We start from the raw sequence: 57,671 nt of genomic DNA, 5'->3' as shown, positions 1-57,671 counted from the left end.
GCGAGGGCATCAACGCCCGCGTCGTGAGCGCCCCCTCGCTCGAGTGGTTCTTCGAGCAGTCGGAGTCCTACCGCGAGCAGGTCCTGCCGAAGGCCGTCACCGCGCGCGTCTCGGTCGAGGCCGGCATCGCGATGAGCTGGCGCGACATCGTCGGCGACAAGGGCCGCAGCGTGTCGATCGAGCACTTCGGTGCATCGGCCGACTACCAGCGCCTGTTCGCCGAGTTCGGTTTCACCACCGAGCACGTCGTCGCCGCCGCCAAGGAATCGATCGCAGCGTCCTGACCCACGAGGGGCCGGATCCGGTACGCCGGGTCCGGCCCCTCTGCCGGGAGGCACGCGGCGGTCCCGCCACCGCGCCTCCCGGCCCACAGACCACGACACACACGGCCCTGGTCGCCTCCGCGCACCGGGCCGGTCGACGAAAGAAGAAGAGAAACCATGGCTGAGAACACCCCCACCGCCGCCCTCTCCGAGGTCGGCGTCAGCATCTGGCTCGACGACCTGTCGCGCGAGCTGCTCGAGACCGGCAAGCTGACCGAGCTCATCGAGCAGAAGAACGTCGTCGGCGTCACCACGAACCCGACGATCTTCGCGTCGGCCCTCGCCAAGGGCGAGCGCTACGACTCGCAGGTCAAGGAGCTCGCGGCGAAGGGCACCGACGTCACCGAGGCGATCTTCGAGATCACCACGCAGGACGTCGCGAACGCGTCCGACGTCTTCAAGCCGATCTACGACGAGACCAAGGGCTTCGACGGCCGTGTCTCGATCGAGGTCGAGCCGGGCCTCGCCCACGACACCCAGAAGACCATCGAGCAGGCCAAGTTCCTGTTCGAGAAGGTCGGTCGCGAGAACGTCCTCATCAAGATCCCCGCGACGCTCGAGGGCCTCGAGGCCATCACCGAGGTCATCGGTGCCGGCATCTCGGTCAACGTCACCCTGATCTTCTCGCTCGAGCGCTACCGCGCCGTCATCGACGCCTACCTCGGTGGCCTCGAGAAGGCCAAGGCCGCGGGCCACGACCTCTCGAAGATCCACTCGGTCGCCTCGTTCTTCGTGTCGCGTGTCGACTCCGAGATCGACAAGCGCCTCGACGCCGCGGGCACCGACGAGGCGAAGGCCCTCAAGTCGAAGGCCGGCATCGCCAACGCGCAGCTCGCCTACCAGGTCTGGACCGAGCAGTTCGCCACCGAGCGTGCCCTCGGCCTGCTCGAGTCCGGTGCCAACACGCAGCGTCCGCTGTGGGCCTCGACCGGTGTCAAGGACCCGTCGCTGCCCGACACGCTCTACGTGACCGAGCTCGCCGCGCCGAACACGGTCAACACCATGCCGGGCAAGACGCTCGACGCGACGTTCGACCACGGCGAGATCCACGGTGACGCCATCGCCGGCTCGTTCGACGACGCGCAGCAGGTCATGGACCAGATCGCTGCCGCCGGTGTCGACTACGACGACGTCGTCGCGCTGCTCGAGAAGGAGGGCGTCGACAAGTTCAACGTCTCCTGGGGCGAGCTCGTCGACACGGTGAAGACCGCGCTCGAGAACAGCAAGTAAGCACGACCGGAGCCTGCGTCCAGAGGACGGGACCGCCGTCACCCGGACGCAGGCACCCCCGGTCAGGACCCGACCGCCGGAGCCGCGACGCGCCTCCCGGCCGGACCTGACCACCACGACGGCGGAGTCGCCGCTGCCCCCGCAGCGCAGCGCTCCGCCGTCTCCGTTCGACCCACAAGGAGTCCACACTCATGTCACCGGTGGCGATCACCCCGGAGCACAACCCGCTCCGGTTGCCGACCGACCGACGTCTGAACCGGATCGCGGGGCCCAGCACCCTCATCATCTTCGGCGTGACGGGCGACCTGTCCCGCAAGAAGCTGATGCCCGCGGTCTACGACCTGGCGAACCGAGGGCTCCTGCCCCCGGGCTTCGCACTCGTCGGGTTCGCCCGGCGCGACTGGGAGGACCAGGACTTCTCCCAGCTCGTGCACGACGCGGTCCGGGACCACTCCCGCACCCCCTTCGACGAGGCCGTCTGGAAGCAGCTCGAGCAGGGCATCCGCTTCGTGCAGGGCTCGTTCGACGACCCCGAGGCCTTCCTCGAGCTGAAGCGCACCGTCGACGAGCTCGACGCGGAGCGCGGCACGCTCGGCAACCACGCCTTCTACCTCTCCATCCCGCCGAAGATGTTCCCGGTGGTGACCGAGCAGCTCAAGGTCTCTGGACTGACCGAGAAGCGCGAGGGCTCCTGGAGCCGCGTGGTCGTCGAGAAGCCGTTCGGCTCCGACCTCCGCACCGCGCGCGAGCTGAACGCGATCGTCGAGAGCGTCTTCGCGCCCGACGACGTGTTCCGCATCGACCACTACCTCGGGAAGGAGACCGTCCAGAACCTGCTGACGCTCCGGTTCGCGAACCAGATGTACGAACCCATCTGGAACTCGAACTACGTCGACCACGTGCAGATCACGATGGCCGAGGACATCGGCGTCGCCGGTCGGGCCGCGTACTACGACGGCATCGGCGCAGCGCGCGACGTCATCCAGAACCACCTGCTGCAGCTCCTCGCGCTCACCGCGATGGAGGAACCCGTCTCGTTCAAGGCCGCTGACCTGCGCGCCGAGAAGGAGAAGGTGCTCTCCGCCGTGCGCCTGCCCGAGGACCTCGCCACGGCGACGGCACGCGGCCAGTACGACGGTGGCTGGCAGGGCGGCGAGAAGGTCCTGGGCTTCCTCGAGGAAGCGGGGATGGACCCCGAGTCCACGACCGAGACCTACGCGGCGATCAAGCTCGACATCGCGACCCGCCGCTGGCAGGGCGTCCCGTTCTACCTGCGGGCGGGCAAGCGCCTCGGCCGTCGCGTGACCGAGATCGCGATCGTCTTCAAGCGCGTCCCCGAGGACGTCTACGGCAACACGCAAGCACCCCTCGGGCAGAACGCGCTCGTCATCCGTGTCCAGCCGGACGAGGGCGTCACGCTCCGCTTCGGCTCGAAGGTCCCGGGCGTCGGCACGCAGGTGCGCGACGTGACGATGGACTTCGGCTACGGACACGCGTTCACCGAGGCCTCGCCGGAGGCGTACGAGCGACTCATCCTCGACGTGCTCCTCGGCGACCCTCCCCTGTTCCCCCGTCACCAAGAGGTGGAACTGTCGTGGAAGATCCTCGACCCGATCGAGGCGTTCTGGGCCACGCAGGGCCAGCCCGAGCAGTACCGTCCCGGCACGTGGGGTCCGGCGTCCGCCGATGCCCTGCTCGCCCGCGACGGCCGGACCTGGAGGCGTCCATGAAGATCGACCTGCCGAACACCACGGTCTCGAAGATCCAGAAGAAGCTCGTCCACATCCGCGAGGAGGGTGGCGCCGTCGCCCTCGGCCGCGTGCTGACGCTCATCATCTCGACCGCCCTCGGGCACGAGGAAGAGGCGATCTCGGCCGCGAACCAGGCGTCGCGCGAGCACCCGATGCGGGTGATCATCGTGTCGAAGAACGACGGCGACACGAAGTCCCCCGGTCGGCTCGACGCCCAGATCCGCGTCGGCAGCGATGCGGGCGCGAGCGAGGTCATCGTCCTCCGTGCGTACGGCGAGACCGCGACGGACGAGGAGAGCCTGGTCACCGGTCTCCTCCTGTCCGACGCCCCCGTCGTCGCATGGTGGCCGCAGGCCGCTCCGGAGCAGCCGGCAGCGTCCGCGCTGGGCCGGATCGCGCAGCGTCGCATCACCGATGCCGCCGCGCAGAAGGACCCGAACAGCGCGATCGAGGCGCTCGGGAAGTCCTACGTGCCGGGTGACACCGACTTCGCGTGGACCCGCCTGACGCTCTGGCGGAACCAGCTCGCCGCGGCGCTCGACCAGCCGCCGTACGAGCCCGTCACCGGTGTCGAGGTGTCCGGTGCGAGCGACAGCCCGTCCACGATCCTGCTCGCCGCGTGGCTCCAGCTGCAGCTGCAGGTGCCGGTGTCCGTCGTCACCTCGCCGCGGGCCACCGGGTCGAGCGGCATCCACGGGGTCAAGCTCGAGCGTGCCTCGGGCACGATCGACCTCGAGCGCTCGCTCGTCGACGTCGCGACCCTGTCGATGCCCGGGCAGCCGACGCACGACCTGTCGCTGCCCCGACGGAACCTGCGCGACTGCCTCGCAGAGGAACTCCGTAGACTCGACGCGGACGTCCTCTTCGGAGACGTCGTCAAGCACGGGGTGCCCCAGCTGCGCGAGTCCATCGCCGGCTGAGCACCGCACACGGCCGGGGTCCGGGCGGCGGTCGACACGACCGCCGCCCGCCCCGGTCGGACCGAAGGCGGTCGCACCGGTCGGCCGCCACGAACACGGGAGACACGTGACCAACGAACGACGGGTGCTGGTGCACCCGGACAAGCAGTCCCTCGGCGCGTCGGTCGCCGCTCGCTTCATCACGAAGATCATCGACGTGCTGGACGAGCAGGAGCGCGCGGACATCGCGATCAGCGGCGGCTCGGTGTCGACCCTGGTCCTCGCGGCGATCGGGCAGTCGCCTGCGCGTGAGAGCGTGGACTGGTCGAAGGTGCACGTGTGGTGGGTCGACGAGCGCTGGGTCGCCGAGGGCGATGCGGACCGCAACGTCACCGGCACGGAGACGGACTTCTTCGAGCACGTGGACATCCCGCAGGCGAACATCCACCCGATGGCACCGTCCGACGCCGGGCTGTCCATCGACGAGGCCGCCGCTCAGTACGAGCGCGAGCTCCAGGAGGCAGCACCCGAGGGCGCGGTCGCGCCCCGCTTCGACATCACGCTGCTCGGGGTCGGCCCCGACGGCCACACGGCGTCGCTCTTCCCCGAGTTCCCGCAGCTCGCGGTGACCGACCGTGCCGTGCTGACGGTCGACGACTCCCCCAAGCCGCCGGCGCAGCGCCTGACGCTGTCCTTCCCGGTGATCAACGCCTCGCAGCGCGTGTGGGTCATCCTGTCCGGCGCCGAGAAGGCGTCGGTGCTCGGCCTCGCGCTGGCCGGTGCCGCGGTGGACGAGGTCCCCGTCGGCGGCGTCCAGGGCCGCAAGCGCACCGTGTTCTTCGTGGACCAGGACGCCGCGCGCGAGGTCCCCGAGAACCTCATCGCGTCGACCTACTAGACGCGACCCCCTGACGGACGGGAGGCGCGGTGCCGGCTGGCACCGCGCCTCCCGTCCGTCGTCGGTGCCGGCCCGCGCAACTGCCGTGCGGACGTCGCCGGCCCGCTTCCGGTCGCACGACTTGCCACTCACCTCCGACCCCGACGGCATGTCGTGCGACCCGAACGACCGCGTGCGGCACGTCCTGCGACCGGAACAGCCAGGACCGGAGGACCGAGGGCACCGACGACACGTCCGGCGGATGACGAAGGCCCCCGCACCGGATCGGTGCGGGGGCCTTCTGACGCCAGGTGCTACTTCGCGGTACCGCGACGCTGCCGGAGCTGCTGCAGCGCGTCCTCGAGGAGCTGCGCTGCCTCTTCCTCGGTGCGGCGCTCCTTCACGTACGCGAGGTGCGTCTTGTAGGGCTCGGTCTTCGCGACGACGGGAGGGTTCTCCTTGTCGCGGCCGGCCGGCAGACCCGTCGACGGCGAGTCCACCGTCTCCGGGATCTCGTCGTCCGGCAGGGTCGCCGAGAAGTACCGCACGACCTCGTTGCCGAGGGCGTCCCAGTACGAGACGGCCACGCGCTCGGCCTGGACGCCGCGGTCCTGCTCCCCCATCGGACCCGCGCCGACGCGGGACCCTCGGATTGCACTGCCTCCGGTTGCCATGGCTCAGCTCCCTGCCGTGAACTTGTTGATGAGACCGAGCACGATGATCGAGACGATCCAGACCAGACCGAGGATCACCGTGATGCGGTTGAGGTTGCGCTCGGCGACGCCGGACGCCCCGAGGTTGCTCGTCACGCCGCCGCCGAACATGTCGGAGAGACCGCCACCGCGGCCCTTGTGCAGGAGGATGAGGAGCGTGAGCAGGAGGCTCGTGATCGCGAGCAGGACCTGCAGCACGACGGAGAGTATCGCCACGACGTACCTTTCGTGTGAAGTCAGCCCTGCAAGTGTAGCGGGCCGCGTGAGCAGCCCCGACACCGGCACGGGCGTGGCTCAGGCCGGCCACGCGGACGTGGCCGGCCTGAGCAGGATGGATCAGAGTCCGACGTGCTGCCGGAAGCGCGCGATCGCCGCGAACTCCTGCACGTCGAGCGAGGCCCCACCGACGAGCGCGCCGTCGATGTCGGGCTCGCGCAGGAAGCCGGCGATGTTGCCCGACTTCACAGAACCGCCGTAGAGCACGCGCGTGCTGGCGGCGAGGTCGTCGCCCCAGGCCTCGGCGATCCCGCGACGCAGCGCGGCGCAGTCCTCCTGGGCCTGTTCCGCAGTCGCGGCCTGACCGGAACCGATCGCCCAGACCGGTTCGTACGCGACGACGATCTCGGACGGCTTCACGGCCTCGAGGACGACCTTGAGCTGTTCGACCGGGACGACACCGGCGCCGCGCTGCTCGCGCTCCTCGCCGGTCTCACCGACACAGACCACCGGCACGAGGCCGTGCTTGACTGCAGCGGCGGTCTTCGCGGCGACGACCTCGTCGGTCTCCCCGTGCAGCGTGCGCCGCTCGGAGTGTCCGACGATGACGTACTGCGCATCGAGCGCTGCGAGGAACGCCCCGGACACGTCACCGGTGTGGGCACCGGAGTCGTACTGGGACAGGTCCTGGGCGCCGAACCGGATCTCGAGCTTGTCGGCCGAGATGAGCGTCTGCACGCTGCGGAGGTCCGTGAAGGGCGGGAACACCGCGACCTCGACGTCGTCGTGGTCGTGGCGGGCATCCTTCAGGGTCCACGCGATCTTCTGCACGGTGGCGATGGCCTGGAGGTGGTCCAGGTTCATCTTCCAGTTGCCGGCGATGAACGGACGGCGGTTCATGCTGCGTCCTTCCCGGAGTCACCGGCGATGAACGGCGTGCGGGTCATCGGGACCACCCCAGTGCTTCGAGACCGGGCAGTGACTTGCCCTCGAGGAACTCGAGGCTCGCACCACCACCGGTCGAGATGTGCCCGAACCGGTCGTCCGAGAACCCGAGCGACCGGACGGCCGCCGCGGAGTCGCCACCGCCGACGACACCGAGGCCGTCGACCTCGGTCAACGCCTGCGCGACGGTCTTCGTGCCTGCTGCGAACGCCGGGAACTCGAACACGCCCATCGGGCCGTTCCAGAACACGGTCTTCGAGCCGGACACCGCCGACGCGAAGCGCGCCGCGGTCTCCGGGCCGATGTCGAGGCCGATGCCGTCCGTGCCGAACGACGAGGACTCGATCGCGTCGGCCGCGACGGTCTCGTGGTCGGCGTCCGCAGCGAACCCGGAGGCCACCACGACGTCGGTCGGCAGGTCGATCGTCACGCCGAGCTCGTCCGCCTTGGCGAGGTACGCCCGGACGGTGTCGAGCTGATCCTGCTCGAGGAGCGACTTCGCGACCCCGTGACCCTGGGCCGCGAGGAACGTGAAGAGCATGCCGCCGCCGATGCACAGCGTGTCGACCTGCGGGAGCAGGTGCTCGATGACACCGAGCTTGTCGCTGACCTTCGATCCGCCGAGCACGACCGTGTACGGCCGCTGCGGGTCCTTGGTCAACCGCTCGAGCACCGTCAGCTCGGACTCGATGAGCGAGCCGGCCGCGCTGGGCAGCGCTGCCGCGAGCTCGTACACGGAGGCCTGCTTGCGGTGCACGACGCCGAAGCCGTCCGACACGAACGCGTCACCGAGGGCGGCGATCCGCTCGGCGAACGCCGTGCGCGCCGACGCGTCCTTCGAGGTCTCCTCCGGGTTGAAGCGGAGGTTCTCGAGCAGCAGGACGTCGCCGTCCCCGAGGGCCTCGGCGGCCGCGGTCGCCTCGTCGCCGACGGTCTCGCCGACGAAGGTGACCTCCTTGCCGAGCAGTTCGGAGAGCCGCTGCGCCACGGGGGCGAGCGAGTACTCCTGCGCAGGCGTGCCGTCGGGACGACCGAGGTGCGAGATCACGATGACCCGCGCACCGGCGTTGACGAGCGTGTTGAGCGTGCCCAGCGACGCGCGCACGCGGCCGTCGTCGGTGATCGTGCCGTCCTTGAGCGGGACGTTCAGGTCACACCGGACGACGACGCGCTTGCCGGCGAGGTCGCCGAGGTCCTCGAGGGTGCGGAGGCTCATGCCGAGAGTCGCTCGCCCACGTACTCGGTCAGGTCGACGAGGCGGTTCGAGTAGCCCCACTCGTTGTCGTACCACGAGGTGATCTTGACGAGCTTGCCGATGACCTTGGTCAGGCCGGAGTCGTAGATCGACGAGTGCGGGTCCGTCGTGATGTCGGTCGACACCAGCGGGTCCTCGCTGTAGAGCAGGATGCCCTTGAGCGGGCCCTCGGCGGCCTCCTTGTAGGCGGCGTTGATCTCGTCGACGGTGACCTCGGACGACGTCTCGAGGGTGAGGTCGGTGATCGAACCGGTCGGCACCGGCACGCGGAGGGCGTAGCCGTCGAGCTTGCCGGCGAGCTCGGGCATGACGAGGCCGATGGCCTTCGCCGCACCGGTCGAGGTCGGGACGATGTTGAGCGCGGCGGCGCGGGCACGACGCGGGTCCTTGTGCGGGCCGTCCTGCAGGTTCTGGTCGGCGGTGTACGCGTGCACCGTCGTCATGAGGCCACGCTCGATGCCGAACTTGTCGTGGAAGACCTTGGCGAGCGGCGCGAGGCTGTTCGTGGTGCACGACGCGTTCGAGATGATGTTGTGGTTCTCGGGGTCGTACTGGTCCTCGTTCACGCCGAGGACGATGGTGACGTCGTCGCCGGTCGCCGGGGCCGAGATGATGACCTTCTTGGCGCCCGCGTCGATGTGCTTCTGCGCGTCGGCTGCCTTGGTGAAGAAGCCGGTCGACTCGATGACGATGTCGACGCCCAGCTCGCCCCACGGGAGGTTCGCAGGGTCGCGCTCCGCGAGGACCTTGATCGGCTTGCCGTCGACGACGATGCTGTCGCCGTCGAGCTCGACGGAGACGCCGAGACGACCCGTGATGGAGTCGAACTTCAGCAGGTTCGCGAGGGCCGCGTTGTCGGTGAGGTCGTTCACCGCCACGATCTCGAGGTCGGAGCCCTTGGCGAGGGCGGCCCGGAAGAAGTTACGGCCGATGCGGCCGAAGCCGTTGATGCCGATCTTGACGGTCAATGGATCTCCTGGTGGGTGTGGAGCGCCCCGGGGGCGCTGCTTTTCGGAGTCGTGCGGCCCTGCGGACCCACGTGTGGTGGACGATACGCCCCGTAACGTCGCCGTAACGACCCTAGCAGTCGGACACTGCGCGCCCGCGCCGGATGACGGTCCGTCCGGACGGTCCCGCCGACGGTGGTGGACGCTCCCCCGGACGGACGGACGGGAGGCGCGGTGCCAGCCGGCACCGCGCCTCCCGTCCGTCGTGGGGCCGGTCGGGGCTACGCCCCCTCGAGCTCCTCCGGCACGCTGGCCTCGGTCCCCGGCACGCCGGTGTCGACCGCCTTCTTGTCGGCCATCGCGAGCAGGCGGCGGATGCGGCCGGCGATCGCGTCCTTGGTCATCGGCGGCTCGGCGTGCTGACCGAGCTCGTCGAGCGAGGCGTCACGGTGCTGCAGCCGGAGCGACCCGGCGTACTTGAGGTGGTCCGGGACGTCGTCACCGAGGATCTCGAGCGCGCGCTCGACGCGGGCGCACGCGGCGACGGCGGCCTGCGCCGAGCGGCGGAGGTTGGCGTCGTCGAAGTTCACCAGACGGTTGGCGGTGGCGCGGACCTCGCGGCGCTGGCGCATCTCCTCCCACTCGGCGGTGGTGCGGGCGGCGCCCATGACGGTGAGCATCTGGCCGATCGCCTCGCCGTCGCGGATGACGACGCGGTGGACGCCGCGGACCTCGCGGCCCTTCGCGGCGATCCCGAGGCGCGAGGCGGCACCGACCAGTGCCATCGCCGCCTCGTTGCCCGGGCAGGTGACCTCGAGCGCGGCGGCGCGACCGGGGTCGGTCAGCGTGCCGGAGGCGAGGAACGCACCGCGCCAGATGGCGGCGAGGTCCTCGCGGTTGCCGGTCGTCAGACGGTTCGGCAGGCCACGCACCGGGCGACGGCGCGCGTCCATGAGCCCGGTCTGGCGGGCGAGCGTCTCCCCCGCCTCGAGCACGCGGACCAGGTAGCGGGTGCCGCGGCGGGAGGACGCGGACGACCCCACCGACGCCTCGCTCCGCACGCCGTACAGCTCCGCCAGGTCCTTGCGCACGCGGTGGACGATGATCCGGGTGTCGAGCTCGACCTCGACCGCGATCCTGCCCGAGATGACGTGCAGGCCGCCCGCGAACCGCAGGATGGTCGCGAGTTCGGCGGCGCGGACCGTGTTGCGGTTCACGACGACCCTGGCCAGTTCGTCCTTGACCTCGGCAGTCAACGGCACAGCATCATTCCTAACGTTTTCTCTGGTGGGGTCCGCGGGTCCGGCGCACGTGGGTGTGGAGCGGCCGGAGGAACGGTCACTCCCGGCCGAGATCTCGGTTCTTCACACGCACGGCGACGTCGGACATCCCGCGGAGGAGGTTCGCCAACTCGGCGACGACGGCGACCGAGCGGTGCTTGCCGCCGGTACAGCCGATGGCGATCGTAGCGTGTCTTTTGTTCTCGCGTTGGTATCCCGCCAGCACGGGCTCGAGCACGGCAGCGTACCGCTCGACGAACGAGCGGGCGCCCGGCTGCGACAGGACGTACTCCGAGACGGGGGCGTCGAGGCCGGTGTGCGGGCGGAGTTCCGGCACCCAGTAGGGGTTCGGGATGAACCGCACGTCCGCGACCATGTCGGCGTCGGCGGGCAGCCCGTACTTGAACCCGAAGCTCATGAGCGTGACCTGGACCCCGACGAAGTGGTCGTCGGCGAAGCGCTCCGTGACGGCGTTGGCGAGCTGGTGGATGTTCAGGTCCGAGGTGTCGATGACGACGTCGGAGGCCTCGCGCAGCCCGGACAGCCGCGAACGCTCGAGGCCGATGCCGTCGAGCAGCGTCCCGTCGCCCTGCAACGGGTGCGGCCGGCGGACCTGCTCGAAGCGGCGCACGAGCACGGCGTCCGTCGCCTCGAGGAAGAGCACCCGGACCCGGGCGGAGGTGCTGGCACGGACCTGCTCGACCGCCTGCTCCGGGTCGGTGAAGAACCGTCCGCCGCGGACGTCGACGACGGTCGCGATCTTCGGGATCTTCTCCCCGGCACGGTCCGCGAGCTCGGTGAGCGGGCCGAGCATCTGCGTCGGGAGGTTGTCGACCACGTACCAGCCGAGGTCCTCGAGCGCCTTGCCGACCGTGGAACGGCCGGCGCCGGACATGCCGGTGACGATGAGGATGTCGTGCTGCTGCGACGCGGACGTCGGGGTTGTTCGGTCGTCGCTCGTGTCGCTCATGTGTGGGAGGGCTCCGTCGTGGCGGCCCGGGCCACGGCCCGGGGAGGTCTCGGCTTCGGGTCTCGGCTGCGCGTCCAGGCTACCGTCCCGCGCTCGGAGCGGGGCCGGTCACCGTGGACGCGACGGGCCGTCGGCGGAGACGTCCGGGACGCGGACGGGGCCGACCGGCCGGGAGGCGCGGCTCGGCTCCTCCGCGGCGGCTGCTGCGGGCGCGTCCGGGTCCGTCGTCCGCTCCGGACCGGGGGTGCTGGCTGCGCGCCCGGCAGGGTCGGCGTCGCTCGCCTCCGGCACGCTTCCTCCGGGCGGGCTCCCCTCCGGCGCGCTGCGGGGCGTCTGCGCGAGCTTCGTGACGACCGCCGCCGCGGTGGCCGGCCCGACGCCGTTCACCTCGGCGATCTGCTCCGCCGTCGCCTCACGCAGGCGCGCGACCGACCCGAAGTGCTTCAGCAGGGCGTTCACCCGGGTCGGGCCGAGCCCGGGGATCTCCGACAGCTGCGACCGGACGTCGCGCTTCCGGCGGGTCCGCTGGTGCGTGATCGCGAACCGGTGCGCCTCGTCACGGATCCGCTGGATCAGGAAGAGCGCCTCGGAGTTGCGCGGCATGATCACCGGGAAGTCGTCGTCGGGCAACCACAGTTCCTCGAGGCGCTTCGCGATGCCCACCAGGGCGATGTCGTGCACGCCGGCCTCGTCCATCGCCCGCTTGGCCGCCTGGACCTGGGGCTGGCCGCCGTCGACGATGAGCAGCTGCGGACGGTACGCGAACCGCTTCGTCGGCTTCGTGCCCTCGACGACGTCCTCGCTCGTGGCGTCCGGGACGTCCGGCACCGCGGCGTCCTCGTCGAGGCGCGCCAGCCGTCGCGACAGCACCTGGTACATGCTGTCGGTGTCGTCGGTCGTCTCGGCGATCGTGTAGCGGCGGTACTGGTCCTTGCGCGGGAGCCCGTCCTCGAACACCACCATCGACGCCACCACGTTCGTGCCCTGCAGGTGGGAGATGTCGTAGCACTCCATCCGCAGGGGGGCCTCGGTCATGCCCAGGGCGTCCTGGATGTCGGCGAGGGCAGCCGACCGGGTCGTGTAGTCCGCGCTGCGCTTCGTCTTGTAGAGCATGAGCGCCTGCGCGGCGTTCTGGGCGGCCGTGCGCGCGAGGCCCGCCCGGTCGCCCCGCTGGGCCGTGCTGAGCTTCGTGCCGCGCCTGCCGCGCCGCTCGCTGAGCCACTGCTGCAGGGCCTCGGCGTCCTCGGGGAGTTCCGGCACGACGACCTCGCGCGGGACGTCGTCGCTCGTCGCGTACTGGCCCTGGACGATCTGTTCGACCAGGTCACCGGTGCTGATGTCGAGCTCCTTGTCGACCACCCACCCCCGGACACCGCGGATGCGCCCGCCGCGCACGGAGAACAGCTGCACGGCGGCGGCGAGCTCGTCCTCGGCCACACCGAACAGGTCGAGGTCGACCGAGTCACGGAGGACCACCGCCGACTTCTCGAGCACCGCTTCGAGGGCACCGACCTGGTCGCGGTACCGCGCCGCCTGCTCGTAGTCCATGGCGTCGGCGGCCGCGGCCATGCGCTGCCGCAGGGTCGTGATCACCCTGCGGTCGTAGCTGCCCATGAACCGGACGAACTCCTCGACGATCGCCCGGTGCTCGGCGATGGTGACCTTCTGCGAGCAGGGTCCACCGCACTTGCCGATCTGGCCCGGGAAGCACGGCTTGCCCGTCTGCATCGCCTTCTTGTAGGACGAGTCCGAGCAGGTGCGGATCGGGAACACCTTGATCATCAGGTCGATGGTGTCGTGCACCGCCCAGATCTTCGGGTAGGGCCCGAAGTACTTCGCGCCCTTGATCTTCCGGTTCCGCGTCACCATCACCCGCGGCGACTCCTCGCCCAGGGTGATCGCCATGTACGGGTACGACTTGTCGTCCCGGAACTTGACGTTGAACGGCGGGTCGAACTCCTTGATCCACGTGTACTCGAGCTGCAGTGCCTCGATCTCGGAGCCGACGGTGGTCCACTCGACGCTCCGGGCCGTGAGCACCATGCGTCGGGTGCGCTCGTGGAGGGTCGGCAGCGGTGCGAAGTAGTTGCTCAGGCGGGCGCGGAGGTTCTTCGCCTTGCCGACGTAGAGCACCCGACCGGCCTCGTCACGCCACCGGTAGACGCCTGGGTCGGTCGGGATCTCCCCCGCCTTCGGCCGCCAGGAGACGGTGTCCGCCACCTACCGAGCACCCGCCTTCTGCTTGCTCTGCTGCCCGCCCTGGTGCTTCTGCGTGGCCTGACGCGCACCGACCGCCTGCTCCTTGCCGACACGGGCGTCCTGCGCATCGAAGATCTCGCGCAGGAACACACCGGTGTGGCTCTCGGGGACGTCGGCCACGTGTTCCGGGGTGCCGACGGCCAGGACCGTACCGCCACCGGCGCCGCCCTCGGGTCCCATGTCGACCAGCCAGTCGGCGGACTTGATCACGTCGAGGTTGTGCTCGATCGTGATCACGGTGTTGCCCTTGTCGACCAGGCTCTGCAGCACGAGCAGCAGCTTCCGGACGTCCTCGAAGTGCAGGCCGGTCGTCGGCTCGTCGAGCACGTAGACCGTGCGGCCGTTCGAGCGGCGCTGGAGTTCCGTCGCGAGCTTGACGCGCTGGGCCTCGCCACCGGAGAGGGTCGTCGCGCTCTGCCCGAGGCGCACGTAGCCCAGGCCCACGTCGACGAGCGTCGCCATGTAGCGGTGGATCGCCGAGATCGGCTCGAAGAACTCGGCCGCCTCGCTGATCGGCATGTCGAGGACCTCGGAGATGTCCTTGCCCTTGTAGTGCACCTGCAGCGTCTCGCGGTTGTACCGCGCACCGCCGCAGACCTCGCACGCCACGTAGACGTCGGGCAGGAAGTTCATCTCGATCTTGATCGTGCCGTCACCCGAGCAGTTCTCGCAGCGGCCGCCCTTGACGTTGAAGCTGAAGCGACCGGGCTGGTAGCCGCGCGCCTTCGCCTCGGGCGTCTCGGCGAAGAGCTGCCGGATGCGGTCGAACACGCCGGTGTAGGTCGCCGGGTTGGACCGCGGGGTGCGGCCGATCGGCGCCTGGTCGACGTGCACGACCTTGTCGAGCTGGTCGAGGCCCTTCACGCGGGTGTGCTTGCCGGCGATGTGCCGTGCGCCGTTGAGCTGGTTCGCGAGCACCTTGTACAGGATGTCGTTGACCAGGGTCGACTTGCCGGAGCCGCTGACGCCGGTCACCGCGGTGAAGACACCGAGCGGGAAGTCGACGTCGACCTGCTTGAGGTTGTTCGCCCGGGCGCCCTGCACGCTGATGACGCGCTTCGGGTTGATCTTCCGTCGCTCGGCGGGCACCTCGATCGCGCGCCGACCTGCCAGGTAGTCACCGGTCACCGACTCGCGGTTCGCGATGATGCCCTCGTAGGAGCCGGAGTGCACGACCTTGCCGCCGTTCACGCCCGCGCCCGGTCCGATGTCGACGACCCAGTCCGCCGTGCGGATGGTGTCCTCGTCGTGCTCGACGACGATGAGGGTGTTGCCGAGGTCCTTGAGCTTGACGAGCGTGTCGATGAGCCGACGGTTGTCGCGCTGGTGCAGGCCGATGCTCGGCTCGTCGAGCACGTAGAGCACGCCCGTCAGGCCCGATCCGATCTGCGTCGCGAGCCGGATGCGCTGCGCCTCGCCGCCGGAGAGCCCGCCGGCTCCGCGTGCGAGGGTCAGGTAGTTCAGGCCGACCTCGAGCAGGAACTCGAGCCGCGCGCGGATCTCGCGGAGGACGGCGGCCGCGATGTGCGCCTCACGCTCGGTGAGCGTCAGCTCCTCCATGAAGCCGTACGCCTGGTCGAGCGACATGTCGGTCACGTCGGCGATGCTGCGACCGTCGACCGTCACGGCGAGGACCTCGGGCTTCAGGCGCGTGCCGTCGCAGACCGGGCAGGGGACCTCGCGCAGGTAGCCCTGGAAGCGCTGCCGCTGCGAGTCCGACTCGGCCTCGGCGAACTTGCGCTCGATGTAGGGCATGACACCCTCGAACCCGCTCGTGTACCGCATCTCGCGGCCGAAACGGTTCTTCCACGACACGGAGACCTGGAAGTCCTTGCCGGTCAGGATCGCGGCCTGCACCGACGGGTCGAGCTGGTTCCACGGGGTGTCGAGGCCGAACCCGAGGTCCTTGCCGAGACCCGCGAGGAGCTTCTCGAAGTACGAGTACAGCCCGCTCGTGCCCGTCCAGGGCAGCAGGACGCCGTCTCGCAGCGAGGCCTCGGGGTCGCCGAGCACCAGGTCGGGGTCGACCGACATGCGGGTACCGAGGCCCGAGCACTCGGGGCAGGCACCGAACGGTGCGTTGAACGAGAAGGTCCGCGGCTCGATCTCGGTGAGCGCGAGCGGGTGGTTGTTCGGGCAGGACAGGTTCTCGGAGTAGGTCCGGACCGCGCCGGGCCCCTCGTGGTCGACGAGGTCGATCGCCACGGTGCCGTTCGTCAACCGCAGGGCGGTCTCGAGCGAGTCGGTGAGGCGGCCGAGGATGTCGTCGCTCGCCACGAGACGGTCGACGATCACCGAGATGTCGTGCTTGACCTGCTTCTTGAGCTTGGGCGGGTCGCTCAGCTGGATGCGCTCACCGTCGACGATCGCACGGGCGTACCCCGAGGCCGCGAGCTCCTGGAAGAGGTCGACGAACTCGCCCTTCTTCTTGGAGACGACCGGCGCGAGGACCTGGAAGCGCGTGCCGGTCTCGAACTCCATGAGCTGGTCCGCGATCTGCTGCACGCTCTGCTTGCTGATCACCTCGCCGCAGACGGGGCAGTGCGGGACACCGATGCGCGCCCAGAGCAGACGCATGTAGTCGTAGACCTCGGTGATGGTGCCCACGGTCGACCGCGGGTTCCGGTTCGTCGACTTCTGGTCGATCGAGACCGCCGGCGACAGGCCCTCGATGAAGTCGACGTCGGGCCGGTCCACCTGGCCGAGGAACTGCCGGGCGTAGGCCGACAGCGACTCCACGTAGCGCCGTTGGCCCTCGGCGAAGATCGTGTCGAACGCGAGCGAGGACTTGCCCGACCCGGACAGCCCGGTGAACACGACGAGCGAGTCCCGAGGGATCTCGAGGTCGACGTCGCGGAGGTTGTGCACGCGAGCGCCCCGGACGCTGAGCGTCGAGGTGCTGTGCGGCGCCGTCCCGCCGGGGATGTGGAGGTCTGCAGGCTCGCCGAAGGCGTTCCGGCCCGGGGTCGCGGTTCCGCGGTCAGAGGTGATGGTCATCGCAGACGATTCTACGAAGCAGGACCGACATCCGTCCGGGCGTGGCGGTCTAGCCGAGTGCGTCGAGAGCGAACGCGACGCCGGTCGCCTGTTCGCTCGCCGTCCAGAGGCGCGCAGCGACGGTGCGGTCGTGGGCACGCGGGCGCGCCGGGACGAGGGCCGGACGACCGGCGAACTGGAGCGGGCCGGCCGGCCCCCAGTACTCCCCCGAGCGGACGTCCTCACCGACGGCGGCGTGCACGAGCGGCCACGCCCCGGCGTCCTTGCCCTGCGCCACCCAGCCCGAGCCCGCTCGCATCCACGCCGGTTCGGACCGCGTCGGTGCGACGTCCGGTCGGGGCGGGGCGGCGGCGTCGAGTGCCAGCCCGGGGTGCGCGACGACGCTGCGCACCCGCGAGCCGGCGTCGCCGAGCCGCTGCGCGAGCTCGAAGCCGAACAGCATCACCGCGAGTTTGCTCCTGGCGTACTGGCGGTGGCCCTCGTAGCGGCCGACCGCGAGCGGATCCGTCCGGTCGAGCGTCGTGAGGCGGTGCGCGATGGAGCCGAGGTGCACCACACGCCCGGCGTCCTGGTCGAGGGCCGGCAGCGCCAGCGCCGTCCAGGCGAAGTGTCCGAGGTGGTTCGTGCCGACCTGCAGTTCGAAGCCCTGCGCGGTGCGCTGCGGGCGAGCCGATCCGACCACGCCGGCGTTGTTGAGCAGGGCGTGCACGGGGCCGAGCTCCCGGAGCCGCACGGCCGCGGCACGCACGCTGTCGAGGTCGGCCAGGTCGAGGTGCAGGTGCACGAGCGCGGCGTCGTCGACGTGCTTCCGGATGCTGCGCTCGGCAGCGGCGGCACGCTCGGGGTTCCGCGTGGCGAGCACGACCCGGTGGCCCTGTGCCGCGAGCTGCTCGGCTGCGTGGTAGCCCAGGCCGGCGCTGGCACCCGTGACGACGACGGTCCGCCGCGCGGTCCCGGAGGTGTCAGCGGACATGCCCGGCGGACTCCATCTGTCGCAGGGCCTTCTTCAGGTCCTGCACCTCGTCACGGAGCCGTGCCGCCAGCTCGAACTTCAGCTCGGCCGCGGCCTGCAGCATCTGGTCGTTGAGGTCGGCGATCGTCGCCTCGAGCTGGGTCGCGCCCTCTCCCGCGATGCCCTCGCGCCGCAGGTTCGGCGTGGGCGACCGGCGGCCGTCGGAACCCGGGCGACCCTCGAGCAGCGCCTTGGTGTCGTCGCTCTCGCGCTGCAGCACCTCGGTGATGTCGGCGATCTTCTTGCGGAGGGGCTGCGGGTCGATGCCGTGCTCGAGGTTGTAGGCGACCTGCTTCTCGCGGCGCCGATCGGTCTCGTCGATCGCCTGGCGCATGGAGTCGGTGATCTTGTCGGCGTACATGAGCACCTGGCCCGACACGTTGCGGGCGGCACGGCCGATCGTCTGGATGAGGGATGTCGACGACCGCAGGAACCCTTCCTTGTCGGCGTCGAGGATCGCCACGAGGGACACCTCGGGCAGGTCGAGGCCCTCGCGCAGCAGGTTGATGCCGACGAGCACGTCGTACACGCCCTGGCGCAGCTCCGTCAGCAGTTCGACACGCTTCAGGGTGTCGACGTCGGAGTGCAGGTACCGCACGCGGACGCCGGCGTTGCCGAGGAAGTCCGTGAGTTCCTCGGCCATCCGCTTGGTCAGGGTCGTGACGAGCACGCGCTCGTCACGCTCGACGCGCAGCTTGATCTCCTCGAGCAGGTCGTCGATCTGGCCGTCGCTCGGCTTCACGACGATCTCGGGGTCGACCAGACCCGTCGGACGGATGATCTGCTCGACGACGCTGTCGGTGACGCCGAGTTCGTACTTGCCCGGGGTCGCCGACAGGTAGACCTTCTGCCCGACGCGCTCGAGGAACTCCTCCCACGTCAACGGTCGGTTGTCGAGCGCGCTCGGCAGACGGAAGCCGTGCTCGACGAGCGTGCGCTTGCGGGAGGCGTCACCCTCGTACATCGCACCGATCTGCGGCACGGTCACGTGCGACTCGTCGATCACGATGAGGAAGTCGTCCGGGAAGTAGTCGATGAGGCAGTGCGGCGCCTCGCCCGCATCGCGCCCGTCCATGTGGCGCGAGTAGTTCTCGATGCCGGAGCAGAAGCCGATCTGCTCCATCATCTCGATGTCGAAGGTCGTGCGCATGCGGAGCCGCTGGGCCTCGAGCAGCTTGCCCTGGCCCTCGAGCTCGGCGAGTCGGTCGGCCAGCTCGTCCTTGATCCGCTCGATCGCCCGGTGCATGACGTCGGTGTCGGCGACGTAGTGCGACGCCGGGAAGATCGAGACACCGGGCAGGTCCGCGATGACGTTGCCGGTCAGCGGGTGCAGCGAGGTGAGCGCCTCGATCTCGTCACCGAACATCTCGATGCGGATCGCGTGCTCTTCGTACATCGGGATGATCTCGATGGTGTCGCCGCGGACGCGGAAGGTGCCGCGGGCGAAGTCGACGTCGTTGCGCTGGTACTGCATGCCGACGAACTTGCGCACGAGCTGGTCGCGGGAGATCGTCTGGCCGACGTGGAGCGCGATCGACGCGTTCATGTACTGCTCGGGCGTGCCGAGGCCGTAGATGCAGGACACGGTCGACACCACCACGACGTCGCGCCGGCTGAGCAGCGAGTTCGTCGTCGAGTGCCGGAGCCGCTCGACCTCCGCGTTGACCGACGAGTCCTTCTCGATGAAGGTGTCCGTCTGCGGGACGTACGCCTCGGGCTGGTAGTAGTCGTAGTACGAGACGAAGTACTCGACCGCGTTGTTCGGCAGGAGCCCGCGGAACTCGTTCGCCAGCTGCGCGGCCAGGGTCTTGTTGTGCGCGAGCACGAGCGTCGGCCGCTGGACCTGCTCGATCAGCCACGCGGTGGTCGCCGACTTGCCGGTACCGGTCGCGCCGAGCAGCACGACGTCGGTCTCACCCGCGTTGATCCGACCGGCGAGCTCGGCGATCGCCGCCGGCTGGTCACCGCTCGGCGAGTACTCGCTGATCACCTCGAAGGGACGGATCGCCCGGGTGGGCTGGATCGACACTGCCATGGGGACAACGGTAGTCGCGCCCCCTGACACCCGACGGCCCTGATCGCCCACAGCTGAGCGGGTACCCGGGCCTGCTGGGCCCGTTCAGGACGCGATGCGGTCCCACACCGCGTCGGCGGACCGCAGGGTGTCCTCGAGCGATCCGGTCGCGTCGACGACGTGGTCGGCGAGGGCGAGCCGCTCGGCGTCCGACGCCTGGGCCGCCACACGTCGCTCGGCCTCGTCACGCGGCATGCCCCGGTGCTCGACGAGTCGTCCGACCCGCTGCGCCGCAGGGGCGTCCACGACGACGACCGCGTCGAACCGGATCGGCCGACTCCCCCGGGCCTCGGCGAGGAGCGGGACGTCGTAGACGACGACGGCTTCCGGATCAGCGGCCTCGGCAGCGTCGAACGCTCCCCGTGCGAGCCGCCACACCTCCGGGTGGGTGATCCCCTCGAGGTCCTTCCGCGCCGAGGCGTCGGAGAAGACGATGCTGCCCAGGGCGGCCCGGTCGAGCGCGCCGTCGGGGGCGAGCACGCCCGTCCCGAACCGTTCCACGACACGGGCGAGCCCGGGGCTGCCCGGAGCGACCGCCTGCCGCGCGAGCCGGTCGGCGTCGACGACGACCGCCCCGTGCTCCGCCCAGCGACGGGAGACGGTGGACTTGCCCGCGGCGATGCCGCCTGTCAGACCGATGATGCGCACCGGTCCAGGTTACCGAGGACGTCGTGGAACGCCGGAAGCCCGGCACCCCCTCAGGGGTACCGGGCTTCCGGGACGTGCGACCCGCTCGATCAGTTGTTCGAGCTGAGCTTCTCGCGGAGCGCCGCGAGCGAGGCGTCGTCGGCCAGGGTGCCCTGACCGTTCGACTCGCTCGAGAAGGTCGACGAGGACGAGGACGAGCTCGAGGCCGAGGCGGGGAGGTCGAAGCCACCCTTCTCCTCGTCCGCGATGGTCTTCGCGACCTGCGCCTTGTGGGCCTCCCAGCGCGACTGGGCGGCCGCGTACTGGCCCTCCCACTCGGTGCGCTGGGTGTCGTAGCCCTCGAGCCACTCGTTGGTCTCCGGGTCGAAGCCCTCGGGGTACTTGTAGTTGCCCTGGTCGTCGTACTCGGTCGGCATGCCGTAGAGCGCCGGGTCGAACTCGGTGCCCTCCGGGTCCACGCCCTCGTTCGCCTGCTTGAGGCTGAGCGAGATGCGACGACGGTCGAGGTCGATGTCGATGATCTTGACGAAGACCTCGTCACCGACGGAGACGACCTGCTCGGCGAGCTCGACGTGCTTGTTCGAGAGCTCCGAGATGTGGACGAGACCCTCGATGCCGTCGGCGACGCGGACGAAGGCACCGAACGGCACGAGCTTCGTGACCTTGCCCGGTGCGATCTGACCGATCGCGTGGGTGCGGGCGAAGACCTGCCACGGGTCCTCCTGCGTGGCCTTGAGCGAGAGCGACACGCGCTCGCGGTCCAGGTCCACCTCGAGGATCTCGACAGTGACTTCCTGACCGACCTCGACGACCTCGCTGGCGTGCTCGATGTGCTTCCAGGAGAGCTCGGAGACGTGGACGAGACCGTCGACGCCGCCCAGGTCGACGAACGCACCGAAGTTGACGATCGACGACACGATGCCCTTGCGGACCTGGCCCTTGTGGAGGTTGTTGAGGAAGGTGGTGCGCGACTCGGACTGCGTCTGCTCGAGCAGGGCGCGGCGGGAGAGGACCACGTTGTTGCGGTTCTTGTCGAGCTCCAGGATCTTCGCCTCGAGCTCCTGGCCCAGGTACGGGGTCAGGTCGCGGACGCGACGCAGCTCGATGAGCGAGGCCGGGAGGAAGCCACGGAGGCCGATGTCGACGATGAGACCGCCCTTGACGACCTCGATGACCGTGCCGGTCACGACGCCGTCGGACTCCTTGATCTTCTCGACGTCGCCCCACGCACGCTCGTACTGCGCACGCTTCTTCGACAGGATGAGGCGGCCTTCCTTGTCCTCCTTCTGGAGGACCAGGGCCTCGACCTCGTCGCCGACCTCGACGACCTCGTTGGGGTCGACGTCGTGCTTGATCGAGAGCTCGCGCGAGGGGATGACACCCTCGGTCTTGTAGCCGACGTCGAGGAGGACCTCGTCGCGGTCGATCTTCACGACGGTTCCGGAGATCAGATCGCCGTCGTTGAAGAACTTGAGGGTCTTCTCGACCTCGGCCAGGAAGTCATCAGCCGAGCCGATGTCGTTGATGGCGACCTGCTTGGGAGCCTTGGTCGTGGTGGTTGTCATGTAGAGATTGCTCCGAACGGACATGAGTCGGGCCGTGACGGCGAGGGAGCGACCCCCTGGTCCGCACCGAACGTCGGTGCGAGCCGTCATGGCAGTGGTTGGTTGGCGCGGATTGCGCCGATTGAGTCTAGCCGCAGGGCCGCGGGCCCCACAACCGGGCGTGTCGCGTGTCGCGGGGTGACCGGAGGACGGACGGGAGGCACGCGGCGACCCCGCCACGCGCCTCCCGTCCGTCGACCCGTCACGCCGTCAGTCGAGCAGCGCGCTCCGGAGCGTGTCCAGGCCGACCCCGCCGAGTGCGAGCGCCCGGTGGTGGAAGGCCTTCAGGTCGAACGCGGCGCCCTCGCGTGCGGCGAGCTCGTCGCGGATCGACTCCCAGACGCGCTGCCCGACCTTGTAGGACGGTGCCTGCCCCGGCCACCCGAAGTACCGGGCGACCTCGAACTGCACGAACTCCGGCGCCATGTTGACGTTCCGGCCCATGAAGTCGAGCGCGTACTCCCACGTCCAGCCACCGCCGTCGGGGTTGGTCTTCTGCAGGTGCACACCGATGTCGAGCACCACGCGGGCCGCCCGCATCCGCTGGCCGTCGAGCATGCCGAGGCGGTCCCCGTCGTCGTCGAGGAACCCGAGCTGCTCCATGAGCCGCTCGGCGTAGAGGGCCCAGCCCTCGACGTGCCCGGACGGTCCGGCCAGCTGCCGACGCCACGTGTTGAGCTCCCCGCGGTTGTAGACCGCCTGGCTGATCTGCAGGTGGTGACCGGGCACGCCCTCGTGGTAGACCGTCGTCTTCTCACGCCACGTGCCGAACTCCGTGACGCCCTGCGGCACCGACCACCACATCCTGCCCGCACGCGAGAAGTCGTCGGAGGGGCCGGTGTAGTAGATCCCACCCTCCTGCGTCGGGGCGATCCGGCACTCCAGGCGCTTGATCGGGTCGGCGATGTCGAAGTACTCCCCGTCCATCGCGCGGATCGACGCGTCACTGGTCTCCTGCATCCACCGCTGCAGGGCGTCGGTGCCGTGCAGGATGCGGGCGGGGTCGGCGTCGAGGACCTCGATCGCGCGCGCCACCGAGGCGCCGGACTCGATGCGGTCCGCGATGCGCTCCTGCTCGTCGCGCATCCGGGCGAGCTCCTCGATGCCCCACTCGTACGTCTCGTCGAGGTCGACGACGGCACCCAGGAAGCGTCGGGAGTGCAGCTCGTAGTCCTCGCGACCGACCGCGTCGACCGGGGTCGCCAGGGGCAGCAGCTCGTGCTCGAGGAAGCCGCCGAACGACCGGTACGCGGCCGCCGCGACCTCGGCGCCGCGCACCAGCTCGCCGCGGAGCGACTCGGGCAGCGGTGCGCCGCCCTCGAGCGCGGCGCCGTCGACGAGCTGGCGGAAGAACCCGTCCTCGGCACCGTTGCGCGCGGCCTGCTCGGCGATGAGTGCGACCTGGCGCGCGGCGGGCGTGACCTGCTCGCGCGTGCCCTGCAGCAGGGTCTCGCGGTAGCCCTCCAGGGCGTCCGGCAGCGCGTGCAGGCGCCCCGCGACGTCCTGCCAGTCGTCGGTGGTCGCGGTCGGCATCAGGTCGAGGACGTCGCGGAACTCCTGCGCGGGGCTCGCGATCACGTTGAGGTCCCGCAGGTGCAGCTTCCGCTCGTGCGACTCCACGACCAGGTCGAGCTCCGCTCCGAGGTCGGTCTTCGTCACCCGGTCGACGTCGTCCGTCGACTCGGCGGCGTCGAGGGCCCGGCGCGCGGAACGTGCGGCGTCGGCGAGGGCGTCGGCGCCGGCGGGCGAGGTGTCGCCGTAGCCGTCGGTGCGCCCGGGGACCCCGATGTACGTGGCGACGGTCGGGTCGAGGTCGACGAGGGTGGACACCCAGTCCTCGGCGACGCGGTCGACGGCGGACGGCTGGCGGACGGGTCGGTCTTCGCTCATGCCCCGACCCTACCGAGCGGCCCGGCAGGCGGAGCTGCGGACGGCGGGACGGGGGCGTCGACACGAGACGCCCTCCGGTGAGCGAGACGCCGCCGGATCTGGCGGCGTCTCGACGCAACCGCGGCGTCTCGACGCGACCGCGGCGCGCGAGCTGTCTGGACGACGGACGGGAGGCACGGTGCCAGCCGGCACCGCGCCTCCCGTCCGTGACGTGGCCGCGTCGCGACCGACCGGCGTCAGTGCGCCGCGGACTCCCAGTTCGGGCCGACGCCGACCGACACGTCGAGCGGGACGCTCAGCTCGGCAGCCGCGCCCATCCGGGTGCGCAGGATCTCCTCGACGCGCTCCTGCTCGCCGGGAGCGACCTCGAGGATGAGCTCGTCGTGCACCTGGAGCAGCAGGTGCGACTCGAGCGCCCCCTCGCGGAGGTCCTCGTCGACGCCGAGCATCGCGATCTTCATGATGTCGGCGGCAGACCCCTGGATCGGCGCGTTCAGCGCCGCGCGCTCGGCGTTCTCGCGGAGCACGCGGTTCGGGCTCTTCAGGTCCGGGAACGGACGCCGGCGACCGAAGATCGTCTCGGTGTAGCCGTCCTCGCGGGCCTGCTCGACGACGCCCCGGAGGTAGTCGCGCACCGCACCGAAGCGGGCGAAGTACTCGTTCATGAGCGTGCGCGCCTCGGACTGCTCGATGCGGAGCTGCTTCGACAGGCCGAACGGGCTGAGGCCGTAGGCCAGGCCGTACGACATCGCCTTCACCTTCGTGCGCATCTCGGGGGTGACGTCCGCCGGCTCGACCGAGAACACCCGGGCACCGACGAAGCGGTGCAGGTCCTCGCCCTCGTTGAATGCCTGGATGAGCCCCGGGTCGCCGGACAGGTGCGCCATGATGCGCATCTCGATCTGCGAGTAGTCGGCGGTCACGAGCGTCGTGTACGGCTCGGCGACCGCGAAGGCCGACCGGATGCGGCGACCCACGGCGGTCTTGACCGGGATGTTCTGCAGGTTGGGGTCCGTCGACGAGACCCGGCCGGTGCTCGTGCCGGTCTGCTCGTAGCGGGTGTGGATGCGTCCGTCGACGACCGCGGCGTCGAGCGTGTCGACGATCTGCCGGAGCTTCGTGGCGTCGCGGTGCTGCAGCAGCAGTCCGAGGAACGGGTGCGGGTGCTGCTCCTGCAGGTCGGCCAGGCTCGCCGCGTCGGTCGAGAAGCCGGTCTTCGTCTTGCGGGTCTTCGGCATCGCGAGCTCGGTGAACAGGACCTCTTGCAGCTGCTTCGGCGAGCCGAGGTTCACCTCGTGGCCGATCTCGGCGAAGGCCTGCTGCGCGAGCTCGGCGGCGCGCTCCCCCAGGTCGTGCGACAGCCCGGTCAGGACCGGGCGGTCGATACCGACACCGATGGTCTCCATGCCCGCCAGCACCGGGACGAGCGGCAGCTCGATCGTGTCGAGCACCCGCAGCGAGGACTCGTCGACGCGGGAGCGCAGCGCGGTGTCGACCCGCAGGACGTACCAGGCGTGCACGCCGACGTTGACCGGTTCGGTCTCGGGGACGAGCTGGTTCGGGTCGGCGGTCGGCAGCTCCTCGCCGAGTTCCTGGTACACGAGGTCGGCGAGGGGCTGCCCCTGCTTGCCCGGCTGCGCGAGCCACCCGGTGATGCGGGCGTCCCCGGCGATGCCCCGCACCGTGATGCCGACCGTGCCGAGCGCCTTGATGGCGGCCTTGGCGTCGTGGAAGTGCTTCGGGGCGTCGGAGGCGAACCACGCGGCGAGCTGCTCGTAGTCCTTCGCGCCGCTGCCGCCGGGCACCAGGACGGCGTCGTCGTGGGTCGCGATGCCGATCGCGCTGAGCCGGCCGTCGATGACCTCGACCGCGACGCCGAACCCGTTCTCGGCGTCGTTCGCACCCTTGCGCTCGAGCCAGTACCCGAGCTCTTCGTCGATGACCGTGGTGACCTTCGGCGGGGTCGGCGCGCCGCTGTCGACCGAGCCGGGAGCATCGCTCGCCTCGCTCGGCTCACCGGTACCGGCGACCTTGAAGACCCGGTCGAGCAGCGTGCGGAACTGCAGCTTGGCGAAGAGGTCGCGGACGGCCTGCTCGTCCAGCGGGCGGAGGGCGACGTCGGCCGGTCCGACGGGCAGCTCGACGTCGTTCACGAGCCGGTTCAGCCTGCGGTTCCGGATCGCCCGGTCCTTCTGCTCGCGGAGGTTGTTCCCGACGACGCCCTTGATCTCGTCGGCGTGCTCGAGGACACCGTCGAGGGAGCCGTACGCGGTCACCCACTTGACCGCGGTCTTCTCGCCGACCTTGTCGATGCCGATCAGGTTGTCGCTGGTCTCCCCCACGAGCGCCGCGATGTCCGGGTACTGGTGCGGCTCGATGCCGTACCGCTCGTACACCTTGTCGCGGTCGTAGCGCGTGAGCTCGGAGACGCCGCGGACCGACGGGTACAGCAGCGTGACGTCGTCGTTGACGAGCTGGATCGAGTCGCGGTCACCCGAGACCACGTACACCTGGTACCCCTGCTCGGCACCCTGTCGCGCGAAGGTGGCGAGGATGTCGTCGGCCTCGTAGTCCTCCTTCGTCACCGTCGTGATGCCCATCGCCTCGAGCGCCTGCTGCAGGAGCGGGATCTGGCCCTTGAACTCGGGCGGGGTCTCCGAGCGGGTGCCCTTGTAGTCCTCGTACTCGCGGGTGCGGAAGGAGAAGCGGGAGATGTCGAACGCGACCGCCAGGTGGGTCGGCTTCTCGCGCTGCAGGAGCATGAGCAGCATCGAGATGAAGCCGTGGATGGCGTTCGTGTGCTGCCCCTCGCGGTTCACGAAGCTGTCGACCGGCAGTGCGTAGAAGGCCCGGAAGGCGAGCGAGTGGCCGTCGATGACCATGAGGGTAGGCTTTGCGGAGTCCGACACCCGGACAGCCTACCGACGCCATCCGACACGGGAGTCCGCGAGCGTGACCGACGACGTGACCCACGAACCGACCGCCTCCGGAGCCGTCGACGAGCGACTCTCCGACCGCGGCACGGGCGAGCTCGCCACGAAGATGGGCATGGAGATCACCGAGCTGAGCGCGGAGCGTGCCGTCGGGTCGATCCCCGTCGAGGGCAACCGCCAGCCGGTCGGGCTGCTGCACGGCGGAGCGTACGTCGTGCTCGCCGAGAGCCTCGGGTCGATGGCTGCGAACGTGCACGCCGGGCCCGGCCGCTACGCGGTCGGCATCGAGCTCAGTGCGTCGCACTCCCGCAGTGCGACGAGCGGCCGGGTCACGGGGACCTGCACGGCGATCCACCTCGGCGGCACGCTCACCACGCACGAGATCGTGCTCACCGACGACGAGGGCCGACGCTGCTCCACCGTGCGGATCACGAACATGATCCGCGAGCGGCGCTAGCGGTTCAGTCCTCGGGCGGTCGCTGCAGCAGCAGGCGGGCATCGCCGAACCCGAGCCGACGGTAGAGCGTCTCACCGGCGACGCTGGAGTGCACCGCGGTGCGCTCCGCGCCGAGTTCGTCGGCGATGTCGAGCAGGGCCGTGACCAGGCGTCCGGCGACGCCCCCGCCGCGCAGGTCGGGGTGCACGTAGACGGTCTGCAACTCGGCGGTCACGCGTCCGCGCGGCCGGTGCGGCGCCGGCGGCCGCGGGTGCACGGCGAGCCACGCCATCCCCAGCACCTCCCCGACGCGCTCCGCGACCACGCACCGGTGCGAGTCGGCGTGCTCGGCGGCGAAGGCCGACATTGCCTCGCGGTACTCGTCGGGCGTCACCGTGGGCACGGCGCCGTCTTCCTCGACGCTCCACCGCCAACGCAGGTCGGCCACCGTCGGCATGTCCTCCGGCCGGGAGGCACGGATCACCACGTCGTCCATGCCCCCACCCTGCCACGTGGCGCGGCTGCGGCGGGGCCGACCCGCGCCTCCCGTCCGGCGCTCTGCCGCGGCCCTGCCGCTGCACGCGGTCTCCGACACGGAACGCGTCGTTCGACAGGTGCGGTGTCGCACGATGCGCGCGCACCCGGTGCAGGCGCATCCTCCGACGTTGCACGTGACGATCGACCGGCGCGATGTCGGCCCGTACCCGTGCACCGACGTCCGCGGGGTCCGGAACGCGGAGAGCGCCGCCGGACGGTGTCCGGCGGCGCTCTCCGCGTGAGCGAGCGGTTGCTCGTTACTTCTTGGCGCTGAGCTGCTCGATGATCGCCTTCGCGACGTCGTGCATCGTCAGACGACGGTCCATCGATGCCTTCTGGATCCAGCGGAACGCCTCGGGCTCGGTGAGGCCCATCTTCTCGTTGAGCAGGCCCTTGGCGCGGTCGACGAGCTTGCGGGTCTCGAACCGCTCGACGAGGTCGGCGACCTCGGCCTCGAGCGTGATGATCTGCTGGTGCCGCGAGAGGGCGATCTCGATCGCGGGGAGCAGGTCGTTCGGGGTGAAGGGCTTCACGACGTAGGCCAGGGCACCGGCTTCGGTCGCGCGCTCGACGAGGTCCTTCTGGCTGAACGCCGTGAGGAGGACCACCGGAGCGATGTGGTTCTTGGAGAGCTTCTCGGCAGCGGAGATGCCGTCGAGCTGGGGCATCTTGACGTCCATGACGACGAGGTCCGGGCGCAGGTCGGTCGCGAGCTGGACGGCGGTCTCACCGTCGCCGGCTTCCCCGACCACGTCGAACCCGTTGTCGCGGAGGATCTCGACGATGTCGAGACGGATGAGCGACTCGTCCTCGGCGACGACGACGCGACGCGGTGCTGCGGGGGTTGCTTCTGTGTCACTCACGACCGAGAGCCTACTAGACGGAGCGCGTGGCTTCCGTCAGCTGTGGATGCGCGGTTCGACGAACTTCTGTACGAGTGGCGGGACGCTCGGTGCGCCCAGCCCCGCACGCCGTGAGCGACCTTGTACGAGTGGCGGGACGCTCGGTGCGCCCAGCCCCGCACGCCGTGAGCGACCTTGTACGAGTGGCGGGACTCGAACCCGCACGCCGTGAGGCAGAGCATTTTGAGTGCCCCGTGTCTACCGTTCCACCACACTCGCGAGGGCTCCAGGCTAGCAGGGCCCGGCCCCGCCCCCGGTCCTCACACCGGGGCGAGCGGTTGCAGCGCTCCCTCGGGCAGCTCGACCCGGACGGCGTCGCCCGCGCGGACGACGCCCCCCGTCACGACGACGCCCATCACGCCGCCCTTGCGCTCCACGGTGCCGTCCTCCGCCCGGCCGAGGACCGCGCGCAGCAGCCCCGGGTCGAAGTCGTTGATCTGCTGGCACGGGTTCCGGAGCCCGGTCACGCGCACACAGGCCGCGTCACCGAGGTGGAGCAGGGCCCCGGTCGGCAGTCCGAGCAGGTCGACGCCGCGGGTCGTGACGTTCTCCCCCATGTCCCCCGGCACGACGGTGTGCCCGGAGGCGGCGACCTCGTCGAACACCTCGGCGTGGAGCAGGTGGACCTGCCGCAGGTTCGGCTGTGACGGGTCCCTGGCGATGCGGGAGCGGTGCTGCACGGTCGTCCCGGCGTGCGCGTCGCCGTCGACGCCCCACCCCGCGACGAGGGTGATCTCCTCGACGACGGGCTTGCTGAAGCGGTGCTCGGCGTCGCGGCTCACCGCGACGATCCGTCCGTTCTCCTGATGAGCGCTCACGTCCCCATCGTGGCAGACACCGGGGCCGGAGCGACACCCCGGTCCGCGCCCGACCCGGGGTCGACGGCGCGGGTCGCGCGGGGCAGACGGAGCACGAACCGCGCGCCGCCGAGCGCCCCGTCGTCGTCGTGGACGAGCGTGCCACCGTGGGCGACCGCGATGCCGCGGGCGATCGGCAGGCCGAGTCCGGCACCACCCGACCGGACGTCCCGCGACTCCCCCAGTCGGACGAGCCGGTCGAACACGCGCTCCCGGTCGTCGACGGGGATGCCGGGCCCGTCGTCCTCGACCACGAGCGACGCCTCGTCCGCGTCCGTGCCGAGGGTCAGCCGCACCGTCCCCGTCCCGCCCGTGGCCCGCGCCGCGTTGTCGACGAGGTTGCCGAGCACCTGCGCGAGTCGGTCGGCGTCGACCTCGACCGGGACGGGCTCGGTCGGGAGTCCGGGGTGCAGGGTGATCCCCGGCAGCCGGAGCTCGAGTCGGTCGACCTCGGCGCGCAGCCACGGGACGAGGTCGGTCGGCCGCCGGTCGAGCGCGATCCCCCGGTCGAGTCGCGCCATCGTGAGCATGTCGTCGACGAGGCGCGCCGCGCGGTCGGCCTGGCGGACGACGTGCACCGCGAGCACCTCGGTCGTCGCCGGCTCGTCACCACCGCTCCGGACCAGCGTGTCCGCCGCCGCGCGGACGCCGGCGACGGGCGTGCGGAGCTCGTGTGCGGCGTCCGACAGGAAGCCCCGGACCCGTTCCTCGGCGGCCACGGCCTGCGCCTCGGCACCCTCGACGGCGTCGAGCATCTCGTCGAACGCGGCGGCGACGCGGCCGATCTCGGTGTCCGTCCTGGCAGGGCGCAACCGCCGACCACGGTCACCGTCGGCGATCGAACGGGCCGTCGCGGTGACCTCGTCGAGCGGACGCAGCGCGCGACGCACGACCAGGACCACTCCGACCACGGCGACACCCAGGAACACCGCGGACGCACCGCCCATCACCCAGCCGAGCTGCGTCAGGGTCTCCTGCACGTCGCGGGTGCCGGCGGTCAGCGTGATGCGTGTGCCGTCGTCGAGGACGGACCGGAGTGTGAGCACGCCGTCGTCCTCACTGGCACGCGACGACACCACCGTCGCACCGGAGGACGCCGATGCACCGGAGGACGCCGTCGCACCGGAGGACGCCGACGCACCCGACGACGCCGTCGCACCGGACGACGCCGGTGCACCGGCGTCGGCAGCCCCGGTCGAGCCGCTGGAGGACGACCGGTCGCGCGGCGCCGGACCCGGGAGCTGCCCGGGGTCGGGCGGTCCGGAGCGCAGCTGGTCGGGTGTCGGCCCGGCCTCGACCGCGGCGCCGTCGGGCTGCACGATCCGCACCGAGAGGCCCTGCGCCGACAAGCGGTCGGCGAGGTCGTCCGCGTCGAGCACCCCCACGAGTGCGGCAGCGGCGGCAGCCCGGTCCCGCAGTCGGTCCTCGACCTGTGCACGCAGTCGCGCGCCGAGCACCGCCTCGACCGCGACGACGAGCCCGGCCAGCAGCACCGCGAGCAGCACGAGCACCGCGACCACGGTCCGCAGTCGCAGCGAGGACGTGCGCAGCCGTCGGTCGACCGCGGTCACGCCGCGCCCCGGTCGACGGAGAGCCGGTACCCGAGCCCGCGGGCCGTGTGCACGAGCCGGGGACCGTGCACCTCCATCTTGCGGCGGAGTGCGCTGAGGTGGACCTCGACCAGGTTCGGCGCGATGTCCTCGTAGCCCCACACCTGCGTCGTGATCTGCCCCTTGGAGACGGTCCGGCCACGGCTCTCGGCGAGGAACCGCAGCAGCCGGAACTCGGTGGCCGTCAGGTCGAGCAGGACGCCGGCGCGTCGCACGGTCGCGCCCTCCGGGTCGAGCACGAGGTCGCCGACCTCGATCACCGACGGGACCCGACCGCGGCGGCGGAGCACGGCCGTGACGCGTGCCACGAGCTCGGCCATCGCGAACGGCTTCACCACGTAGTCGTCGGCCCCCTCGGCGAAGCCGCGCAGCCGGTCGTCGAGCTCGTCGCGGGCGGTCATCATCACGACGGCGGCGTCCGACCGCGTCCGGATCCGTGCCGCGAGCAGGATGCCGCTCGGTCCGGGCAGCATCCAGTCCAGCAGGACGAGGTCGGGAGCGGCGCGGTCGAGGTCCTCGGCGATCGCCCGGCCGTCGGTGGCCTCGGTCACGACGAACCCCTCGGCGCGCAGGGTCGCGGCCACGGCGGTGCGGAGGGAGTCGTCGTCCTCGACCACCAGGACACGTGCGGGTGCGTTCACGGCGGACACGGTAGGTGGGCACTGCCCGCAAGCAGCATGGAGGACGCTGGACGGAGCCTGTGCTTCAGTCCTGCTTCAGGTTCGAGCTCGACCGTCGTCCTCGTCGCCGGACCGGCCCGGTCCGCCGACACCGACACGGAAGGCACACCATGCAGGACGAACGACACGACCAGCCCGTCACCGCGCCCGACCGCCGTCGGCGCACCCTGCGTCGCGTGGGGATCGGTTCCGCGGCCGCCGCGGCGCTGCTCCTCGGCGGGCTCGGCGTCACCGCTGCCGTCGCGGACGGCTCCGGCGCACCGAGTGCCACGAGCGCACCGACGGGAGCGCCGAGCGGCGCACCGAGTGGTGCACCCTCCGGTGCTCCCACTCCGGGCACGAAGGGTGCCCCCGGTCCCGGCGCGAAGGGCGCGGAGGGCGCCGCTCCGGCTCCGGGCTGCGTGGCAGCTCCGCCCGCGGCCGGCGACGCCCCGAAGCCGAAGGACGGCGCCGTCCCCGCCCCGCCGGAGGGCGCGGACGCCCCGAAGCCGCCCACGGGCTCCGACGCGCCGAAGCCGAAGGACGGGAACGCGCCGAAGCCGGAGGAGAGCGACGCACCCACGCCGCCGAAGGGCACGGACGCCCCGGAGCCGCCGCAGCCGGACCGGGACGGCGGCACGGACGGCTCTGCCACCCCGGCACCGACCTCCGGGTCCTGAGCGGGACGACCCGGTGCGGGAGGCGCGCGTCGTCGGCCGGACGGTCGACGCGTGGCGCGCCTCCCGGCCGGGCCGGGTCGCCCGTCACGATCCGTCGAGCGCCTCGATCGCCGCCACCAGGGCCGACCGACGCGGCGACCGCGGCGGCAGGACCGCGAGCAGCGCGCGCAGCACCTGCGCGTCGGCGGCGCCGTCCGCCGTCCGCGCCCACGCCTGGAGCGCCTCGACGCCGCCGTCGGCGACGAGCGCCTCACGGAACCGCGTCCTGACCCGGTCGCGCAGGTCGTCGACGCCCGGCGAGACGGAACCGGGCAGGACCGGGCCGACGTACCGGTCGACGGCCTGGAGGCGCGCCCCGCGGTCGAGCGCGGACAGGACGGAGTCGACGTCCGTCCGCAGCCCCTGGAGTCGGTACGGTCGCGAGGTCACCGTCGCACCGGGGGCGTGCGCCGCGAGCACGCGACGCAGGCGCACCACCTCGGCACGGAGCGTGGTGACGGCACCGCGGTCGCCGTACACGGCGACCGCCAGGTCCGCCGCCGCGAGGCCGCCGGGCGTCGATGCGAGCACCGCGAGGATCTCCGAGTGCCGTTCCGACAGCCGGACCGTGCGCCCGTCGGAGGTCAGTGTCGCGGTGTCCGAGCCGAGGAGGGCCAGTCCGACGGCCGGACACGGCGCACCGCGGCCGCGTCCACGGGGCACGTCCCCGGTCGGTCCGGGGGTGCGGAGGCCCTGCACCGCCCGGAGTGCCAGTTCCGCCTCGGCCACCGCGGCCGTGGCGACGAGGAGCGGCAGGGTGTGGCGTTCGACCGCGCGCGCGTCGCCGGTGATGTCGAGCGCCCCGACGACGGCGCCGGTCGGGTCGTGGAGCGGCACCGCCGTGCACGAGAAGGCCTTGACGGCGGTCGCCCAGTGCTCGTCCGCGTGGATCTGCACCGCCCGGTCGAGCCGCAGGGCCGTACCGGGCGCGCTCGTGCCCGCGCGCTCCTCCGCCCAGTCCGCACCCGGCAGGAAGCCCATGTCCTCGGCTGCGCTGCGGGCGGGACGCGCGCCGTCGACCCAGACGAGACGCCCGGCGGCGTCGGTGACGGCGACGACGCACCCCGCGGACCGCACGTCGTCGAGCAGCAGCCGCCGCACCACGGGCAGTGCCGTCCCGAGCGGCCCGTGGCGGCGGAGCGCGTCGAGCTCGTCGGGCCCCAGCGCCAGCGACGGCCGGTCGTCCGGGTCGACCCGGGCACAACGACGCCAGGACGCGGCGACGAGCGGACGGAGCCCCGCGGGTGCGCGCATCGGGCCTCCTCGTGACGAGACGTCCGCCGCGTCGTCGCGGTCGACGGGGTCAGCCTACGTCCGGTGGTCCGCGAGGACCAGACCGAGGTCGTCGAGCTCGTCGTCGGTGAGCATGCGCGACCGCGTGAGGAACCGCTTGCCCTCCGGCACCTCGAGCGAGAAGCCCGCGCCCCGACCGTCGACCACGTCGATCGTCAGGTGCGTGTACTTCCAGTACTCGAACTGCGCGCGTGACATCCAGACCTCGACGGGGCCGGCACCGTCGACGTCGAGCGCGCCGAGGAGCACGTCGGCCGGCCCCGTCCGGAACATCCCGACCGGGTAGCACATCGGGCTCGACCCGTCGCAGCAGCCGCCGGACTGGTGGAACATGAGCGGCCCGTGCCGGGCGGCGAGGGAGCGCAGGAGCTCCCCCGCCGCCGGCGTCACCGCGACGCGCGCCGCGGCCGGGCGGTCCGGGTCGGGCATCAGAAGAAGCCCATCGGACCGTCGGCGTACGACACGAGCAGGTTCTTCGTCTGCTGGTAGTGCTCGAGCATCATCTTGTGGTTCTCGCGCCCGATGCCGGACTGCTTGTACCCGCCGAAGGCCGCTCCGGCCGGGTACTGGTGGTAGGTGTTCGACCACACGCGACCGGCCTGGATGTCACGCCCGGCGCGGTAGAGCGTCGTCGCCTCGCGGCTCCAGACCCCGGCACCCAGCCCGTAGAGGGAGTCGTTGGCGATCCGTATGGCGTCGTCGTAGCCGTCGAAGCTGGTGAGCGCGAGCACGGGGCCGAAGATCTCCTCCTGGAAGATGCGCATGGCGTTGTCGCCCTCGAAGACGGTGGGCTGCACGTAGTAGCCGCCGGACAGGTCACCGCCGAGGTCCGCCCGCTCGCCGCCCGTCAGCAGCTTCGCCCCCTCCTGCTTCCCGATGTCGATGTAGCTCAGGATCTTCTCGAGCTGGTCGTTCGACGCCTGCGCACCGATCATCGTCGCCGGGTCCAGCGGGTGTCCCTGCTTGACCGCGCGCACCCGGTCGAGCCCGTCCGCGACGAACCCGTCGTAGATCTCGCGCGCCACCAACGCCCGGGACGGGCACGTGCAGACCTCGCCCTGGTTGAGGTTGAAGAACGCGAACCCCTCGAGGGCCTTGTCGTAGAAGGAGTCCCGCTCCTGCGCGACGTCGGCGAAGAACACGTTGGGGCTCTTCCCGCCGAGCTCGAGCGTCACCGGGATCAGGTTCTGCGAGGCGTACTGCATGATGAGCCGGCCGGTGGTGGTCTCCCCCGTGAAGGCGACCTTGCGGATGTCCGGGTGCTGGGCGAGCGGCGCGCCGACCTCGATGCCGAACCCGTTCACGACGTTGAGGACCCCGGCGGGCACGAGGTCGCGGATCAGTTCCACCAGCACGTGGATCGATGCCGGCGTCTGCTCCGCGGGCTTGAGCACGACGCAGTTGCCGGCGGCGAGGGCGGGCGCGAGCTTCCACACCGCCATGAGGATCGGGAAGTTCCACGGGATGATCTGCCCGACGACGCCGAGCGGTTCGTGGAAGTGGTAGGCGACGGTGTCGTGGTCGATCTCCCCCGTCGAGCCCTCCTGCGCGCGGATCGCCCCGGCGAAGTAGCGGAAGTGGTCGACGGCGAGCGGGATGTCCGCGCCGAGGGTCTCGCGGATCGGCTTGCCGTTCTCCCAGGTCTCGGCGACCGCGAGCTCCTCGAGGTGCGCCTCCATCCGGTCGGCGATCCGGTTGAGGATGCCGGCGCGCTCGGCGACGCTCGTGCGCGACCAGGCGGGGAAGGCCCTCCAGGCGGCCTCCACCGCCCGGTCGACGTCGGTCGAGTCCCCCCGGGCGACCTCGGTGAAGACCCTGCCCGTCACCGGCGTGGGGTTCTCGAAGTACCGGCCGCCGGCGGGCGGGACGTACTCGCCGCCGATGAAGTGGTCGTACCGGGAACGGTAGGAGACGAGCGCCCCGTCCTCGCCGGGTGCGGCGTAGGTCGATGGCGATGCTGCGATGGTCATGGTGGACACCTTTCGACGACGCTGTCGGTGGCGCTGGTCCAGCACCTGCGGCGACGGTACGACGCCGGGGGTTGCAAGCGATTGCGCCGGGTGGCGACCCCGGGCGCCGGCGACCGCCCCGGGCGCCCGTGACCTCCCCAGAGCGCCCGCGGCCTCCCCCGGACACCGGCGACCGCCCCCGGGTACCGTCGGTGTCCTCGCGGACCGAGCGGAAGGGGCACCCGTGGACTCTCGCGCCGTGCGGTCCTTCCGTGCGTTCGTCGTCGCCACGGCCGTCGTCGCGATCGTGCTCGGCATCGTGGCCGTCGTCTGGCCCGCGCCGTCGATCGTGCTCGTCGCCCTCGTCTTCGGCGTCTACCTCGTGGTCGCCGGCACGATGCGCGTGGTCGCCGCGGTCCGCGGGCACGGGACGTCCGCGGTGTGGCGGTGGACGGCGGGTGCCGTCGGCGGGCTCGTCGGGGTGGCGGGACTCGTCGCGCTCCTCGCTCCCGCCGTCCCGCTCCTCGTCTACGCGGTGCTGGCCGGGGTGGGGTTCCTCGTGGAGGGCGTCGCCGCGCTCGTCGGTGCCGTCGTGGGCCACCCCGGTTCCTCGCGATCGCCGACCGTGGTGAGCGGCCTGCTGTCGTGCATCGGCGGCGTGGTCGTGCTCGTCGCGCCGGCGCTCGCGCTGTCGGTCTTCACGGTGTTCTCCGGCATCGCGCTGATCGGCGTCGGCGCGGCCGCGCTCCTCCTGCTGCCGCCGCGCGCTGCGGTCCGCCGTGAGGCGGTCGGCACCGGTCGCACCGACCGGCGGTGAGGGTCGCCAGCCCCGACGACCGGTGACCGCCGACCGGGTGCAGACTCCGCGCTGCCGGTCCCGAACAGCAGGCCTGGCCGGGTGACGGCTACGCGCTGCCCGTCCCGAACAGCAGGCCGAGGCCGTACGTCACGACGGCGGCGCCGAAGCCGATCGCGAGCTGGCGCAGCGCCCGCCGCAGCGGCGACGCGCCGCTGAGCACGCCGACGACCGCGCCGGTGCCGAGGAGCGCGATGCCGACCAGCACGGCCGCGAGCACGATCGCCGGCCAGCCCTCGAGCCCGAACAGGTACGGCAGCACGGGGATGATCGCGCCCGAGGCGAAGAAGCAGAAGCTCGACACCGCCGCACTCGTGCCGCTCCCCACCGCCTCGTGGTCGTCGGTCGCGGCGGCTGCCGTGACCGTTCGACCGCCGAGGACCTCGGCCGCGTGCTCCTGCGCCGCGGCCTCGTCCATGCCCCGGGCCCGGTAGACCAACGCGAGCTCGTTCGCGTCGACGTCGAGGTCGGCCACCGCGCGCCCGGCCTCGGGGTGGGGTGCGGAGGCGTCGAGCAGCTCGCGTTGGGACCGCACCGAGACGTACTCCCCCGCCCCCATGGACAGCGCGCCGGCGAGCAGCCCGGCGATGCCGCTGAGCAGCACGAAGTGCCGATCGGCGCCCGAGGCACTGATGCCGATGATCAGCGCGAGGTTCGAGACGAGTCCGTCGTTGGCGCCGAACACCGCTGCGCGGAAGGTGCCGGACAACCGCATGCGCCCGCGGTTCGCGAGGCCGCGGACGACCTCGCCGTGGATCCGCTCGTCGGCCGCCATGCGCGCGGTCGCGTCGTCGTCGTCGGCGTAGGGCGAACGGTCCTCGGCACGCTGCATGAGCGCCAGGACGAACACGGAACCGAACCGCTTCGCGAGCGCGGCGAGGACGCGGGTGCGGAGGCTGCCGCGGAGCGGCCGCCCGACGTCGTCACCGAGCAGGTCGAGCCAGTGCTGCTCGTGCCGGCCCTCGGCGTCGGCGAGTGCGGCGAGGATCTCGCGTTCCTCTCCGGTCCTGCGGGTCGACAGGTTCCGGTAGACCGCGGCCTCCGCCCGCTCGTCCGCCAGGTAGCGGCGCCAGCGGCGGACGTCCGCTGCGGTGGGTGCGGTGGGGCGGTCGTCCTGGAGGCTCACAGCACCGATCCTGCCCGCTCGGCCCGACGCGCGGTCGCGCCGCACCGCGGGTGGCCGGTTCCTGCGTGTCGAGACCGCCGCGGACCGGGCGAGACGCCGCCGTCCCCACGAGACGCCGCCGTCCCGACGAGACGCCGCCAGATCCGGCGGCGTGTCGCTCGCTCCGGCCCGTCTCGCGGCGACGCCGGCGTGTCGGCACGCCGGTGACTCGACGCGACGCACGGGCGGACACGCGACAGGGCGCGGACCGGAGGCCGTGCGCGGTGTTGCGCCGTGCCTCCCGTCCGCGCCCTGTCGGCGTGGTGACCGGGTGCGGTGACCGGTGTCAGTCCCGCACGTAGGCGGGAGCCGCCTCGGCGTGCGCGTCGCCGACGCGGTGCACGCGCAGGTCGTTCGTCGAACCCTCGAGTCCGGGGGGCGAGCCGGCCGTCACGATGACCCGGTCGCCGGGGGCGGCGAGGCCGTTCGCGAGCAGCACGTCGTCGACCTGCGAGAACAGCTCGTCGGTGTGCGTCTTGCGCTCCACGAGGAACGAGCGGACGCCCCAGGTGAGCGCCATGCGGCGACGCGTGGCCTCGTTCGGGGTGAAGGCGATGATCGGCAGGCCGTGGCGCAGTCGGGACATGCGGCGGGCCGAGTCGCCGGACTCGGTGAAGACGCAGAGGTACGACGCCTCGGTGAACTCGGCGATCTCGACCGCGGCGAGCGTGATCGCGCCACCGAGCGTGCGCGGCTTCGTGCCGAGCGGCGCGATGCGCTCGAGGCCGTGGTCCTCGGTCGACTCGACGATGCGGGCCATGGTGCGGACCGTCTGCACCGGGTACTCGCCGACGCTGGTCTCGCCCGAGAGCATGACGGCGTCCGCGCCGTCGAGGACGGCGTTCGCGACGTCGGAGGTCTCGGCGCGGGTCGGGATCGGCGACGAGATCATCGACTCGAGCATCTGCGTCGCGACGATGACCGGCTTCGCCATGCGGCGGGACAGCTCGACGGCGCGCTTCTGCACGATCGGGACGGCCTCGAGCGGGAGCTCCACGCCGAGGTCACCACGGGCGACCATGATGCTGTCGAAGGCGTCGATGATCTCCTCGAGGGCGTCGACGGCCTGCGGCTTCTCGACCTTGGCGATGATCGGGAGGCGCTTGCCCTCCTCGTCCATGATCTCGTGGGCGCGGACGACGTCCGAGGCGTTGCGGACGAACGACAGCGCGATGAGGTCGGCGCCCTGACGGATCGCCCAGCGGAGGTCCGCCTCGTCCTTCTCGCTCAGCGCGGGGACGTTGACGGCGACGCCGGGCAGGTTGATGCCCTTGTTGTTCGAGACCGTACCGGCGACGACGACCTCGGTGCGGACACGCACGCCGTCGGTGTCGAGCACGCGCAGGCGCACACGGCCGTCGTCGATGAGCAGCGGGTCACCGGGCTTGACGTCCTGCGGCAGGCCCTTGAACGTCGTGCCGCAGATCTCCTTCGAGCCGGGGACGTCCTCGGTCGTGATCGTGAAGACGTCACCGACCGCGAGCTCGTGCGGACCGTCGGCGAACTTCGCCAGACGGATCTTCGGACCCTGCAGGTCGACGAGGATCGCGACCGGCTTGCCGAGGTCCTCCGCGGCGCGACGGACGTTCTCGTAGTTGGCCTCGTGGACGCTGTAGTCACCGTGGCTGAGGTTGAGGCGGGCGACGTCGACGCCCGCTTCGATGATCTCCTTGACGGTCTCGTAGTCCGACGTAGCCGGACCGAGCGTCGAAACGATCTTTGCGCGTCTCAATGGATTCCTTCGTGTGGTGGGTGGTGCCGGTTTCCGCGCTGTGGGGCCGCGCGGAACGAGAGCAGGCCACCAGCACCCTATCGAGTGCCGGTGGCCTGCTGCTCATCGGTGGACCGGTGTTCCGGGGGCGTTCACGGCGTCAGACCGTGAGCGCGCGGTCGGTGGCCTTGACGGGCGCCGGCAGGATCGTCGAGCCCTCGAGGTACTCGTCGACCTTGGACGCAGCCGCGCGTCCCTCGGCGATGGCCCAGACGATGAGCGACTGGCCACGGCCGGCGTCGCCCGCCACGAACACGCCCGGCTCGTTCGTCGAGTAGTCGGCCTGGCGCGCGACCGCGCCCGACACCGTGGCGGGGAGCCCGAGCTGCGGCTCGATCGTGTCGGTCTCCGGACCGGTGAAGCCCATCGCGATGAGCACCAGGTCGGCGGGGATCTCGCGCTCGGTGCCCGCCTTCGGCACGCGCCGGCCGTCGAGGTACTCGGTCTCCGCCACCCGGAGCGCGCGGACCTCGCCGGCGGCGTTGCCGAGGAACTCGACGGTCGACGCCAGGAAGTGCCGCTCGCCGCCCTCCTCGTGGGCGCTCGTGACCTCGAACACCGTCGGGAACATCGGCCACGGCTGCTCGGACGGACGTTCGAGCGGCGGCTGCTTGCCGATCGCCAGGTTCGTCACGCTCAGGGCGCCCTGACGGTGGGCCGTACCGATGCAGTCGGCGCCGGTGTCGCCACCGCCGATGACGACGACGTGCTTGCCCTCGGCGGTGAGCTGGTTGTCGACGGTGGTCCCCGCGTTCGCCTTGTTCTGCTGGACGAGGTAGTCCATCGCGTAGTGGACGCCCTCGAGGTCGCGCCCCGGGATCGGCAGGTCGCGCGGCACCGTGGCGCCCGTCGCGACGACGACCGCGTCGTAGCGGGACTTCAGGTCGTCCCAGGTGATGTCGACGCCGATCTCCACACCGGCGCGGAAGCGGGTGCCCTCGGCCTGCATCTGGGCGAGGCGCGCGTCGATCTGGCGCTTCTCCATCTTGAAGTCCGGGATGCCGTAGCGCAGCAGGCCGCCGATGCGGTCGTCGCGCTCGTACACGGCGACCGTGTGCCCGGCGCGCGTGAGCTGCTGTGCGGCAGCGAGACCGGCGGGGCCGGACCCGACCACCGCGACGGTCTTGCCGGTCAGGCGCTCCGGCGGGTGCGGGGTGACCCAGCCGTTCTTGTACGCCTCGTCGATGATCGAGACCTCGACCTGCTTGATCGTGACCGGCGGCTGGTTGATGCCGAGCACGCAGGACGCCTCGCACGGGGCCGGGCAGAGCTTCCCGGTGAACTCCGGGAAGTTGTTGGTCGCGTGCAGACGCTCGATCGCCTGTCGACCCTCACCGCGCCAGGTCAGGTCGTTCCACTCCGGGATGAGGTTCCCGAGCGGGCAGCCCTGGTGGCAGAAGGGGACGCCGCAGTCCATGCAGCGACCGGCCTGTCGCTTCAGGGCACCGGACTCCTGCTGCTCGTAGACCTCCTTCCAGTCCATGAGGCGCACGGGCACGGGACGGCGGGGCGGGAGCTCGCGCTCCTGCACCTTGAGGAAGCCCTTCGGGTCAGCCATGGTTCGCCTCCTGCTCGGTCTGGGTCTGGACGGGGGTGTGGGTGTGGATGTCCGCGTCGGTCGGGATCGGGGTCCGCACGGCGGCCCGGGTCGTGTCAGCCACCGGTGACCTCCAGGATGCGGTTCCAGACGACGGTGCCGTCGGGGTCGAGGCCCTCGTCGACCGCCTGCTGGCGGGTTGCGAGCACGGCGGCGTAGTCCCGCGGGAGCACCTTGACGAAGTCGCCGAGGTCGCCGGAGTCGAGCAGGTCGCCGGCCACGGTCGACCCGGTCTCGGCGAGGTGCTGCCGGAGCAGGTCGGTGACGATCTCGACGTCGGCGCTGTCCAGTTCCTCGAGCCGCAGCTCACCGGTCGCCAGCGCGTCGGCGTTCACGTGTTCCCGACGGAGGCCGCGCACGTACGCGGTGCCGCCGGACATACCGGCGCCGAGGTTGCGTCCGGTCTCGCCCAGGATCAGTGCGAGCCCGCCGGTCATGTACTCGAGTGCGTGGTCGCCGACGCCCTCGACGACCGCGGTCGCGCCGGAGTTGCGGACGAGGAAGCGCTCGCCCACGATGCCGCGGATGAACATGCTGCCCTGGGTCGCGCCGTAGCCGATGACGTTGCCGGCGATGACGTTCTCCGACGGTTCGAACGCCGACTCGGTGTCCGGACGGACGACGATGGCGCCGCCGGACAGGCCCTTGCCGACGTAGTCGTTGCTGTCCCCGACCAGGCGGAGCGTGATGCCGGCGGGCAGGAACGCACCGAGGGACTGCCCGGCCGAGCCGCGCAGCGTGATGTCGATCGACCCTGCGGGCAGGCCGTGCTCGCCGTGCCGCAGCGTGACCTCGTGGCCGAGCATGGTGCCGACCGCGCGCTCCGTGTTGCGGATCGGCAGGTCGAGCGCGACGGAACCACCGTGCTCCAGCACGTCCGCCGTCTGCTGGACGAGCTGCACGTCGAAGTGCTCGTCGAGCTCGTGGTCCTGCTCACGCAGGTGGCGTCGGGGCTCGTCGCGGCCGAACTCCGGTCCGTGCAGCACCGGCGCGAGGTCGAGACCGGAGGCCTTCCAGTGCTCGACGGCACGGTCGGTGTCGAGCGCGTCGACCTGCCCGATCGCCTCGTCCAGCGTGCGGAAGCCGAGCTCGGCGAGGAGCTCCCGGACCTCCTGCGCGATGAACTCGAAGAAGTTGACGACGAACTCCGGCTTGCCCGTGAAGCGCTTCCGGAGCTCCGGGTTCTGCGTCGCGACGCCGACCGGGCACGTGTCCAGGTGGCAGACGCGCATGAGGATGCAGCCCTCGACGACGAGCGGAGCCGTCGCGAAGCCGTACTCCTCGGCGCCGAGCAGCGCCGCCACGACGACGTCACGGCCGGTCTTCATCTGCCCGTCCACCTGCACGACCACCCGGTCGCGCATGCCGTTCAGCATCAGGGTCTGCTGGGTCTCGGCGAGACCGATCTCCCACGGGGTGCCCGCGTGCTTCAACGAGTTGAGCGGGGACGCGCCGGTGCCACCGTCGTGGCCCGACACGAGCACGACGTCGGCCAGCGCCTTCGTCACGCCCGCTGCGACCGCGCCGATGCCGGACTGGCTCACGAGCTTCACGTGGACGCGCGCGGCCGGGTTCGCCCGCTTGACGTCGAAGATCAGCTGCTTGAGGTCCTCGATCGAGTAGATGTCGTGGTGCGGCGGCGGCGAGATGAGTCCGACGCCGGCGGTGGCGTGCCGCGTGCGGGCGACCCACGGGTACACCTTCGTCGGCGGCAGCTGCCCGCCCTCGCCCGGCTTCGCGCCCTGCGCCATCTTCAGCTGGATGTCGGTCGCGTGCGTCAGGTACATGCTCGTGACGCCGAACCGACCGGAGGCGACCTGCTTGATCGCACTGCGACGCTCGGGGTCGAGCAGACGCTCGACGTCCTCGCCGCCCTCGCCCGTGTTCGAGCGCGCACCGAGGCGGTTCATCGCGATCGCGAGGGTCTCGTGGGCCTCTTGTGAGATCGACCCGTAGGACATCGCGCCGGTGTTGAACCGCTGCACGATCGACTCGATCGGCTCGACCTCGTCCAACGCGATCGGCTTCCGGACGCCGTGACGGAACCGGAACAGACCGCGGAGCGTCATGAGCTCCTCGGACTGGTCGTCGACCGCCTGCGAGTACTCGCGGAAGATGTCGTACCGACGGGCACGGGTGGCGTGCTGGAGCCGGAACACCGTGTCCGGGTTGAACAGGTGCGGCGGACCCTCACGGCGCCACTGGTACTCGCCGCCGGTCTGCAGCCGCTCGTGCGACAGCACGGCGCCGTCCTGCGGGTACGCCTGGGCGTGCCGCTCGGCGTTCTCCTTGGCGATGACCTCGATCCCGACGCCACCGAGGATGGACGACGTCCCGGTGAAGTACCGGTCGACGAACTCCTGGCTGAGCCCGACCGCCTCGAACGCCTGGGCGCCGGCGTAGCTGGACACCGTCGAGATGCCCATCTTCGACATGATCTTGAGCACGCCCTTGCCGAGCGCCTTGATGACGTTCCGGACGGCCTGCTCCGGGGTGATCCCGGTGATCATCCCCGAGCGCACGAGGTTCTCGCAGGTCTCCATGGCCAGGTACGGGTTGATCGCCGAGGCGCCGTACCCGATCAGGGTCGCGACGTGGTGGACCTCGCGCACGTCGCCGGCCTCGACGATGAGTCCGACCTTCATGCGCTGCTCGGTGCGGATGAGGTGGTGGTGCACCGCAGCGAGCAGCAGCAGGCTCGGCACGGGTGCCTGCTCGGCGTTGCCGTCACGGTCGGACAGCACGATGAACTGCTTGCCCGACTCGATCGCCTGGTCGACCTCGTCGCAGACCGCGGCGATGCGCTTCTGCATCGCCTTCTTGCCCGCGTCGACGCGGTACAGGCCCTTGATCGTCACCGTCAGGTGCCGACCGGACTCCGTCTCGAAGTGCTGGATCTTCGCGAGCTCGTCGTTGTCGATCACCGGGAAGTCGAGCACGATCTGCTTCGCGTGCTCGGGGCCGGCGCTCAGCAGGTTGCGCTCCGGCCCGAGGCCCATGCCCATCGAGGTGATGACCTGCTCGCGGATCGAGTCCAGCGGCGGGTTCGTCACCTGCGCGAACTGCTGCGTGAAGTAGTCGAACAGCAGGCGCGGGCGCTCGGAGAGCACGGCGATCGGCGTGTCCGAGCCCATCGCGCCGAGGGGCTCCGCACCCGTCTGCGCCATCGGGCGGAGGAGGATGCGGACCTCCTCCTCCGTGTAGCCGAACGCGCGCTGTCGCCGGGTGACCGACGCCGGGGTGTGCACGATGTGCTCGCGCTCCGGCAGGTCGCTCAGGTTGATGCGCCCCTCGTCGAGCCACTGCGCCCACGGCCCCGCGGTCGCCAGCTCGCGCTTGACCTCGTCGTCCTCGATGATCCGCCCGGCCTCGGTGTCCACGACGAACATCCGACCCGGACGCAGGCGGCCCTTGCGGACGACCTTGCCCGGCGGCACGTCGATGACGCCCGTCTCCGAGCCCATCACGATGAGGCCGTCGTCGGTCACCAGGAAACGCCCGGGACGCAGGCCGTTGCGGTCGAGCGTCGCGCCGACGACCGCGCCGTCGGTGAACGTGATGGCCGCAGGGCCGTCCCACGGCTCCATGAGCATCGAGTGGTACTCGTAGAACGCCCGCAGGTCGGGGTCCATCCCGACCTGGTTCTCCCAGGCCTCCGGCACCATCATCGACACCGCGTGCGGCAGGCTGCGGCCGGTCAGCGTGAGCAGCTCGAGGGTCTCGTCGAACGACGCCGAGTCGCTCGCGCCCGGGCTGACGATCGGCAGCAGCGGTGCGAGGTCGCCGAGCAGCTCGCTCTCGAGCTGCGACTGGCGCGCCCGCATCCAGTTCCGGTTGCCGCGGACGGTGTTGATCTCGCCGTTGTGGGCGAGCGTCCGGAACGGTTGCGCCAGCGGCCACGACGGGAAGGTGTTCGTCGAGTAGCGCGAGTGCACGATCGCGAGCTTCGAGGCGAAGCGCTCGTCGCTGAGGTCCGGGTAGAACGGCTCGAGCTGGAGCGTCGTGACCATGCCCTTGTAGACCATGGTGCGGCTCGACAGCGACATGAAGTAGACCTCGACGCCGTGCTCCGCGCGCTTGCGCAGCCGGAAGGCCTGCCGGTCGAGGGCGATGCCGCTCCAGGCGGCGCCGTGCACGTCGTGTCGGGTGGAGGCGACGAACAGCTGCTCGAACGCGGGCATCGCGGCGCGCGCGAGCGTCCCGAGGACCTCCGGCCGAACCGGGACCGCACGCCACCCGAGGACCTTCAGGCCCTCCTCGCGGGCCAGGCGCTCGACCGCACCCTTCACCGCGTGGCGCTCGTCCTCGTCGACGGGCAGGTAGGCCGTCCCGACGGCGTACTCCCCCGCGGCGGGCAGGTCGAACGACACCTCGTCGCGCAGGAACGCGTCCGGCACCTGGCACAGGATGCCCGCGCCGTCACCGGTGCCCGCGTCGGAACCGACGGCACCGCGGTGCTCGAGGTTCCGGAGTGCACCCAGCGCGGCGTCGACGATGTCGTGCCCCGCGGTACCGCGGAGCGTCGCGACCATCGCGAGGCCGCAGGCGTCCTTCTCGTTCGCCGGGTCGTACGCACCGGTCGCCTCGGGCACGGCCGAGAATCGTCGGTGCGCCGGCTGCAGGGAGCGCGTCGAACGGGGGGCAGGGTCTGGCTGGAGCGCCATGGGGAACCGTCCTCACGAGGGAGTGGAACAGGGACGTCGGTGGCCCGGTGGTGCGTTCCGCCCGAGCGGGCGGACCTGGTGCCCGTGCGCGTCGCCGTGGAGGGTGCGCAGACGACGCGCGAGGTGGCGGGGCCGCTCGTGGCGACCCGACCGTTCGGATGGTGCCCCGCGGCCGGCGGGTGCCGTCCGAGGAGCCGGTGCTGCCGGTCGCGGAGTTACCGCGCGCGGCCTGCTGCTGGGACCGGATCGGCGTCGTCGGCGACCGCCGGAGCGTCGTCGTCGTGTTCCGACCAGGTGTCGTCCGAGTCTACATCGGAGGACCGACGCGGCTCGCGACCCGGCAGGTACGGGCTGGGCTCGTTGCCGGTGTGCCGACGGGTCTGCACGAGGAAGATCACGATGCCGAGCAGGATCGCGGCGAAGGACATCCAGACGTTCGTGCGGATCCCGGCGAAGGTCTCGCTCGTGTCGACGCGGATGGACTCGAGGACCGAGCGACCGGTGCCGTACCAGATCAGGTAGAGCGCCATGACCTTGCCCCACTGCAGCCGGAACCGCTTGTCGAGCAGCAGGATCACGACGACGCCCACGACGTTCCAGATGATCTCGTAGAGGAAGGTCGGGTGGAACAGGGTGCCCTCGGGCAGCCCCTTCGGGAACGCCGCGTTCGACGACTCGATCTCGAGCCCCCACGGCAGGCTCGTCGGCATGCCGAAGAGCTCGTGGTTGAAGTAGTTGCCGAGGCGACCGAACGCCTGGGCGAGCAGGACGCCGGGAGCGATCGCGTCGATCAGGGTCGAGAAGCGCAGGCCCACCTGACGGCACCCGATGTACGCACCGACCGACCCGAGGATGAGCGCGCCGAAGATGGCCAGCCCGCCCTCCCAGATGTAGAGGAACGAGAGCGGGTCACGCCCCGGCCCGAAGTAGTCGCTGACGTGGCTGAACACGTGGAACAACCGACCGCCGATGATGCCGGCGGGCACCGCCCAGATCGCGATGTCGATGATGATCCAGCGCTCGACCCCGCGGGCGTTGAGCCGCCGGTTCGCGAGCACGACGGCCGCGACGATGCCCAGCAGGATGCAGATCGCGTACGCGTGGATGCGGAAGTCGAGCGGGAGCGACCACCCGAAGACGTCGCGCAGCCAGGCGGTCAGGTCGAAGTACTGCCACGCGGTGCTCGGGCTCGGGATGCTCAGGAGGGGCATGGAGGTGCTGTCGCCTTTCGGTGCTGGACGGCCGCGGTGCCGCTGGAGGGTCGGCCCCGCTCACTGTAGCGCGGGAACCGCGCCGACCAGGAACGGGGTGGGTCGACCTGTGGGAACTGGGAGCACGGCGCACGGGAGGCGCGGTGCCGGTGGGCCGGTCGGCCCACCGACACCGCGCCTCCCGTCCGGACCGGTGCTCGCCTCAGCTGCGCGCGGCGCCGCTGGTCAGGTCGGCCGCGCGGTCCGCGACCCCCTGCACGCCGAGGTCGGCGAGGGCGCGCACGAAGGCGGACCCGACGATCGCCCCGTCGGCGTACTCGAGGACCTCGCGCACCTGGTCTGCCGTCGAGATGCCGAGGCCGACGCACGTGCGCTCCACACCGGCGTCGCGCAGTCGCGACACGACGGTGCGGGCGGCGGTGTCGACGCCGACGCGGGCGCCGGTGACGCCCATCGTCGACACGGCGTAGACGAAGCCGCGGCTGGAGCGGACCGCCTGCTCCATGCGGGTGTCCGTCGAGGACGGCGCCGCGAGGAAGACCCGGTCGAGCCCGGTGCGCTCGGAGGCGTCGATCCAGGCGCGACCCTCGTCCGGGATGAGGTCCGGGGTGATGAGCCCGGATGCCCCGGCCGCGACGAGGTCGTCGGCGAACCGGTCGACCCCGTACCGGAGCACCGGGTTCCAGTAGGTCATGACGAGCACGGGCACGTCGACACGGCTCGTGATCTGGTCGACGGCGTCGAAGACCTGCGCGACACGGAAGCCGTTCGCCAGGCTCTCCTCCGCGGCGCGCTGGATCACCGGACCGTCCATCACCGGGTCGGAGTACGGCAGGCCGAGCTCGATGACGTCGACGCCGTTCTCGGCGAGGGCGACCGCCGCGTCCACGCTCGTCTGCAGGTCGGGGAAACCGGCGGGCAGGTACCCGACGACGGCTCCGGCGCGCTCGGCGTTGGCGGTGTCGATCGTCGTCGCGACCGAGGTGGAGGGACCGGGGTTCGTCACAGCTGCACCGCGTTCTCGTCGAGGATGCCGAAGTAGCGACTGGCGGACGCGACGTCCTTGTCACCACGTCCGGACAGGGACACCAGCACGACGCCGTCGGGGCCGAGCTCCTTGCCCAGCTTGATCGCCCCGGCGAGCGCGTGCGCCGACTCGATGGCCGGCAGGATGCCCTCGGTCCGGCCGAGCAGGCGGAAGGCCTCCATCGCCTCGGCGTCGGTGATCGGCGAGTACTGCGCGCGGCCGATCGAGGCCAGGTAGGCGTGCTCGGGACCGACGCTCGGGTAGTCGAGGCCCGCCGAGATGCTGTGGCTCTCGATGGTCTGGCCGTCCTCGTCCTGCATGAGGTACGACATCGTGCCCTGGAGGACACCGGTGCGCCCGAGCGAGATGCTCGCGGCGTGCCGCCCCGTCTCGATGCCGTCGCCGCCGGCCTCGAAGCCGTGCAACCGGACCGACTCGTCGTCGAGGAAGGCCTCGAAGATGCCCATCGCGTTCGAGCCGCCGCCGACGCACGCGGCGACGGCGTCCGGCAGGCGACCGATGCGGTCGAGGACCTGCTGTCGGGCCTCTTCGCCGATCACCTTGTGGAACTCGCGGACCATCTCCGGGAACGGGTGCGGCCCCGCGACGGTGCCGAGCAGGTAGTGCGTCGAGTCGACGTTCGCCACCCAGTCGCGCAGCGCGTCGTTGATGGCGTCCTTCAGCGTGCGCGACCCCGTCTCGACCGGGATCACCTCGGCACCGAGCAGCCGCATCCGCGCCACGTTCAGTGCCTGGCGCTCGGTGTCGACGGCGCCCATGTACACGACGCAGTCCATCCCGAAGAGCGCAGCGGCGGTGGCCGTCGCGACACCGTGCTGCCCGGCTCCCGTCTCGGCGATGAGCCGGGTCTTGCCGAGCCGCTTCGCGACGAGGGCCTGACCGAGCACGTTGTTGATCTTGTGCGAACCGGTGTGGTTGAGGTCCTCGCGCTTGAGGATGATCCGGGCACCACCGGCGTGCTTCGCGAACCGCGGCGCCTCGGTGATGATCGACGGGCGGCCGGTGTACTCGCGCTGGAGCGTGTCGAGCTCCTCGCGGAACGCCGGGTCCGCCCAGGCCGCGCGGAAGGCGGTCTCGAGCTCGTCGAGCGCGAGCACGAGCGACTCGGGGACGAAGCGTCCGCCGAAGTCGCCGAAGTACGGGCCCTGCAGGTCACGGAGTGAGGTCACGGTGGGTCTCCCGGGGTGTTCGGACGCCCCGGTGTGCGGGGCGACCGGTGGGACGGTGTCGGTCAGGCGCGCGGGCGGCCGGAGCCGTCCGCCGCGGCGATGAACGACGCGAGGGTGGTGGCGGGGTCCGCGCCCGTGACGAGCGCCTCCCCCACCAGGACGACGTCGGCACCCGCTGCGCGGTAGTGGGCGACGTCGGCGGGCCCGGCGACGGCCGACTCGGCGACGCGCACGACCCCGTCGGGGATGCGATCGGCGAGGGAGCCGAAGAGGTCGCGGTCCAGCGAGAAGTCGGTGAGGTCGCGGGCGTTGACGCCGAGGATCCGCGCGCCGGCGTCGAGGCCACGGGAGACCTCGTCACCGGAGTGGGCCTCGACGAGCACGCGCATGCCGAGCTGCTCGGCGAGCTCGTGCAGCTCCACGAGCTGTCGCTGCTCCAGCGCTGCAACGATCAGCAGCACCAGGTCGGCACCGGCCGCACGGGCCTCGAGCACCTGGTACGGGTCGGCGATGAAGTCCTTGCGGAGCACCGGCAGCGACACGCGCGCCTTCACCGCCTCGAGGTCGGCGAGGCTGCCGAGGAACTTCCGCCCCTCGGTGAGCACGCTGATCGTCGACGCTCCGCCACGCTCGTAGTCGGCGGCGAGGGCGGCCGGGTCCTCGATGGGCGCCATGGAGCCGCGCGACGGGCTCGCGCGCTTGACCTCGGCGAGGATCTTCACGCGGTCGCCGGGCGACAGGAAGTCGAGGGCGTCGAGCGGCGACGCCGCCCGGTCCAGGTCGCGCTCGACGTCCGAGAGCGGACGGTCGACACGACGGGCGGCGGCGTCCTCGAGCGCGCCCGCGACGAGGGTCTCGAGCACGTTCGGCACGGGACTACTCCGCGTGGTGCTTGGCGACGTACTTCGGACCGTTGACGCCGTAGCCGGCCTTCGCCATCACGGCGCCGACGACGAGGCCGATCACCACGACGACGGCGGACGCCCAGACGCCCCACGCCAGGTCGAACCAGAAGAACAGCGTGCCTGCCGCGAAGCCGATCAGCATGATCACGACGGCGGTCCAGGCGGCGGGCGAGTGGCCTTCGCCGAGTTCTGCGGGCTCAGTGTTGCTCACGGTGCTCCTCGTTCTGCTCCGGCGCCGTCGTCCGATCGGCGCCGATCCGATCCTACCGTGTCGGTCGTGGGCGGTTCCCCCACCGCACCGTCCCCGGCGGTCGGGTCGTCACCGGCGCTGAGGTCGTCCCAGTCGGTGATCGCGTCGCGTTGGGTCGGGGCGGCCGCACGGGCGTCGGCGGCGGCCCCGGCGGTCGCCGCGGCGTACTTCCGGGTCGGCCCGGGCCACTGCCGCTGCACCACGAACACGACGATCCCGAGCACCACGGCGAGCACGCCACCCGCGATGCCGACGGCGGGCCACGCGGTGACGTCGACCCGGTCGACGACCTGGCGCACCGCGCCGGTGTCGCTGACGCCCGCGACCTCGCCCACCGCGCCCTTCGACGCCGCGACGGGGTCCGCCAGGGCGCCGATGCCGGTCGCCACGACGGCGATGCCGAGCAGCACCTCGACGGCCGCGAGCACGACGCGCAGCACACGGCCGGCGATCGTCAGCGCGAGGAACAGCGCCAGGCTCGCGATCGCGAGCGCCGTGTACTGCGGGACGACCGCGGCACCGTCCGCCACCACGCGCGGCACCACCGCGGTGCCGGCGTGCAGGTGCACCGTGAACCACGTCTGGGTCCACGACAGCATCACGATGCCGGCGACCGCGAGGCCGGCGACGACGACGAGCGGGCGGGAGCGCCGGGCCGTCACGCGCGCACCTCGCGCATCCGGTTCGCGGTCGCGACCGCGCGCAGCGGGGCGGCCGCCTTGTTCACGGCCTCCTCGTGCTCGGTGCGCGGGTCGGAGTCGGCGACCAGGCCGGCACCGGCCTGCACGCGTGCGACCCCGTCCTTGATGAGCGCCGTACGGATGGCGATCGCCAGGTCGGCGTCGCCGGCGAAGTCGAAGTAGCCGACCACGCCCGCGTACGCTCCGCGCTTCGCCGGTTCCAGCTCGTCGATGATCTCGAGCGCACGCGGCTTCGGTGCCCCCGACAGGGTGCCGGCCGGGAAGGTCGCGCGGAAGACGTCGATCGCCGACGCCCCCGGTCGGACCGATCCCTCGACGCTCGACACCAGGTGCATGATGTGGCTGAAGCGCTCGACGGTCATGAACTCGGTCACCGCGACGGTCCCCGGCTCGCACACCTTCTGCAGGTCGTTCCGGGCGAGGTCGACCAGCATGAGGTGCTCGGCGCGCTCCTTCGGGTCGGCGAACAGCTCGTCACCCAGGCGGACGTCCTCGACCGGGCTCGCGCCGCGTGGGCGCGAGCCGGCGATCGGGTGGGTGATCGCCCGCCCGTCCTGCACCTTGACCAGGGCCTCGGGCGAGGCGCCGACGATCCAGAAGCGCTCGTCGGCGCTGTCCGCCAGCGCGAGGAAGTACATGTACGGGCTCGGGTTCAGTGTCCGGAGCACCCGGTAGACGTCGAGCGGGTCGGCGGTGACGTCGTGGTCGAACCGCTGCGAGACGACGACCTGGAAGACGTCACCGTCGCGGATGAAGTCCTTGGACCGCTCGACCGCGGCCATGTAGTCCTCCGGCGACGTCCGGTGGCGCGGGGTCGGCTCGGCGATCTCGAACGCCTCGGCGACCGTCGCCGCGCTCGGCTGCACCAGGTCCGCCTGCATCCGGTCGAGCCGGGACTGCGCGTCGGACCACATCGTGTCCGGGTCGTCGGTGCCGTCGTTGAGGACGCTCGCGACGAGGAGCACGAGGCCGGTGCGGTGGTCGAGCGCCGCGAGCTCGGACACGAAGGCGAGGGCCTGCCCGGGCACCTCGAAGTCGGCCGCGGGCACGTTCGGCAGGTGCTCGAGCTGCCGCACGGCCTCCCACCCGATGAACCCGACCGTGCCGCCGACCAGGGGCGGGGTGCCGGGAACGCGGGGCGTCGCCCACCGGTCGTGCAGGCGGGCGAGGACGTCGAGGGGGGCGCCGTCGAGCGAGCCGACGGCCCGCGACGCCGGGATGCCGGTGTCGATCCAGGACGCCCGGTCGCCGTCCTGGGTCAGGACGCCGAAGCTCCGGACGCCGACGAAGGACCAGCGCGACCACAGGCCGCCCTGGCCGGCGGACTCGAGCAGGAACGAACCGGGGCGACCGTCCGCCAGCTTGCGGTACACACCGACCGGCGTCTCGCTGTCGGCGTAGAGCGCGCGGACGACGGGGACGACGCGGTGGCCGTCGAGCAGGTCGTCGAAGGCCTGCCGGGAGGTCGTGCGCGGCTCCTCCGCGCGGCTCGCGCCGGTCATCGGATCGCCTCCGCGGTCGTGGTCGCCGACGTCGGGTCAGTCGCGTCCGTCCCGGCCTGCGCCGGCGCGGCCTGCACCGGCGCGGCCTGCACCGGCGCGGTCGCGGTCACGGGCTCGAGCGGGTCGACCTCGAAGCAGCTGTGCGCACCGGTGTGGCAGGCGGCCCCGACCTGCTGCACGGTGACGAGCAGCGTGTCGTCGTCGCAGTCGAGTGCGGCAGCCCGGACGTACTGCGCGTGCCCGGACGTGTCGCCCTTGCGCCAGTACTCCTGTCGGGAGCGCGACCAGAAGGTCACGCGGCCCTCGGTCAGGGTGCGGCGGAGGGCTTCGCGGTCCATCCAGCCGAGCATGAGGACGTCCTTCGAGGACTCCTCCTGCACGACTGCGGGGAGCAGGCCGTCCGCACCGAACCGTGCGCGGTCGAGGACCGCTTCCGTGCTGGTGCTGGTGCTGTCGGTCATGAGACTCCTAGCCTACGGCGGGGTGTCGGCGGACGGGGTGTCAGCGGACGGGCTGGCCGGCGGCGCGCAGCGCCGCCTTGACGTCCCCGATGGTCATCTCGCCCCGGTGGAAGACGCTGGCAGCGAGCACGGCGTCCGCGCCCGCCTCGACGGCCGGGGCGAAGTGCTCGAGGCGACCGGCGCCTCCCGAGCCGATGACCGGGACCGACGACACCGCACGCACCGCGGCGATGAGCTCGAGGTCGAAGCCGTGCTTCGTGCCGTCCGCGTCGATCGAGTTGACGAGCAGCTCGCCCGCGCCGCGCTCGACGCCCTCGCGTGCCCACGCGATCGCGTCGAGGTCGGACTCGGTCCGTCCGCCGTGGGTCGTGACGACGAAACCGGAGGGCATCCGGTCCGAGCGCTTGACGTCGAGCGACAGCACCACCGCCTGCGCGCCGAAGCGGTCGGCGATCTCGCTCACGAGCTCCGGCCGCGCGATCGCCGCGCTGTTGACGCCGATCTTGTCCGCGCCGCACTGCTGCAGGCGGGAGACGTCGTCGACGCTCCGGACGCCACCGCCGACGGTGAGCGGGATGAAGACCTGCTCCGCCGTGCGCGTCACCGTCTCGAACATGGTCGCGCGGTTCTCGACCGTGGCACCGACGTCGAGGAAGGTCAGCTCGTCGGCACCCTGCTCGTAGTAGCGGGCCGCGAGCTCGACCGGGTCCCCGGCGTCCTGCAGGTCGAGGAAGTTGACGCCCTTGACGACGCGACCGCCGGACACGTCGAGGCACGGGATGACCCGGACCGAGACGCCACCGGCGACACCGGCCGCGCCGCTGTCGGGTCCGGTCACGTCGGCTCGCACCGCGTCGTTCACAGGCGTGCGGCGTGGATCGGGCTGACCAGGATGGCGCGCGCACCGAGGTCGTACAGCGCGTCCATGATGAGGTTCGCGTCCTCGCGCGGGATCATCACGCGGACGGCCGACCAGTCGCGGTCGTGCAGCGGGGAGACCGTCGGCGACTCGATGCCCGACGCCACCGCGGTGGCCTGCTCCAGCAGGTCGGTCGGGATGTCGTAGTCGAGCATGACGTAGCCGCGGGCGACGAGCACGCCCTGCAGGCGGCGACGCAGGACGTCGATGCCCGGGATGCGCTCGTCGTTGGAGATGAGCAGCGCGGTCGACTCGAGGATCACCGGACCGAAGATCTCGAGCCCGGCGGCACGGAGCGTGCTGCCGGTCGAGACGACGTCGGCCACGGCGTCCGCGACACCGAGGCGCACGGCGCTCTCGACGGCGCCGTCGAGCTTCACGAGGGTCGCGGTCACCCCGTGCCGGGCGAGGAACTCGCCCACGAGTCCCGGGTAGCTCGTCGCGACGCGGACGCCGTCGAGGTCCTGCAGCTCGGTGAACCGGCCGGGCGTCCCGGCGAACCGGAAGGTCGAGTCGGCGAACCCGAGCGCGTCGACCTCGTGCGCCGCCGACCCGGAGTCGAGCAACAGGTCGCGGCCGGTGATGCCGACGTCGAGTGCGCCGGAGCCGACGTACGTCGCGATGTCGCGCGGACGGAGGAAGAAGAACTCGACACCGTTGCGCTCGTCGAGCAGGTGGAGCGCCTTCGGGTCGCGGCGACCGGCGTACCCGGCCTCCTTGAGCATCTCGGAGGCGGTCTCGGACAGCGAACCCTTGTTGGGCACGGCGATGCGGAGCATCAGGTGGTCTGCTTTCTGCTGGAGGTCGGGACGGCTGCGGGTCGCGGTGGCGCTCGGTGAGCGCGACACGCGTTCCTACAGATGTCGCCAGACGTCCGCCGGGGTGAGCCCCTTCGCGACCATGAGCACCTGGAGGTGGTAGATCAGCTGCGAGATCTCCTCCGAGGTGCGCTCGTCGCCCTCGTACTCAGCCGCCATCCAGACCTCGGCGGCCTCCTCCACGATCTTCTTGCCGATCTGGTGCACGCCGGCGTCCAGTTCGGCGACGGTGCCGGAGCCCTCGGGGCGCGTGCGCGCCTTCTCGGTCAGCTCCGCGAACAGGTCGTCGAACGTCTTCACGGGGACCAGGCTACCGTCCTGCGCGGCTGCACCGGACGCACCGTCCGGACGGGAGGCGCCGGTCGCCCCCGACGCGCCGCCCACCTGGGCGGTCACGCGCGTGCCGCCGCAGCCGCCTCGCGCAGGTCGGCGATGCGCTGCGCGGGCTCACCGCCGTAGACGGCGGATCCGGCGACGAGCGTGTCGGCGCCGCTGCGGACCGCCTCGGGCACGGTGTCGACCGCGATGCCGCCGTCGACCTCGAGCCAGACGTCGAGCCCCGAGGCGTCGACTGCGCCACGGGCGTCGGCGAGCTTCGGCATGACGGAGGGCATGAACGACTGCCCGCCGAACCCGGGCTCGACGGTCATGAGCAGGATCATGTCGTACGCGTCGAGGTGGTGGAGCACCTGCGTGATCGGGGTGCCGGGCTTCACGGCGACGGCGGCGCGGGCACCGTTCGACCGGATCGCCGCGGCGGTCGCCACCGGGTCGTCGGCGGCCTCGAGGTGGAACGTGACGCTCGAGGCACCGGTCTCGGCGTACTTCGGCGCCTGGGTGTCGGCGTCGGTGATCATGAGGTGCACGTCGAGCGGCACCGGCGAGACGTCCTGCAGGCGCTGCACGATCGGCAGGCCCAGGGTGAGGTTCGGCACGAAGTGGTTGTCCATCACGTCGACGTGCACCATGTCGGCGCTCTCGATGCGGTGCAGCTCCCGCTCGAGGTTGGCGAAGTCGGCGGACAGGATGCTCGGCGAGATGCGGATCGTCACCCGGCAACCCTACCGAGCGCCGCTGCCCGTCCAGACGGCGGTCTCCCACTCCAGCGGGGCTCCCGTGTCGGAGAACGGGACGAGCGGCACGGTCGGGAACTCGCGCAGGACACCGGTGAGCTGCGTCGCGGTCCCCAGTCCGCTCCGGACACGGAGGTACTGCACCAGGGTGAGCTGCCCGTACGTGCGGTTCATCGATGCGCGTGCGGTGTCCAACGAAGGGTCGGCGCCGACCGGGGGCAGCTTCGGTCGGATGGCGTACGCGCGGTTGAACAGGCGTCCGTGGTGGGCACATGCGTTGCGCACCACGTTGAGCGCGCGCAACCACGAGGTCAGCTGCGGTGCTCGGAGACCGAACCGTCCGCTCACCTCGGTCTGGACGCTCGGCGGCGCGAAGCCGAGCAGCCTCGAGACCGTCCCCCAGTCCATCACCTCGACCGCGGCCCACACCGGCAGGACTCCCCCGTACCCGGACCGGTGGTGCTCGACGAACTCCTCCCGGCTCCTGGCGACCTCACCGCGGTGCCGCTCCAGCCAGTTGCGGTGGCCGTCGCCGGCGCGTGCCAGCGGACCGAGCAGATCGGGACGCAGATGGGCGCTCGGGTGGAGCCGCCCGAGTGCGTGCCCCAGCGCGGCTCTCAGTGCGAGCTCGACCGGAGCGAGGGCGTCGAACACCGTCGTCCGCAGACGCTCGTCGAAACGGTGGAGCGCGAGGACGTCCTCGAGGTGGGTCCCCGGGCGGAAGCGATCACCCCGCGCACCGCCCGTGGTCTCGCGGAACGCGTACCAGTAGCCACTCAGCCGGTAGTAGTTGACGAGGCGCAGTTCGCGGACGGCGGCGTCCTCGTCGGGCACGTGCATCCCACGTCCTCGCAGGAGTGCCACCTGCTCTCGGTACGGCCGGAACGGCTTGGGTTCCACAGCGGGCCTCCCCCGGGCCGAGAACGAAGAGGACCGGCCCTGGACCTGCTCTCGCAGGCGGAACCGGTCGTGTTCCTCCAACATATCAGATCGTTCCTGGGCCGACAACCCGCGAGCAGACGCCGAGGTTGCGTGTTGCGGGAGGGGTCAGGGGCGACGACGGAAGAGTGCGACGAACATCGCGTCGGTGCCGGTCCGGTGCGGCCAGAGCTGCGCCGTCGGACCGTCGGCGACCTGCGGGTCCCGGGCCGCCACCGACCGGACCACGCCGGCGGTGTCGAGCTGTTCGAGCACGTCGCCGTGCCGCTCGAGCAGCGCGTCGACCTGCCCGCGCGTCTCGGCCAGGTGCGGCGAGCACGTCACGTACGCGAGCGTGCCACCCGGGGCGAGTGCACGGACCGCCGCATCGAGCAGCTCGGCCTGCAGCGCCGCGAGCTCGGGGACGTCCTCGGGCTGCTTGCGCCACCGCGCCTCGGGACGCCGACGGAGCGCGCCGAGGCCCGTGCACGGAGCATCGAGCAGGATCCGGTCGAACAGCTCGTCGCCCGGCTTGCCGAAGCGCCGTCCGTCGCCCTCGACGACCGTGACGGTGTCGTCACCCGCCACGGTGGACAGGGCCTTGCGCACGAGTCCGGCGCGGGCGGGCACGAGCTCGTTGGCGACCAGGGACGCTCCGCCCTGGGCGGCCTCGGCGGCGAGGAGCGCGGCCTTGCCCCCGGGCCCGGCGCACATGTCGAGCCACCGCTCCCCCGGACGGACGGCGGACGACCGCGTGAGGGCGAGGGCCGCGAGCTGCGACCCCTCGTCCTGCACCCGGAGCCGACCGGCGGCGACGCCGGGGACCCGTGCGGGGTCGCCGGTCGTCCCGCGGATGCC

At 71.5% G+C, this 57,671-nt stretch carries 48 protein-coding genes, 1 tRNA gene and 1 pseudogene (2 of these 50 cut by a window edge); 8 read left to right on the top strand and 42 right to left on the bottom strand.

What is annotated here, in order from left to right:
* From tkt to pgl, 5 genes are all read left to right on the top strand, one after another.
* Positions 1-284 carry the final stretch of a transketolase gene (gene tkt / locus ACH0A8_RS05795; RefSeq protein ID WP_209682499.1) on the top strand. Its footprint begins 1,810 nt before the window's first position, so 284 of the gene's 2,094 nt are visible here — the last part of the coding sequence; the start codon falls outside the window, past its left edge; its stop codon occupies positions 282-284.
* 156 nt (positions 285-440) lie between these two features.
* Positions 441-1,553, top strand: a complete 1,113-nt coding sequence (tal, locus tag ACH0A8_RS05790; protein ID WP_066654417.1) for a transaldolase — start codon at positions 441-443, stop codon at positions 1,551-1,553.
* A gap of 191 nt (positions 1,554-1,744) precedes the next feature.
* Positions 1,745-3,283: a glucose-6-phosphate dehydrogenase gene (gene zwf, locus ACH0A8_RS05785; protein ID WP_271825696.1), complete on the top strand. Its 1,539-nt coding sequence runs from the start codon at positions 1,745-1,747 to the stop codon at positions 3,281-3,283.
* Positions 3,280-4,224: a glucose-6-phosphate dehydrogenase assembly protein OpcA gene (locus ACH0A8_RS05780; protein ID WP_066654421.1), complete on the top strand. Its 945-nt coding sequence runs from the start codon at positions 3,280-3,282 to the stop codon at positions 4,222-4,224. Before zwf ends, ACH0A8_RS05780 begins: the two co-directional genes overlap by 4 nt.
* Before the next feature lie 106 nt (positions 4,225-4,330).
* A complete protein-coding gene (pgl, locus tag ACH0A8_RS05775) occupies positions 4,331-5,101 on the top strand; it encodes a 6-phosphogluconolactonase (protein ID WP_251155013.1) in 771 nt (256 codons plus the stop codon).
* 293 nt (positions 5,102-5,394) lie between these two features.
* Here the strand turns inward: pgl and ACH0A8_RS05770 are convergent, their stop codons facing one another.
* The 15 genes from ACH0A8_RS05770 to polA form a co-directional block, all read right to left on the bottom strand.
* Positions 5,395-5,754 (bottom strand): RNA polymerase-binding protein RbpA, encoded by a 360-nt coding sequence (locus tag ACH0A8_RS05770; RefSeq protein ID WP_066654425.1) that lies wholly within the window; start codon positions 5,752-5,754, stop codon positions 5,395-5,397.
* A gap of 3 nt (positions 5,755-5,757) precedes the next feature.
* A complete protein-coding gene (gene secG / locus ACH0A8_RS05765; protein WP_058727797.1) occupies positions 5,758-6,009 on the bottom strand; it encodes a preprotein translocase subunit SecG in 252 nt (83 codons plus the stop codon).
* 120 nt (positions 6,010-6,129) lie between these two features.
* Positions 6,130-6,909, bottom strand: coding sequence for a triose-phosphate isomerase (gene tpiA / locus ACH0A8_RS05760; protein WP_406906794.1), 780 nt, complete (start codon positions 6,907-6,909; stop codon positions 6,130-6,132).
* A gap of 43 nt (positions 6,910-6,952) precedes the next feature.
* Entirely contained in the window at positions 6,953-8,170 is a 1,218-nt protein-coding gene (locus tag ACH0A8_RS05755; RefSeq protein ID WP_066654427.1) for a phosphoglycerate kinase, read from the bottom strand.
* Positions 8,167-9,177 carry a type I glyceraldehyde-3-phosphate dehydrogenase gene (gap, locus tag ACH0A8_RS05750; RefSeq protein WP_058749583.1) on the bottom strand — a complete coding sequence of 337 codons (1,011 nt, stop codon included), beginning with the start codon at positions 9,175-9,177 and terminating at the stop codon, positions 8,167-8,169. Before gap ends, ACH0A8_RS05755 begins: the two co-directional genes overlap by 4 nt.
* Positions 9,178-9,437: 260 nt before the next feature.
* A complete protein-coding gene (gene whiA / locus ACH0A8_RS05745) occupies positions 9,438-10,418 on the bottom strand; it encodes a DNA-binding protein WhiA (protein ID WP_209682494.1) in 981 nt (326 codons plus the stop codon).
* Between the two features lie 76 nt (positions 10,419-10,494).
* Positions 10,495-11,406 (bottom strand): RNase adapter RapZ, encoded by a 912-nt coding sequence (rapZ, locus tag ACH0A8_RS05740; protein WP_066654437.1) that lies wholly within the window; start codon positions 11,404-11,406, stop codon positions 10,495-10,497.
* Between the two features lie 108 nt (positions 11,407-11,514).
* Positions 11,515-13,626 carry an excinuclease ABC subunit UvrC gene (gene uvrC, locus ACH0A8_RS05735; RefSeq protein WP_066654439.1) on the bottom strand — a complete coding sequence of 704 codons (2,112 nt, stop codon included), beginning with the start codon at positions 13,624-13,626 and terminating at the stop codon, positions 11,515-11,517.
* Entirely contained in the window at positions 13,627-16,662 is a 3,036-nt protein-coding gene (gene uvrA, locus ACH0A8_RS05730) for an excinuclease ABC subunit UvrA (protein ID WP_245171061.1), read from the bottom strand. It lies immediately after the preceding gene.
* 49 nt (positions 16,663-16,711) lie between these two features.
* Positions 16,712-17,635 (bottom strand): SDR family NAD(P)-dependent oxidoreductase, encoded by a 924-nt coding sequence (locus ACH0A8_RS05725; protein WP_406906793.1) that lies wholly within the window; start codon positions 17,633-17,635, stop codon positions 16,712-16,714.
* Positions 17,625-19,697, bottom strand: a complete 2,073-nt coding sequence (gene uvrB, locus ACH0A8_RS05720) for an excinuclease ABC subunit UvrB (RefSeq protein ID WP_066658265.1) — start codon at positions 19,695-19,697, stop codon at positions 17,625-17,627. The genes ACH0A8_RS05725 and uvrB overlap by 11 nt, the downstream gene beginning before the upstream one ends.
* 96 nt (positions 19,698-19,793) lie before the next feature.
* A complete protein-coding gene (coaE, locus tag ACH0A8_RS05715; protein ID WP_066654460.1) occupies positions 19,794-20,396 on the bottom strand; it encodes a dephospho-CoA kinase in 603 nt (200 codons plus the stop codon).
* A gap of 89 nt (positions 20,397-20,485) precedes the next feature.
* Positions 20,486-21,961, bottom strand: a complete 1,476-nt coding sequence (gene rpsA, locus ACH0A8_RS05710) for a 30S ribosomal protein S1 (RefSeq protein WP_066654468.1) — start codon at positions 21,959-21,961, stop codon at positions 20,486-20,488.
* A gap of 249 nt (positions 21,962-22,210) precedes the next feature.
* Complete coding sequence (locus tag ACH0A8_RS05705) at positions 22,211-23,890, bottom strand: DUF885 domain-containing protein (protein WP_406906792.1); 1,680 nt, start codon at positions 23,888-23,890, stop codon at positions 22,211-22,213.
* Positions 23,891-24,126: 236 nt separating this feature from the next.
* Positions 24,127-26,799, bottom strand: a complete 2,673-nt coding sequence (gene polA / locus ACH0A8_RS05700; protein WP_406906791.1) for a DNA polymerase I — start codon at positions 26,797-26,799, stop codon at positions 24,127-24,129.
* A gap of 55 nt (positions 26,800-26,854) precedes the next feature.
* Here polA and ACH0A8_RS05695 point away from each other — a divergent pair, with 55 nt between their 5' ends.
* Positions 26,855-27,280 (top strand): PaaI family thioesterase, encoded by a 426-nt coding sequence (locus ACH0A8_RS05695; protein ID WP_066658268.1) that lies wholly within the window; start codon positions 26,855-26,857, stop codon positions 27,278-27,280.
* Between the two features lie 4 nt (positions 27,281-27,284).
* Here ACH0A8_RS05695 and ACH0A8_RS05690 read toward each other — a convergent pair whose 3' ends face one another.
* The 6 genes from ACH0A8_RS05690 to ACH0A8_RS05665 all read right to left on the bottom strand — a co-directional run bounded on the left by ACH0A8_RS05690 (position 27,285) and on the right by ACH0A8_RS05665 (position 31,806).
* A complete protein-coding gene (locus ACH0A8_RS05690) occupies positions 27,285-27,755 on the bottom strand; it encodes a GNAT family N-acetyltransferase (protein ID WP_251155018.1) in 471 nt (156 codons plus the stop codon).
* Positions 27,756-28,053: 298 nt separating this feature from the next.
* On the bottom strand, positions 28,054-28,659 hold the full coding sequence (locus tag ACH0A8_RS05685) for an ANTAR domain-containing response regulator (protein WP_022903868.1): 606 nt from the start codon (positions 28,657-28,659) through the stop codon (positions 28,054-28,056).
* Between the two features lie 177 nt (positions 28,660-28,836).
* Positions 28,837-28,917 (bottom strand) — tRNA-Leu (locus ACH0A8_RS05680).
* A 41-nt stretch (positions 28,918-28,958) separates the two neighbouring features.
* Entirely contained in the window at positions 28,959-29,516 is a 558-nt protein-coding gene (locus ACH0A8_RS05675; RefSeq protein ID WP_406906790.1) for an MOSC domain-containing protein, read from the bottom strand.
* Positions 29,513-31,126, bottom strand: a complete 1,614-nt coding sequence (locus tag ACH0A8_RS05670; protein ID WP_406906789.1) for an ATP-binding protein — start codon at positions 31,124-31,126, stop codon at positions 29,513-29,515. Before ACH0A8_RS05670 ends, ACH0A8_RS05675 begins: the two co-directional genes overlap by 4 nt.
* Positions 31,123-31,806, bottom strand: a complete 684-nt coding sequence (locus ACH0A8_RS05665; RefSeq protein ID WP_406906788.1) for a response regulator transcription factor — start codon at positions 31,804-31,806, stop codon at positions 31,123-31,125. The genes ACH0A8_RS05670 and ACH0A8_RS05665 overlap by 4 nt, the downstream gene beginning before the upstream one ends.
* Positions 31,807-31,955: 149 nt before the next feature.
* On the opposite strand from ACH0A8_RS05665, the gene ACH0A8_RS05660 reads away from it, so the two are divergent.
* Positions 31,956-32,504 carry a hypothetical protein gene (locus ACH0A8_RS05660; RefSeq protein ID WP_251155021.1) on the top strand — a complete coding sequence of 183 codons (549 nt, stop codon included), beginning with the start codon at positions 31,956-31,958 and terminating at the stop codon, positions 32,502-32,504.
* Between the two features lie 84 nt (positions 32,505-32,588).
* Here the strand turns inward: ACH0A8_RS05660 and ACH0A8_RS05655 are convergent, their stop codons facing one another.
* Genes ACH0A8_RS05655 through ACH0A8_RS05645 form a run of 3 tightly spaced genes read right to left on the bottom strand, consistent with a single transcriptional unit; the run spans position 32,589 to position 35,806 of the window.
* Positions 32,589-33,797 (bottom strand): GAF domain-containing protein, encoded by a 1,209-nt coding sequence (locus tag ACH0A8_RS05655; protein WP_251159772.1) that lies wholly within the window; start codon positions 33,795-33,797, stop codon positions 32,589-32,591.
* Between the two features lie 54 nt (positions 33,798-33,851).
* Positions 33,852-34,265: a DUF779 domain-containing protein gene (locus ACH0A8_RS05650; protein ID WP_406906787.1), complete on the bottom strand. Its 414-nt coding sequence runs from the start codon at positions 34,263-34,265 to the stop codon at positions 33,852-33,854.
* Positions 34,265-35,806 (bottom strand): aldehyde dehydrogenase family protein, encoded by a 1,542-nt coding sequence (locus ACH0A8_RS05645; RefSeq protein WP_066654488.1) that lies wholly within the window; start codon positions 35,804-35,806, stop codon positions 34,265-34,267. The genes ACH0A8_RS05650 and ACH0A8_RS05645 overlap by 1 nt, the downstream gene beginning before the upstream one ends.
* Before the next feature lie 223 nt (positions 35,807-36,029).
* On the opposite strand from ACH0A8_RS05645, the gene ACH0A8_RS05640 reads away from it, so the two are divergent.
* Positions 36,030-36,602, top strand: a complete 573-nt coding sequence (locus ACH0A8_RS05640; protein ID WP_158407755.1) for an HdeD family acid-resistance protein — start codon at positions 36,030-36,032, stop codon at positions 36,600-36,602.
* A gap of 88 nt (positions 36,603-36,690) precedes the next feature.
* Here ACH0A8_RS05640 and ACH0A8_RS05635 read toward each other — a convergent pair whose 3' ends face one another.
* The 18 genes and pseudogenes from ACH0A8_RS05635 to ACH0A8_RS05550 form a co-directional block, all read right to left on the bottom strand.
* Positions 36,691-37,767: a VIT1/CCC1 transporter family protein gene (locus tag ACH0A8_RS05635; protein ID WP_251155024.1), complete on the bottom strand. Its 1,077-nt coding sequence runs from the start codon at positions 37,765-37,767 to the stop codon at positions 36,691-36,693.
* 325 nt (positions 37,768-38,092) lie between these two features.
* A complete protein-coding gene (gene pyk, locus ACH0A8_RS05630; protein ID WP_066654495.1) occupies positions 38,093-39,538 on the bottom strand; it encodes a pyruvate kinase in 1,446 nt (481 codons plus the stop codon).
* 139 nt (positions 39,539-39,677) lie between these two features.
* Positions 39,678-41,135 carry a glutamate synthase subunit beta gene (locus ACH0A8_RS05625; protein ID WP_066654496.1) on the bottom strand — a complete coding sequence of 486 codons (1,458 nt, stop codon included), beginning with the start codon at positions 41,133-41,135 and terminating at the stop codon, positions 39,678-39,680.
* A 95-nt stretch (positions 41,136-41,230) separates the two neighbouring features.
* Complete coding sequence (gene gltB / locus ACH0A8_RS05620) at positions 41,231-45,706, bottom strand: glutamate synthase large subunit (RefSeq protein WP_406906831.1); 4,476 nt, start codon at positions 45,704-45,706, stop codon at positions 41,231-41,233.
* Positions 45,707-46,053: 347 nt separating this feature from the next.
* Positions 46,054-47,049, bottom strand: a complete 996-nt coding sequence (gene lgt, locus ACH0A8_RS05615) for a prolipoprotein diacylglyceryl transferase (protein ID WP_081984882.1) — start codon at positions 47,047-47,049, stop codon at positions 46,054-46,056.
* A gap of 202 nt (positions 47,050-47,251) precedes the next feature.
* Positions 47,252-48,055 (bottom strand): tryptophan synthase subunit alpha, encoded by an 804-nt coding sequence (trpA, locus tag ACH0A8_RS05610; protein ID WP_066654497.1) that lies wholly within the window; start codon positions 48,053-48,055, stop codon positions 47,252-47,254.
* A complete protein-coding gene (trpB, locus tag ACH0A8_RS05605) occupies positions 48,052-49,266 on the bottom strand; it encodes a tryptophan synthase subunit beta (protein ID WP_066654498.1) in 1,215 nt (404 codons plus the stop codon). The genes trpA and trpB overlap by 4 nt, the downstream gene beginning before the upstream one ends.
* Positions 49,267-49,328: 62 nt before the next feature.
* Positions 49,329-50,129: an indole-3-glycerol phosphate synthase TrpC gene (gene trpC, locus ACH0A8_RS05600; protein WP_406906830.1), complete on the bottom strand. Its 801-nt coding sequence runs from the start codon at positions 50,127-50,129 to the stop codon at positions 49,329-49,331.
* Between the two features lie 13 nt (positions 50,130-50,142).
* Entirely contained in the window at positions 50,143-50,382 is a 240-nt protein-coding gene (locus tag ACH0A8_RS05595; RefSeq protein WP_066654504.1) for a DUF6704 family protein, read from the bottom strand.
* A complete protein-coding gene (locus tag ACH0A8_RS05590; protein ID WP_066654506.1) occupies positions 50,379-51,083 on the bottom strand; it encodes a Trp biosynthesis-associated membrane protein in 705 nt (234 codons plus the stop codon). Before ACH0A8_RS05590 ends, ACH0A8_RS05595 begins: the two co-directional genes overlap by 4 nt.
* Positions 51,080-52,624: an anthranilate synthase component I gene (locus ACH0A8_RS05585; RefSeq protein WP_066654508.1), complete on the bottom strand. Its 1,545-nt coding sequence runs from the start codon at positions 52,622-52,624 to the stop codon at positions 51,080-51,082. The genes ACH0A8_RS05590 and ACH0A8_RS05585 overlap by 4 nt, the downstream gene beginning before the upstream one ends.
* A gap of 83 nt (positions 52,625-52,707) precedes the next feature.
* Positions 52,708-53,085 (bottom strand): annotated as a pseudogene (gene hisI, locus ACH0A8_RS05580) (phosphoribosyl-AMP cyclohydrolase); the annotation flags it as partial.
* Between the two features lie 40 nt (positions 53,086-53,125).
* On the bottom strand, positions 53,126-53,923 hold the full coding sequence (gene hisF, locus ACH0A8_RS05575) for an imidazole glycerol phosphate synthase subunit HisF (RefSeq protein WP_066658289.1): 798 nt from the start codon (positions 53,921-53,923) through the stop codon (positions 53,126-53,128).
* 20 nt (positions 53,924-53,943) lie between these two features.
* Positions 53,944-54,783, bottom strand: coding sequence for an ATP phosphoribosyltransferase (gene hisG / locus ACH0A8_RS05570; RefSeq protein WP_066654512.1), 840 nt, complete (start codon positions 54,781-54,783; stop codon positions 53,944-53,946).
* A 75-nt stretch (positions 54,784-54,858) separates the two neighbouring features.
* Complete coding sequence (locus ACH0A8_RS05565) at positions 54,859-55,122, bottom strand: phosphoribosyl-ATP diphosphatase (protein WP_058726551.1); 264 nt, start codon at positions 55,120-55,122, stop codon at positions 54,859-54,861.
* A gap of 92 nt (positions 55,123-55,214) precedes the next feature.
* Positions 55,215-55,874 carry a ribulose-phosphate 3-epimerase gene (gene rpe, locus ACH0A8_RS05560; protein WP_066654514.1) on the bottom strand — a complete coding sequence of 220 codons (660 nt, stop codon included), beginning with the start codon at positions 55,872-55,874 and terminating at the stop codon, positions 55,215-55,217.
* 9 nt (positions 55,875-55,883) lie between these two features.
* Positions 55,884-56,759 carry an Abi family protein gene (locus ACH0A8_RS05555; protein WP_307810340.1) on the bottom strand — a complete coding sequence of 292 codons (876 nt, stop codon included), beginning with the start codon at positions 56,757-56,759 and terminating at the stop codon, positions 55,884-55,886.
* Between the two features lie 183 nt (positions 56,760-56,942).
* Positions 56,943-57,671: the 3' end of an RsmB/NOP family class I SAM-dependent RNA methyltransferase gene (locus tag ACH0A8_RS05550; protein WP_406906786.1), read on the bottom strand. It continues 837 nt past the right edge of the window; 729 of the gene's 1,566 nt are visible here — the last part of the coding sequence; its start codon lies beyond the right edge, outside the window; it ends in the stop codon at positions 56,943-56,945.

It is taken from the genome of Curtobacterium sp. 179-B 9B NHS (assembly GCF_045370965.1).
Classification (GTDB): domain Bacteria; phylum Actinomycetota; class Actinomycetes; order Actinomycetales; family Microbacteriaceae; genus Curtobacterium.
This window is presented reverse-complemented; position numbering and strand designations above follow the sequence as displayed.

Excerpts from the sequence above, each read along its gene's own strand:
- gltB (WP_406906831.1), bottom strand. The coding sequence starts at position 45,706 with ATGGTCGCGACGCTCCGCGGTACCGCGGGGCACGACATCGTCGACGCC.
- ACH0A8_RS05770 (WP_066654425.1), bottom strand. The coding sequence starts at position 5,754 with ATGGCAACCGGAGGCAGTGCAATCCGAGGGTCCCGCGTCGGCGCGGGT.
- ACH0A8_RS05690 (WP_251155018.1), bottom strand. The coding sequence starts at position 27,755 with ATGGACGACGTGGTGATCCGTGCCTCCCGGCCGGAGGACATGCCGACG.
- ACH0A8_RS05660 (WP_251155021.1), top strand. The coding sequence starts at position 31,956 with ATGCAGGACGAACGACACGACCAGCCCGTCACCGCGCCCGACCGCCGT.
- tal (WP_066654417.1), top strand. The coding sequence starts at position 441 with ATGGCTGAGAACACCCCCACCGCCGCCCTCTCCGAGGTCGGCGTCAGC.
- ACH0A8_RS05755 (WP_066654427.1), bottom strand. The coding sequence starts at position 8,170 with ATGAGCCTCCGCACCCTCGAGGACCTCGGCGACCTCGCCGGCAAGCGC.
- ACH0A8_RS05780 (WP_066654421.1), top strand. The coding sequence starts at position 3,280 with ATGAAGATCGACCTGCCGAACACCACGGTCTCGAAGATCCAGAAGAAG.
- ACH0A8_RS05725 (WP_406906793.1), bottom strand. The coding sequence starts at position 17,635 with ATGTCCGCTGACACCTCCGGGACCGCGCGGCGGACCGTCGTCGTCACG.
- uvrA (WP_245171061.1), bottom strand. The coding sequence starts at position 16,662 with ATGACCATCACCTCTGACCGCGGAACCGCGACCCCGGGCCGGAACGCC.
- rpsA (WP_066654468.1), bottom strand. The coding sequence starts at position 21,961 with ATGACAACCACCACGACCAAGGCTCCCAAGCAGGTCGCCATCAACGAC.
- ACH0A8_RS05705 (WP_406906792.1), bottom strand. The coding sequence starts at position 23,890 with ATGAGCGAAGACCGACCCGTCCGCCAGCCGTCCGCCGTCGACCGCGTC.
- lgt (WP_081984882.1), bottom strand. The coding sequence starts at position 47,049 with ATGCCCCTCCTGAGCATCCCGAGCCCGAGCACCGCGTGGCAGTACTTC.
- rapZ (WP_066654437.1), bottom strand. The coding sequence starts at position 11,406 with ATGAGCGACACGAGCGACGACCGAACAACCCCGACGTCCGCGTCGCAG.
- ACH0A8_RS05585 (WP_066654508.1), bottom strand. The coding sequence starts at position 52,624 with ATGACCGGCGCGAGCCGCGCGGAGGAGCCGCGCACGACCTCCCGGCAG.
- ACH0A8_RS05650 (WP_406906787.1), bottom strand. The coding sequence starts at position 34,265 with ATGCCCGACCCGGACCGCCCGGCCGCGGCGCGCGTCGCGGTGACGCCG.
- ACH0A8_RS05655 (WP_251159772.1), bottom strand. The coding sequence starts at position 33,797 with ATGCGCGCACCCGCGGGGCTCCGTCCGCTCGTCGCCGCGTCCTGGCGT.
- zwf (WP_271825696.1), top strand. The coding sequence starts at position 1,745 with ATGTCACCGGTGGCGATCACCCCGGAGCACAACCCGCTCCGGTTGCCG.
- hisG (WP_066654512.1), bottom strand. The coding sequence starts at position 54,783 with ATGCTCCGCATCGCCGTGCCCAACAAGGGTTCGCTGTCCGAGACCGCC.
- tpiA (WP_406906794.1), bottom strand. The coding sequence starts at position 6,909 with ATGAACCGCCGTCCGTTCATCGCCGGCAACTGGAAGATGAACCTGGAC.
- ACH0A8_RS05645 (WP_066654488.1), bottom strand. The coding sequence starts at position 35,806 with ATGACCATCGCAGCATCGCCATCGACCTACGCCGCACCCGGCGAGGAC.
- ACH0A8_RS05625 (WP_066654496.1), bottom strand. The coding sequence starts at position 41,135 with ATGGCTGACCCGAAGGGCTTCCTCAAGGTGCAGGAGCGCGAGCTCCCG.